The following is a 57671-nucleotide window of genomic DNA, read 5'->3' as shown; positions in this document are numbered from 1 at the left end:
AATTGTTCGGCGGGCCACTCTTCCATCTGGTTGCCTACGCGCAAACGGCGAAGGACGCCTGGAATAATCCGCCGCCTACTCTGGATACTGCCCGGACTTTTCGCCGCCGGTTGGATCCTTCACGTTAAGTGCCGATCGTTGCAGGACGAAAACCATATCACCGAACCTGGTTGAGGCAGCAACGCCGCAGCGATGCGCGCCCGGCTGATCGCGATTGCCATTGATCTGACGAGCCAAGAGTCCCACGGGCGCTGCAGTTTTGCCGCTGCCGGCCGGGCGATCGCCTCCTGTTGTTGAGATGGTTCGGATCCACCAACCGGCAAATAGCCCATCTCCTTGGACTATCGGAAGGCACCGTGAAGGTTACGGCATCTCAAACTGGACCCAGTTGACCGCGCAGTGTTTGGTCGGCCGGATAGCCACACCCCAGTTTCAAACATAGCGGGAAGCCCAAGATCTAATTGACCTTCTTGGAGATGTTTGCTCTGTTAACGACAGTTATCACTGGGGGCAACTATGCGCGCCGGATTTTACAAGTTTTTTGCAACCGCACTTTGCGCGAGCTTTGTGTTTATCAGTAATCCACTTTCGGCCGCTGCTGCAGACCTGGGCATCATGACGTCGGGTCCGGGCGCCGTGGGCCGTTGTTCGGAAATCGTCTTTACCTGCGAGAACGGGCGGTCTTATCCGCTCTGCCCGATTGCCGTCAGCGTCGTTGGCGAGGTGGTTACCGCATCGCTGTACACAGGCCATCGCGGCGCAACGCATGTCAGGATGATTCCAATGGGCGTCGGCTATCGCTATGCGGGCCGAGGCGTCTGGCTCGATGGCTTCCGCGAGAACGCACTGCTGAATTTCGGAAAGCACAGCCAGATCGCTTGCACGATCCAGCATTCTTGATTGCAGATTTTATAGCCGAATCATTCAAGCGTTAACGGAGCCGCCGAAGCGGCTCCGCAGAGGTTCTAGCCTTTGGTGCGAAGGACCACGCGTGAAGAACGCGGGTACATGTAAGCCTTCGGGTGCACGTAGACCGGGCAGTGATCGTTATATTGATTTAGCTGCCAATTCCACTTCCAGCAGCCGTTTTCGATCTGAGGGTAATATCCCCAATTGAGCGTGTACGGTTCGTCACCGAACGGATATGGGCCGCTAATAGCACCTTCGCTGGTAGCAATTAAAAAGGAAAAAGCGGCAACGATCGCAAGCAATGATTTTTGCATGGTAACCTCGATTGGCGGAGGTAGTTCGCCGCAAAAGTGCCAGAGGGCGGGTTACTTATCAAGGGCTTTGCCGCCACACCTGCGTTTCCTCGACCGAGTACGGTCTGCGGCCAGTATAAATTACGCCGCGATCGCGTTATCCAAATGGCCGGACGCCCGAATCAGACAGTCTTGCTCCATCGCGGGGGGAGAGCGTGCAATTCAAGCTGGCGATCCTCACAGTCCTGGCCAGGCGCTCTGGCGGCCGCGCTTCTCTTGATGACCTGAAGGAGGAAGTCGAGGCATTGACCGCCGGCGACGATCAATCGGAAGGCGCCGCCTCGGCGCTCGATGAAATTGATATTTTTCAGTCGGGGCTGGTTGTACCGGAAGGCGACGGATTACTGATTACCGACGCCGGCCGATCTGCGTTAAGGGCTTTGGAAGCCTCGAATGAGCCTTCACTTGATCTTCCCGCACCATCTCCCTCCCCTTCACTAAAAATGATCGATCATCTCATCGGCACCGAGGAGCGTCTGACAATTTTCGATCTTGAGCTGCGAGGTGCTGATGTTGTTAGCCCGGAGAGATCCGAAGATGTAAGAGATGCGCAAGCGGCGTACAGCGAGAATATATCGTCGGTAGGCCCAGTTGCCTTAGACGATCAAGAGCCTTACGACGACTTGCCTCGCGAAAGTATCGCTCACCCTGCCCCGGCGATTGGTGATGCCGACGTGCGGAGCGGCGAGCCAATCGAGCTCGCTCGCAGGGAATCCGATCGGTCTGACGCACCCGCGTTTTTAGCGCACGGCTTCGAATCTGCGGCCAGGCCCGTTACGCGGGCGCAGCCTCGACAATACAGCTTCGGCAGCGCGATCGCTGCCGTATTTCGACAAGTCCGTACCATCTGGCAACGTCATCTGGAGCGAGATGCCTCGAACCCAAGGGTGGCACGCAAGACCGGGAAATTCGGCGGCGGGGCCATCGCCATCCTCACCCTGCTCGTGCTCGTGATCTGCGCGGGAGCTGTGATTGCTTTCACCCAGATCAAATCCCTAAAATCGGAAATCGCAACCCTCCAACGCGAACTCTCGCCCCTCAGGGAACGGGCAGCCAGGGCGGATCTTTTAGAAAAAGCAAAGCAGGATGCTGACCAGCAAAGGGAACTCCGCAGCAAATCCGGTGCTGAAGCGAACAGCGGCGGACCGCCCCCCCGAACCGAGCAAGCCGCGCTCAATCTGACACCCGAAGAAATTCGGTTGATCCGGGATTTTATCAAGCCCGCTCCGGCCGCAGCCAAGCCTGGTCCCGCGATCAACGTCGGCGACACGGTCGGTATTGCAACGATCCCACTGCCGTCCCCGCTCATGGAGAAGATACCAAAATTGCTCGGGGCCAGGTTCACGACCCGGAACGGCTCGATTATCATTTTAAGACGGGATAGCCGGCACGCCGACCTTGTCTTGCCGCCTAACTAGGCGGCAGTGCTGTCGATCATTACTGACGGCGCCAAGTGGGTCGGCAAAGATTACATTGCCGCGCGGCGCATCAGATGCAGCACTTACGCCTTACCACGTTGATCGATCCAAGATGTTTGCGATGGAACGACTTGGCAGCTCCCCTCTGGTGGATGCATCGCGCGTCGCACAGGCAATAGAGCTGACCCGGTTTTCTGCAAAGATTGACCAAACCGCTGAAACAGTCCGCCTGGAGCCAAAACTGGTGCAGGCTACCGACCTGATCGGCCAGCTCGGCGATCCAAGGTCCCCCGCAAGGCCAACGCGCTCTACGTCGAATTCGAGGAAATCGGGATGAACCGGCAACTTGGCTATTCCTCGCGGCGGATCTGATTGACAAGGACCGATCTTTTTTGGAATTGCGTCTCGATGCATATTGAAGACGGCATCAAGTATCTGAGCTTGACCGTTTCTGGTCGCCAGTGGATTGCCAGTTTGCATCACCGCATTCTCTGCGTCGAACATGCCCGTCGTTTCATGGGCCCTCAGCGTTAAGATTGCCCTTGGGGCCAGCGTTATCCAGCAGCTTCAGGGACCGGTCGCCTTCTCGGAAAGCTCGCTCAAATGTCTGTTGGTTCCGCCGGGGAACCCTTCGTCATCGAAGCCGTTGTCGGGATCAGAGCATCTTCGAGACGCCCCCGGTGCTCTGACGAGGCTCAGACATGTCCGCCCAGATTGTTCTATTGCCAGTGTTTATTTTGGCTATTTTTGGCCTGGTCGTTTTGCTGTGGTCGTCGCGCAGTGGCGCCAGGGGCGCAACGGGATCCGACATCCCTGGCTCATTCGATCTGCAGTTTCTGTTCTATGCCTTGATCGCACTCGCCTTGCCGCTTCGCCATGCCGACCTTGCTATTGTGCTGCTATCGTGGGTCTTTTTGGTGACGTGCTTTGCCAGTGCAGGACTGGTGAGCGCAATCGATAGCAAACAACGCTCGCTCGCCTGGAGGGCCAGCGCGATTGTCCTGCTTGCGATGTGGATCTATTTTGCGCTGCGAATTTTGCTGTTGATCTAGTACCCACTTTCCCTAGGAAGTGAGTCATGATTCAACATCGGGATGATACCCGAAGCAAGAGAAGTCCACCTTTCGAGGAAAGATCGCAAGGTGCTTGAGGAACGTTGCCGCTCACCGGTGACGTTGCAGCGCGATTTGAAGCGGGCACGGATCGTCCTGCTGGCAGCGGCCGGGCGCAGCACCCGATCGATCGCCAAGGAGGTTGGGGTCCAGCCACGGATCGTCAGCCTTTGGCGGCATCGCTATGCGGATCACGGTCTTGAAGGTCTGCAAAGCAAGCCTCTGCCGGGCAAGCAGCCGATCTATACGAAGGTCACCGACAAACGGATTTTAAAGTTGCTCGATAAGCCGCCTCCCGCCGGGTACGCGCGCTGGACTGGGCCCCTGCTGGCTGGGGAACTTGGCGATGTCGACGTACAATATGCCTGGCGGTTCTTGCGCAGCAACAAGATCGATCTCGCCGCTCGCAAGTCCTGGTGCGAGAGTAACGATCCGCAGTTTACAGCCAAAGCCGCCGACGTGGTTGGCCTCTATGTCGCCCCGCCCAAGAAGGCCATCGTCCTCTGCGTGGACGAAAAGCCTTCGATCCAGGCCTTGGAACGAGCGCAGGGCTATCTGAAACTGCCCAACGGCAGATCCCTGACCGGGCAAAGCCACGACTACAAGCGGCACGGCACGACCACGCTGTTTGCAGCGCTGGAAGTCGCCACCGGGAAGATCCTTGCGACGCATTCGAAACGACGTCGCCGGGTCGAGTTCCTCGACTTCATGGATCGCTTGACCGCAGCATTTCCGAACCGCCAGCTTCACGTCATTCTCGACAATCTCAGCACCCATAAGAAGAACGAGGAATGGCTCAAGGCGCATCCCAATGTGAAATTTCACTTCACGCCCACGAGCGCGTCCTGGCTCAATCAGGTCGAGGTGTGGTTTTCCATCTTGCAGGGGCAGTCGTTGAGCGGCGCCTCCTTCACGAGTCTCAAACAGCTCGAGCAGCACATCGATGCCTACATCAAGGCCTATAATGACAGAGCCGAGCCCTTCGTCTGGACCAAGAAAAAGGTCCGCCAGCAACCCTTCAAAGGCCGACGTATCACCCAGCTATGATTCCGGGTACTAGCCGGACGCCTCAACGCCGCCCTCAAGCGCATTTAGGCACGTGGGAGCATGTCGCAGATCGCGATTGCCTATTCCGCTCCAACATTGCCTGACACCATCGAACGTCCCGCATCGTAACCATTTGGTGGATGAGATTGGTTCATGTTCGCCTGCTCCGGAATGCCGCTTAACGCTATTGTTGAGGATGCCGACATGCTTTGACGGTGTGGTCATTAAAGGTCTGACTTTATGGCGATAAAGACGAAATCGCGGAGATCAAGGCGGCGCAGGCACAAATATCGGCGCAGGCTTCTCTACACTATGGCTGCCGCGGGCCTGTTGGTCGCCGCTATCGCTGCCAGCATCCTGATCTCAACGTTGCGACCCGTGACACTTCGCATCGCCGTTGGCTCGGCCAGCGAAAATGCAAGAATCGTCGAAGCGATAGCCCGTGTTCTCACGCGTGAACGCAGTCCGGTGCGACTTTCGGTCGTGCAAGTCGATGACGGACGGACCGAACAGCCACTTAACAGCGGTAGCGCAGACTTGGCGGCGGTTCGGAGCGACGTAATGTCTGCTGGTGTGCTCGCGATTGCAACCTTGCGCAGTCTATTTCAGAAAACCCGGCAGGCGGCGCTCGACCATGAGCGATCAAAGGTCGAATTGAAGGCGCTGGTGCCGGAGGATGCCAAAGAAGCCAGTGGCCACGGCATCCGGGCCAAGCGTTCGAAGTCCGGGGCCATCAGCTTCGATATCGTGAGAGAGGAGCCCGGCCATGCAGCGGTCCAGCAATAAGGTCGGCACGCTGGCGGCGGCACTCGCCAAGGCCCAATCCGAGATCGCCAACCCGGAAAAGTCGTTAACCGCCACCCTTCAGTCTCCGTTTCCAAGGGAGGCCCAGCGGACCTTTCGCTACGCATCCTTGTCGGCCGGCCTCGACATTGTCCGCAAATGCCTTGGCCAGCATGAGATTGCGACGGTGCAAAGTACCGTGATCGACCGAGACAGCGGCCTCATCAGACTGACCACCACGCTCTTGCACGCCTCCGGCGAATGGGTTTCGTCGGTTGGCCGGTTTGTCTGGCCTCAGAGACGGCTGCCCCACACCGGATGGGGGCCGCCCTCACTTACGCCCGGCGCTACGCCCTTTTCACCCTGGTCGGGATTGCCGGCGAGGATGATTTGGATGCGCCGGACCTTACCTTGGGGCAGCTTCCGCCAGCCCCCTCAGAAGACCCACCGATACGCTCAAAGACCTCGGACGCGTCTCAGGTCCTCGAATCTCAAAAATTGGCCGGCAGGCCTGCGGGAAGACCGGCGGCCAACGAAAAAAATCAGGCAAAGACCACCCTCTTGGCGGCAGATGCCTCGGCAGCCCTCAAGTCTCAACTCATTTGCGAGCTTGGCGAACTGGTGGATGTCACCGCATTGACCGCCTGGGCTTATGCCGCGCTGCCCCGAAAGAGCGGCCTTAGCCATGCAGACGCTGTGGCGGTTGAGATCGCGTTCGCGGCAAGGCTGGCCGAGCTAGACTCCTTGGCCTCCGATCGTTCGAACACCAAGCAGAGATTGCCGTCCGACCACAAGGCGGGCGGTGCTTTAAGCTCAGGGGCCGCTGACGCCGCGGTCCCCTCCCCCTCCGTTGCCATCACTGCCGGGCAAGTCACGATGCTGGCCAAACCAACCAGAGAGCGCGACCGCGGGCATTTGAAATTCGTGGCAGGCCAAGCCTGCCTCGTCTGTGGCCCGCACGCCATCGGACCCCCATCACATCAAGTTTGCCGAAAACTGGACCGTAGGGCGAAAGGTCAGTGATCGCTTCACCGTGCCGGTCTGCCGACTGCACCACCATGACTTCATCGGCGGGGCAACGAGCGCCTCTGGTGGCAGCTCAAGTGCATTGAGCCGCTGCAGGTCGCAAAGGCGCTTTGGGACAAGACCCACCCGCGTGTGCCTGAAGAGATGGTTGGTGATTCCGGCGATGGCGACAGCATTGCGGGCCAACCTGACTTGAGCGGAGCGTCTCGAGATCACGAAACGAAGCTAATTGTCCAACCGGGGGTACGATGACGTCGTCTCGGCAAATTGACGCCAATCGGCGCAATGCAAAACTCAGCACGGGACCGGTGACCGAAGAAGGCAAGCAGCACTCGCGCCGCAACGCTATCCGCCATGGGCTTACCGCGGAGACCGTTATCGGTGCGCTTGAGGATGCCGAGGACTATGCCGCCTTCGAGATGGCGGTCACCGCCGACTTTGACGCAACGTCAGCAGTCGAACGCGAACTCGTGCTGCGACTGGCAAGCCTCCTGTGGCGTCTACGTCGGGCCACCGCAATTGAGAGCGGCCTGTTCAGGATTCAAGCCCTTCACCTCCTGCAATTCCGGCAAGCACGGCGGGCCCATCATGAGCGGCAAAAAATCATCGACGGCCTCTATGATGGGGCGGTCGCTATGTCCGCGCCAACGACTTTCGACGAGGCTGACGGCGAGGAGGTTCCGAACGCTGCCTTGCCAAAATCGCAAGACGACTCCCACGAGTTTGCTGGTGTGATACAGTCGTATCTTCGGCTGGCCAATTTACCAACTTTTCCGCTCGATCGTCTCAGCCGCTACGAGGCCACGCTCTGGCGTCAGGCCTGCCAGATCCTGTTCACTTTGCAATTCTCAAACCGCGCCAGGGCACGCGCCAGAATGCCATGGCGCGGCCTCTGATGCGGTTGTCGAGAACCGTCGCAGTCTTTTTTGGTGGCGGACGCCACGACACCTCTGCGTTTTGTCAGCGGCGGAAATTGTAACTGGCTGGCTTGCGCGCGCACCGCAACAATATCTGTTGGTGGCTGCCCGACTAGAAGTGTGCGCACCATATTGTGGTCCATGCAGACCGCTGGCCCCATTAGGTCCGACTACCTGACCCTAGCCGCTATTCGTCTGTCAGACTTGCGGCAAGCGAGGCGCTGATGTCCGGCCGTTCTTCGAACGGGCGCCGATGGTACTGACGCCATAAGCAGGCCCAAACGCCCCAACGCGGGGGCAAAGGACCGTGAGGGGTTTAAATGCCGCAGTTCGGGTGCCCACAATTCCAGAACGCCATCCATTTTTCCCGGGCGCATCCGTACCCAAGTGTCCCAAGCAGACTTTCGGGGAGACCAAATTCGGATCAATGAATTTTTATTGAGTTGTAGCTTGTGATTCACTCCAATGGAATAAAAGGTCTTTTTCGGGAGACTAATGTCGTGCCGTCCGCTGAATACTATGTGAAGCAGGCCGAACTTGCGGCGAGACAGCCCTCACTGAACCGATCCACAAAAAGCTTGAGCCCCTTCATGTGCTAGCCCCTGAGCATTACGACAAGGCCGAAAAGGCTAGGACTTACGGATGCCAGCCAGCGCGGCATGACGGCGTCGATTAAGCCCGCGCGCCGGTCCAGCACGTCAGAATGCAGGGCTGCTTCGTAAGTTAGTCGACAGAGCCATAAAGATTCATTCGCGCACACTCACCGGTATGCTCTTGGACAAGAGAGCTCTCGAAATCAATCGCAAGTTTCTTAACCCGTTAAACACCCTTGACGCCGGCTGATGGGAACTCAGACTGCCGGCTCGCCTGGCTACAGACGCCACCGGATCAGGACCTCAAGGAAGCCGACGCGTCCGATTGCGAGCGAAGCACCCCGCTGCCGCATCGATAAAGGCATGCTGGCCCCGAGGTCGAACGACTAAGGGACAAGCAGCACCTGCGGTTGTGGCCAAACATCTTGCGGCTGCGAGCCCTGCAGCACCTGCCGTTTGCGCCGCACAGGAGTTCACGGTCCCGCTGTGCCGGGCGCATCACCGCGAACTGCACCGCGTCTGCAAGGAAGCGGATTGGCGGTTGGAAGATCGGAATCGAGCCGTTAGATATTGCATGCGTCCTTTGGCTTGGCTCGCGTCCTCTTCGGAGGCGTTCCAAATCGCTACACGTCTTATCGGCGCCAACGTTGGTCCGCTGATATGCTTAAATGAAACGGGCCCTATCGCTCAGGCAGCTCAGATCAGATCGTCCTTAAAGGACAGCAGCGTGCCGGTGGTTTGATCTGCCATAACGGTGAAATCGTCGGCGGAATACTGACCTACCAGCGCAATGTTTACCGTATGCGCGCCGTCGGTCACCGACAGCGTGCCGCCGGTCCCTGCCTGGTTTTCGACATAGCTTGCGGCTGTACCCGCCCCAAATGCTATGTCGAGAAGATCGATATGATCATCCTGGTTAAAGCCCGAAACGATTCCGCTGAAGTCGAAAGAGTCGACAAGCTTCAGCGTGCCAGTTGCGCCGGCATCAAACGTGACGTTCGTAGATGCCGCGGCCCCGAATTCGATGGTCGCCGTTCCATCCATCAACGCGGTACCGCCGGTGACGCTGCCATGGACCGCGATGTTGCCACCGTTCGCCCACAACAGCCCGGAATTATCGACATTGCTCTCGATAACCAGCCCGCCGCTGCCGGTTGCTTCAAGGGTTCCGGAATTGACGATGGTATTTTCACCGGTGTCGATCTCGAGGGAATTGGTGCCAGTGGCGATGATCGTGCCCTGGTTGACCAGGATCATCACACTGTCACCAAGGTGACCGGCGCCAGAGATTGTGTTGTCCACGTTCGTTAGCGTGACGTCCGAGACCGTTCCGGTGATCACGTTATGGTCACTGTCGGACAGGATGACTTGCCCGTGGCCCTGGAGCGTGATGCCGTGTTCGATGAGCTCGAGCTCCGTTTCATTACCCGTTGAGCTCAACTCGATCGTTCCGGTGTTTTCGATAGTGCCGCTCAACGGCATGAACGCTCCGTCACTGATCATCATGCTGCCATTGTTCAGCACAACTGGCGTCTGGTCGAACACGAAATCATCGGCAGAGAGCGAGTTCGCATCGACGCCGCGCAGCGTGATCGACTGGCCATCACCCAACGTGATCACGGCATCGCCGAGATCATTATTGATCGTGTGCGATTGAACATCAACAAAGGCCGTGAATCCGGCGTACCCGATCAGGTCGATCTGGTCATGCGCGATGTCGAAATTGTAGATCGTGTCGCTACCAATCGGTTGGGCAAACACCAGCAAATCGTCGCCGCTCGAAGCCGTTAGATTATCGTCGCCCGAGATGGCGAAGATCGGCGAGCCAGGCGCATAGGCTTCGATGTTGTCTGCAATGATGAGGGTCTTTGTTTGCCCATCCAGATTGCTCCACGTCTGCGTAATATTAAGCAACCGTGCACCTACAAAATCATCTGGTGTTGTTACCGTGAGAGACGCGAGATTAGCGCCCGTCACCGTCCACGAGCCGTCGACATTTTGTGTGCCGCCATTCAATGTCCAGCCCAATGGAAGTGCTGCAATTGATACAACGATGTCGCCATAAGCGTCGCTTGGGTTCGACAATCCTAGATTTATCGGCTGGCCAGCGACGCCCGCCGGCGCCTTGTGGGTCTGTGCAGATGAATTTCCTGCCGTATCAGTTATCGTTACGGTGATAGAGTCGTTTTGAATAGTTGCTCCGTTGTTGATGCTGTTGAAAGTCCATGTGGTGCCAACTTTCGTTATTGAGGCCCAAGTCAGATTGGTACCCGTCGTATTGTCGAAAATACTGAAGGTCGCATTTGGATCGTCGATCCCGGTTACTACGATGCGCTTATTTGAGCCGCCTGACGTATCGTATGTCCAACTTGTAAATGTCGGATTGAGCCGGTCGATCGTGACCGTGTCGGAACCTAGACCGCCGAGGTTGCCGGCCGCATCGGTATAGCTGCCGGCGGCCACTGACACCGATCCGGCCGCAGAAACGCCGTCGGTGGCCGTGAAGGTGGCGTGCCAGGTAGTGGCGGTGTCCTGCACCAGGTTGGTGATGGTACCGTTGGCCGGCGTGATGTCGCCAATCGCAAAGCCAATCGGCGACTCGCTAAACGTGAAGGTGACGTTCGAGCTGGGGGTGCCATCGCTCAGCGATGTGGCAACCAGGTCGACGGTGACCGTCGGATTGACGGTGTCGACGGTCGCGGTGTCCTCGTTGGAGGCCGTGTTCTGGTTGCCGACCGGGTCGGTGGCGACGTTCGCCGCAACCGAGATCGAGACCGGGGTGGTTGAATTGTCGGCGGCCGTGAAGGTGGCGGTGTAGACCTTCGCGTCGGACGGGCTGACGGCGAAGTTGCTGAGCGAGCCGCCCGTCACCGTGACGTCGGCCTGCTCGAAGCCGGTCGGCACCTCCGAGAAGGTGAAGGTGACCAGCGAGGTGTTATCGGTATCGGAGAACGAGCTGCGGACCAGGTCGACGGTGACCGTCGGATTGACGGTGTCGACGGTGACGGAATCGGAGCCGCCGGAGCCCAGATTGCCAGAGGAATCCATATAGCTGCCCGCCGCCACAGTGACGACACCCTGCCCATCAAAGCCATCGTCAGCCGTGAACACTGCGGTGTAGTGCGAGGCATCGATCATCGTGAAATTCGTGATCGTGCCGTGGGACGCAGCAATATCGCTCACAGAGAATCCGGTTACCGGCCCGGCGAAATTAAAGGTGACGACAGATGAGTTGTCGCCATCATTCAAGGACGAATCGACAATGTTGACGGTAACTGGAACGTGTCCTGTACTATCGAGAACCAAAACGTTCTCAATCGCGCTGACTTTCAGATTGAGCGTCTTAAATGTGTAGAAAGTCTGGTCTCCCTGGCCAGTTTGCGCATTAAGATGCGCAGGCACCCAAATTTCTCTGTAATAGGTGATTTCGTCCAAAATTGCCTGAGTATTAAGCTGATTGGCACTGAGCCAGATTTGAAGAGTATCAACGTCGTTCGTACCAGCTACTTTGGACCCCCCCGTAGCGGCCCCGTTGCCGCCGTCGTACGAGTCATAGCCAGTGAAGCCGGTTCCGATCGTAGTGGAATATGTTGCGTTCGTAAGCGTCGGACTGTTGGTGCCGCTGTAGCTGAAGCTTCCACTAAGAGCGTATTGATTCTCATATGCCTTATAGATAAGGGTGTCCGATCCCGACCCACCGAGGACAGTGTCAAAACCACTGCCTCCATCGAGCGTATCGATCCCGGAGCCACCGTTAAGCCGATCATCGCCAGCACCGCCCGAGAGCGTGTCGTTGCCTGATCCGCCAACGTAGTTGTCGCTGCCGCTGGTGCCGATGAGAGTGATGGTGCCGCTGGCGCTCGCCATTATAAATACTCCGAAATTCTTCTTGTAAAATTCGCGTTGGACGAAAGTGTCCCTGGTTATTCGATCGATCGGAAGCCGCGGTCTGCAGCTTGGAATTCTGTGATAGTGTCTTGATGAGGTGACAGCGAAACGACGGCCTCGCTTAGCGAAAACAGCAAGTCGAGCGGATCGTCGGGAATGCCCACCGGCTGATGCTTCGTGGCGGATGGTTCGTCGAACAATGCAGGATCGTGCGCCAGCGTTGCCGACACCTCGACCGGGAGGGACGCTTCGGCCGGGGAATCGCCGGCCCGCGCAGGTGCTGAGATTTCCTGGAGACGAGATTCGATCTCGGACCAGTTGATCGCGGGCTCCGCCTTAGCCGGCTCAGCCTTCGCGGTAAAAAAAACGCGACCCAATATGCACTCCTCGACTCTGCTGCCGCAGAGCAGGTGCGATCGCACTCGAAAATCAATTCACAACACGCACATCGATCCCGTCAAAGATGTTCGTCGGGCGCGCGATTAAACACACCGCGCATGTGCTCTATAAAAACCTACCGTGAAAAGACGCCGACTGCCATTACCCTGCCCGTTTCATGCTGTGGTCTCGCAAACCACGCACTGTCGCAATTCCCTGTTCAAAAAAAGTCAGTCTTGTTCTTGAGAGATTTTAGCTGCCCTGCCCCGTTGTGATGTCCGAGAGCTTGATTGGCAACGATCCCTTAACCTAATTTACGCGCAATTTGCCGCAAATGCGCGCAAGGGTCCATACCCCATAGATATACCCTCGCTTAATCATGAACGCGCTGGGGAAAAGAGATTCCTTAAGGCTAGCGAGGGTTGATCATAGCTTGGGTTCCCGAAATTGAACTCAACCACGTATAGATCCGAGGCTCGCAAGAGGTAGATTATTTTGCGCAAACCGGCAAAAGCACGGATAAAGCGAACTTGGCGGGGCTTTTCGCGACCGACGCGTGAGGCTCCCCCAAATGAGTGAGACCCCCAACTGGAGGCTGCGGTATCGTGGGCACAACTACAGTAGACATCACTACCGTAGTTTTCCGGAGAGAACAGAGTCGCACCTGGAGAAAAATAGCGATCCCAAATGTGAGCGGCAGGTGGTGGAGCGGCGCCAAATTTAGCGCTCACGTCGTTGATGGGCTCTCGCTTCGCACGTTGCGATCGGGTCTCATTATCGAAATCCCCGCGATTGGACTGGCGATATCGGCATCGTCAGTAGCAGGTGATGAACTCGCCCGGAAAGCTATCCCTCCCATGGGGCGACTTTTCCATGCCGAAACCAATGTGGAATGAAACCCATCATTGAATCGTGCAGTTTCAGCAATGCCTCCACGATCCCTGTTGCGCTCTTTGAACCCCTGCTGTTTGATATTCCCATATTTTGAGCTGTCACTTATTCAGTGGAGTCTTGTCAGCTGTTGTACTTACCATCGATAGATGGAAGGCGCGGGCGCCAAAGATCCAGGTCAAGCCGATCCGAAGCTGGGGACGAGAATGTCTCTGTCCTCTGATCAGATCAAACAGCCGTGGCTGCTTAAGCTGATCAAACAACGCCGGCGGATTGCACTTGGACTACCCAAAGTCAGGAACTGCGCAGCAGTTCCTGATGGCCCAACGTTGCGGTGAGATGATTGGTAAAAAGCAGGGCCATTCGCTGCTTTTTGTAGTGGAGCGACCTGAGCGTGAACGCGCTGACCTGGTCTAGCGCGCGGGCGGCGGCCGCGACGTCGAAGGCGGTTTTGGCTTTTCGAGCTTTGGCTGGGCTGTGGGCTGCGCCGTCGAAAGTACCGGCCCTGACTGGCGCGCCGCGGGAGCCACCTGCTGCGGCGAAGGGGGCGTTGGCCGTGGCCTTGCCGCGGCGGTCTTGGGCGGCGCATTCGGCTCGGAGACCCGGGACATGACGCTGGTCAACTGCTGCTGGATTCCCCTCAGCTGCTCGGCCACATTTGCATTGTCGCGCGCCGCTTGTTCTTGACTTGCCTTGAGTTGTTCGAAAATCCGCGCAACGCCCCGGGCAAATTGCTCCTGGCTCGCCTTGAGCTGCTCGCTGAGGTTCGCATTGTCGCGGGCCATCTGATCGCGACCGGCCTTGAGCTGCTCGATCTCCTTGCCCATGCTTGCAAGATCGCGCGCCAACGATTGGAGCAACGGCGTCAACTCGGGTGGCGGGGCGGCAGCAGTCGGCGCGGCCTGGGCCGGAGGCGCGGGTTGTGGAAAATCTGTCAGAGCTGTCTTCGCGGCATCGCCGGGCGACCCTAACCACGAAATAAGAGCTGCACCGATGCTCGCTGCCAGCAGGATGCCCGCGATGCCACGTAACGCCCACCCGCCAAGCCAAATCCGGCCTTCCGAGGTCGCCGAGCGAAACGTGTTGGCGCTCGAGGTCTGCGGATCCGACCGCGGGCCTGGGGCTTCGTGCAACAGCCTGGAAGCCAGTTGATTTCCTACAGCCACCGGACGGACAACTGGGATTTGTTCCGCGAGTGCTTGACGAGCTAAGCTGGGGATTTCGTTCTTGGCATCGCGGACGGCGTGCGCTCCATGTCGCTCACTTGGTGAAATCCCAAATTCGCGAGACGGTGCCTTTCCGAAATGCTCTACTGGAATTTCGATGCCTCGCCGAACATTGTCAGAAGCATTCGCAACCTGTTCACTAGCCAGCGCTGCGTCGCACGGCTCCTCGTCAAAGAAAGTAGGAGGCGATGGAGGCTCGCTTAAAATTTCCGCTACAGTATTGTGTAGAGCCTGAAGTTTATCGGTACTCATTTTTTAACCTGCAGCCACGGCCAAGCGGCGGATGTCTCGGGGCGACCTGGCAGATCGTCCCGTTTGCTGTACCAGTCATCAATATTATGCAGTGCATCAATTAGCTCGGCAAGTGGCCCGGCCGAACCCTCCAACCGGCACCCGTTTGATGAGACTACAAGTTCGAGGATGCTTCGGAAGCGCTCAAGAATGCTCTAGGAGCTGCAGGGCTTGCTGCCGTAGATTTTTCTCGGTTACCAAGGTCAACGGGGCAAGTAAGTACCGTTGACGTCGATGGCGTGGCTACGAATTTAGTCATGGCTGGGCGGCTTCTTGCCCGACGCAAATCCGGCGGGATGCCGGGCTGAACGCAAATATCACACAGCAAAAAGTAATGGATTTATCTATCCGTGGCGAGGCGAGTGGTATGGCGTTTATGCTCCTGCCAAAACGCCCATCGGGGTTGTTGCGCAGCTAAACCAGGCTGTGGTCGAAGCCGTACGCAGCACCGAGTTTGGCAGGCGCCTCTCCGCGTTCGGCGTTCAAGCAACGGGAACATCGGCTGATGGATTCGCAAAAATTGAGAAATTCGACTCCGAACTGCGGGGAGCGGTGGTCAAAGCATCGAGACTTAAGCCGGAGTAGAGAAAGCCACACATGCTTGCTAACGCTGAAACCCGCCGAGGTATGTATTGGCCCGGCGCGCTCCGCCAGTCTTCGCAGACACCGGAGTTTTGTTGTCAACTCAATCCGAAGCACTACTGATGAGCATCGGACAATTTCCCCAAATCGTCCGAGGCCACACCGACAAAGCAGTCAGGCGAATATATCGGGTTCGCAAGAAGGAATTCTGCGCCGCTGCCACTGGGGGCGTTGCCACACCCGCCGAAGGAGCCCCGTCGATTGCGGGCTCCCGAAGGCGTTGAGTTATCTGCTAGGCGTGCTGCTTTGACCCGGTAACGAACCGGGCCCCTGAATTTGTTGGGACGGCGGGCTCTAGTTCGCCGCCGGCGAATTCCCGCTCTGTGTCTGGCAGCCTCCATGTTGTTTTCGGCCGATTTGGAGCCGTGCTCTGGCCCGTCCTGCGGCTATCCGACATTGAAAGAGCTCATCATTTGTCGAATGTGCGGCCCCGCGGGGACCGATGTCAGGCTGGACTTTACCGACGCTCCGACGCGAGCGCGGACGCCGAGTGGCGGAGCACCTGTAAGTTCGTCAGATGTTATCTCCGTATTCCTACGGAGTGCCGCTCGCGGGCATGTTACCGAACATTTGGCACGAATGATGCGGACATATCGTTGGCGGAATTTTCAGTGTCCGGGGCTAGGAGTGCAATGCCGCCAAGCGGTCATATTCCGCTTGTGCGGCGCTGTGCGTTGCGGCAGCTGATGTGTCCGCCAGTAGTATTACGTACGCGATCAAAGCTGACGTATGCCAGTATGCTGTTAGGATGCGTTCGGCGCCTCAGGGTAGGCGTCCTATTGGTTTGATGATTTCATAGCCAACGCCCCGTCCGAGCTAGCACCACGGACGGGGTTTATTTTGTGGAGAATGAGACACCCAGCGAGGCCATTAAGCTAACTGGTTAGCTTTGATTGCGGCTTCCGGTTGCAACACGTCGCGAGGCGATGACGAATGACCTGAAACGGGAGGCTATCGCGCATGACCCGAGAAATTTTACTATCCTTGTTTTGCTTGCTCAGGCGGTGGCGTGGGTCTGGTTTATAGCCACATACGGTTGAAGCAGCCCACGTATGTTGAATGGACGTAAGAACGCAGTCATCGGACTAAGTGCCCTGCTCGGGTTCTCCTGCTGGAAGCCAGCTTGGCATAATGATTGTCCTTGTGCTGAAGCTTTTGTCGGCGTTGAGTTGCGGTTCTCGGCCTCAGAAACGCTGAGCCAGCCGGAGGTCCGCGAACCAGAAACAGCCCCGCGGTTAGGGCGGGCTAAGTCGAGTTAACATTGATCTGACCCGCGTGAGGGCCGCTGCCAGCGTATCAGACCGCCAAAGTCAGTCTTTGGGCTAATCCACCTGAGATTTTCCGCGGATCTCTTTGCCGCGGTTGTGACCGCGCCGTTCGCGCAAGTCTCGTTGCGCGCAAACCGCGGTGCGATACGTTGAAGTCACCGGCCCCCCAAGGCCCGACCCACTCAAGCGAAGCCGTCAGGCCCCCGCTTGGCGGCTTCGTTTCGCATTGCCGATGCGCTATCGAGCAGCGCCTCAGTAGGCGCCCTATTGGTTGTTGATGACGGATGAGGCAATGAAGCCATTTTGCCGGGCCGACGAAGCCATCCGGAAACAATCCGGTGCTCTCATCTCCCAAAATCAAATAATGGAATGCGATCATGTTACCCGTCATTCTTAACGTAATTTACCGTCACTTCCTTGAAGCGGCCCTTCCCGGCATTTCGAACCAGGGAGCAAGGATATGATCGAAGTGGTCACGACTTTGGCTGTATTTTTCAGCATGAGCATTTTCTTGGCTCACTGTTAGACCGGTATCGGACAGGCTGATGGTACGCTCTGCTCAACTAAACACCGATCGCAGCATCACCTGGCTGACGGACTTGATCGAAGCGACGGAAGTCGTGGCCTCATCCGATGAACCATGTGCCCCTACCATTGTGAAGGCGTTCATCGAACACTTAGAAATGGGCCTCGATAGGCATCTCGTTGATGAGCGACCAAGGGCATGAACTGCGACGTATCGGCAGTTGCAAGCCGGTATCATCAAGCCAATTTATTACATCGCTGGAATTTGCAATGGAAGATTGCCTGCTGATTGCTGTCTCCCGCAAAGAAATGAGCACCCCCGATCGACAAAAGTGGGGAATTGTTTGCGGGCTTGTGACTGCGGGACTCGCACTGAGCGTATCAATCGCAGCCGCTGCCGAGATAAAGTCCGTCAATCTCAAAGACGATAGCGTCGAAATTTCCGTATCCGGCACGATCGCATCAGGTGACGCCGATTTAGTGGCCGCTCGCATCAAGTCGGCGACGGACGCGGGTAAACTGGTTACCTCGGTGCGGTTGAACTCGGACGGCGGCAACCTGCTGGAAGGTGTCCGATTGGCAGCCCTTGTCAGGTCTGCCAAGCTGTCCACGAATGTCGGACAAAACGCTACCTGCGCATCTGCCTGCTTTCTCGTCTTCGCTGCCGGCGACACAAATCCGCGTATGTTCACGCCCGCATTGGAGTGCATGGTGCCTCCGAGGAAGGCAACGAATCTCGCAAAGCAACCGTGGCGATGGCGCGTATCGCAGAAGAATTGACTGTCCCGTCGTCAATCATCCGCCGCATGGTAAATACGCCACCCACCGACATGACTTGGCTCAGCCTCAATGATCTTCGATTGATGGGAGCGGATATCAAATACTACAAAAACCAGTGAACCGCGGTACGAGGGATCGCACGATGCGGAACATTCGAATTTTGATGACAATGAGTTTACTCATGACGCATACTGCTGGATTGGCCGACCCAGTGGAAGGGCCCGGCGCGACTACGTGCGCCCAATTTAGTAATATGTACCGGGCTAATTCGGGAATTGAGGATACGTTTTTCACCTGGGCTCAAGGGTATATGTCGGCCCTCAACATGAACGTTTTGACGAGCAAGCTCCCACCGCGCGAATTAGCCGGCGGAGTGGCCACCCAGAAAGGAACCATTCGCAGTTATTGCGCAGACAACCCGCTAAAGAACTACATGGATGGTGTCATCGAGTTGTATAAGAAGCTGCCTCATCAAAAGCTCTGAGTTCAGCCGCTTGATCCTGAGACATCAATTGATGCAAGGTCTGTACGCGCGCCGCTAGCATATTTGCCAATCACCGCGGTCGGATGATCTCGATCGTCGCCATCCCGGCATCGTCCATTTTTCGCGGCGTCCGAGCCAGCTAGGGTCCGGTCTGGAAATTTGCGCGGTCCCGGGCCTCCTCATCTATCAGTCGACAGGCACGCTGTTTCTATCGCGCCGCGATAGATATCACCGTAACCGACCATCACATAGAACCTTCGAGGTGCGTATTATTTTGCCTTTTTGGCGACTACCCACCTCACGATGGGCCAGCCCACCACGAAAGATGATGCGACGGTTGCCATCATTCTTATGAAGGCGTCAATCCAATCCTGAGCGAAGAAGTAGGGTCGCCTGTCAAGGATGACGTTGAGCGCGCAGCAAAGGGCAACTAGCAGCCGATGGACCTGGCCCTCCAGATAGGTGAGGCGCTCATTGAGTTTGTCGTTGTCCACGGCGGCCCCTGTTAATGTCAGTTGTTAATTCGGTTTCAATTTCGCGGTCAGTAAGCCGCAGCATCGAGTAGCAGAAAAGAGAAGCGCCAAAAAGAAAACAAGCGCCTCAGGAGATAGAAGCCGAGACTGCCCGCGAACAAACAGAAAATATGCAGCTGCAACCGGAAGCAGCGCCAAGGGTGCGACTAACAGGGTGAATTGGGGAGGATATGTCCAGTGCCCAAGGAAGTTGATATTGTGGCCAATTGCATCGATCTGCAGTCTTGCGAGTTGATCAAAATGGTAGACCTGCTCGACGTCGCAAAGCCAGACTCTTTGCGCAACGATGGTCAAAATCGAGAATGGATCTGAATTGTCCCACGTGCCAACTGGAGAGCGAGCCAGTCGTCAAGACAAGAACAATCGTCAGCTCGGAACGGATGAAGCGCGCGCACATCCCCCGTTTCGCTGCTGAAGGTTGGATCGAGTCTAACAGTTTGACTGACGTGGACTCCGGCCCTCGAATCACAATGAGAGAAAGAAAACAATCTAAACGCCAAAAACCGACGCCTGAATCAGACTTTTTCAAGCGATCGCCCCACAACAGGACGAAGGCGGAAGCGCTCGAGGTTAGCCGCCACAGGGCACCAATCATAGTCATCGCAGTTCACTATAAATGCAACTTTTGAACCGTCGAACGTAAAAAAGTGCCAAGAGTGAATATTTGCGGTGGAGTTATTTGTTCAGGAGCGATGCCCTTCGCAGTGGCTTTTTCGTATCCCGTTCTAATAACCCGATGCTTGTCTGCAGGCTGTGATCTACGCCCTCGCCATCGTGGCGCGGGTCCGCGGCTACCATTTCTGTCGTGCCCAGGGGCCGTGATCGAGGATGTCGGCGAGCTCTACAAACGTGTACGGGCATTCCAATCTGCATCATATGACCGGGAGACAGATGAAAGCGAAGCGGGTGGCGGAATGGACCAGGGTCTTCGACCTGCGCACGGCCTACTTTGTTCTGCTCATGGTAATGACGCTACCGGTGCTGTTCCTCTTCCCGCGCACGGTGGATCTCGTAAACCACTGGGCTCGGCTGACAATTCTCAGCATGCCGGCGTCCGATCCGCTCAACGCCTTTTACTTTGTCCATTGGGGCGCCTTTCCCAACCTCGGAATCGATCTCATCTATGTTGCGTTGGCGCCCCTGTTGAGTGCCGAGACCGTCGCACGGCTCGCCTTCATCCTGGCGTTCTGGCTTCCGGCGCTCGGTGTCTGGGCTTTACATCGCGTATGGGCACAGGAACCATCGCCAACAATCCTCATCGCGCCAGTCCTCAGCTACAACCTCGTAACGACAATGGGGCTCATCAATTTTGGACTGGGCATCGGCGTCGCTCTGATTGCACTCGCCTGGCGGGCCGCCCAGGCGCGCCGACGGATGTCGCGCGACCTTTTGGTGATGAACACGGTGGCGGTCGCGCTATTCTTCTGCCACATCCGCGCACTCGCTGCTTTCTGCGTCATTTTCGGGCTCCTGGAAGTCACGCCACGTCGAGAGGAGCCGCTCAAACAGGCGTTCCTGCGCGTCCTGCGGTCTCCGCTTTACGTCGCTGCTGCTCTGGTCCTCGTCTGGTCGATCCCGCAGTTGCCGCATGGCTATGTAGTAACGAGCGACAAATCCTGGATCGTCATTGCACCCTTCTTTGGTGGCCTCCCGTTGGACCATCAATGGGGCCTCGGGTTGCTTGTCCTGGTGATTTTGTCGTGCGCTTCATCGGCATCGCAGAGCCGGCGAGGTTCGCCGTGTTCGGACTTTTCGTCGTCGCCGTTTGCGCGCCCTCCTCGCTGAGCACGGCGAACCTGGTAGATGCGCGCCTCGTGGTACTTTGGATATATCTGGCGCTGGCCGCGACTGTCGCGCGTGTTCCGAAACCCAGGCATCTCCGACGTGCACAGGTGAATATGTTGTTCACCGGACAGGGCCTGCAGCCAGTGCGAGCGAAGGACCCGGCGATCGCGGCCGCACCGCAGGTGATTGTGAACTCCGAGTGGCTTTCCGAAGCTTCGGGACAGTCGAAACTGAAAGCAGACGCGCCCACGGCCTGGGTCAATATTTTGTCGCGTTGGCGCGACCATTTCGACGTCGTCGTCGAGATCCACGGTACTTGCGAGAGTGCGATCGTAGCGCCAGGCCTCGAACGCGTCGCGCGTTCAAGGATTGCTGATATCTATATTGCTGAACGGCTGCGCTAAAGCGTAAGCGTAGCTTTGCGGCCGTTCTGATTGGCGCTTGACGTCTATTTTGGCCGCGTGGCGCGTCGCCGCGCGGCATTCCATTGGTCGGACAATGCGTTGACGGCGGCCTCGAGCGCCTTCCGGTCGACGACGTTGGGATCGAACCGCTCCGGGCCCCAGAGGCACATATGTTCGTGCTCCGGATGTGCGGGGTCCCTGATGCCATCAAGGTATTCGGCATAGCCTGGCGCACCGCCGACGTCTTCCGGAGGACAACGACCGGCGGCCTCGAGCAAGAGGGGAAGTCCCTCTGTCGTCGTGTTGTCGAACCATTTTTCGAGCTTGATCACATGGTCCCAGCTGTCGCCGAAGTCATAGAGATAATGGATCGTCTTGGCGCCGGTCTCTTGAACGATGTCGGAGAGCCGCGCCTTGCGGGCATCGATAGGCTGGGGGCCAAAATCACCGTCGGGATCCGGGATTCCCCAACGTTCTTCGCCAGCGTGGAACTCGAAGAGGTGGCTGTTTGTCCAGCCAAACGCCGCCTGAAGCGTCAGATGCAGCCGATCAGCGCGCAGGGTGACAGGCACGACAAGGCGACGCATCACCTCCGGTTTCACGTCCTTGAGGGTCACCTTGATCCGGACCGCGGTCGTGTTGAGGCTCATGCCGCCAGCCTCGGATCGTGTGCATGCACCTTATAGGTCGATGCCCAGGGAAGCAGTTCGTCCAGTCGCGCCGCAGGCCAGCCATTGACGAGCTTCGCGAGAACGTCAGCAAGCCAGTGCTCGGCGCTGACGCTATTGAGCTTACAGGTCTCGATTAACGAAGCTAGTATTGCCCAACTCTCGGCGCCCTCGTCGCAACCGGCAAAAAGGGAGTTCTTGGCGTTGAGCTTGATCGGCCGCATCGCACGCTCGACCGCATTCGTGTCCATCTCGATGCGCCCGTCATCAAGGTAGAGCGTCAGGCCGTCCCAATGACGCAGCGCATAACGCAAAGCCTTCGCCGTGTCGCTCTTCTGCGCAAGGTGATCAAGCTTTGCCTCAAACCATTGCTTCAGGGCTGCAGCCAGAGGCCGGGCATGCGCTTGTCGGCCAGCGCGTGAGCGACTAGCCTGAAGCTGATGGCGAAGCCGACGCTTGTGTGAATGTCCGAAGGAATCTGGACGTTGCTCTTATCAGAGCTCCAATTTCCTTTCCGACAGCGAGGAAGTAAAGCAAATGCGTGATTGCAAAGGACAGGACGCAGGATCCCAGGATGGTCGCCGTCACGTACAGACCAATCCCCGAAGGCACTGCAATCGTTCCCAACGATGCCTGCTTGAGCTCAGGCACGCCGGTCTTCCAGCACAGCACCATGAAGACCGCATAGGCCACGCTCAAGTGAGTTGCGACCGTGAAAGGCAGCCTCGATTTGGCGAAGAGGCCGAAGCAGGCCAGTGCGAAAATTGGAAGTGCAATGCCGAAAAACTGAAAGCCGTCAATCGGGACAAAATAACTCAGCGCTGCGTAGCTTCGCTGAAAGATGCCGAACACCTTGAGATTGAGGAACCAAAAAAGCTCGGAGCTTGGGGCATATTCAAGGGCCCGCGCAGCCAATTCCGCGGAAAGCGCGGCGGCAAACAGGGCTAACGGTCCCAGGAACTGCAGCTTGAAAAGACGGTTCATGCGACAAGCCATACGTTAAAAACGTTTAGCTTGTCCTAACGGTTCCCCAGCGTGGGCCGCACTCTCGCCGGCGCTAAAATATTAATGAAAACAGAGCATTAACAAAAATTTGTTCCGGTTACGGCTGCACTTCCGGCGGTCTCTCGATGAACGCCCGGCTGCCATTGAGCAGCTCGAGGTTGTTCGCTGTGACCGGGTTCGGATCGAGCGCATAGGCCTGTTGAAACTTCCGCCGCGCCGCGTTCAGATTGCCGCGCAGCATGTAGGAATAGCCCTGATTGTTCAGGAGCTGCACGGTTTCGCCGCCGAGCCGGATCGCCTGCCGATAGGCTTGGTCGGCAAGATCGAAGCGGCGCAACCGGTCATAGCTCGCTGCCAGCCCGACCCAGGCCGTCAGGTCCTTGGGCGCCTTCTCGACCGCGTCCTTGAAATAACGCTGGGAGATTCCGAAATTGCCGCGGTTGAAGTGTTCGAGTCCCATCCGCACGGGCTCGTCGGAAGCATAGTACTTCGCGTCGGTCGGCTCCTGCACCGGATCGGGACCGGCAGGCGCAACGGGCGCAAGCATGGCGGCATCGCGCACGGTCGCTTCTTGCACCGTTTCGCAACCTGCCAGGGCCGTCGCCATCAAGGCGCAAGCCAGCCATCCAAAAGGGCGCCACATAACCGTTATCCAGCCTCACTTATCAACGTGAAAAACAAACCGCCGCGTCTAACCTTGCGGCATCAAATCAAACGATCAAACTCATCAAGGTCGGACGCCCGCGCCCAAGGCAGCCGCACCAGTGCCCTGGAAGACGGCACCGCCTGCGTCCACTGCGGCTGCCGTTGCGCCGGCAGTTCCCATTGGCAGGTGCCCTTGGCCGACCGAGCTTATTCCGAACGCCGGCAACGGATCGCGCGGTTGATTGCCGGCACGATAACGCGTGATAGCGCCGTTGGTCTTCGCCGCCTGGACCACGATCCTGCGATCGTTGACGCCCTTGGGCCAGGGATGAATGGTTTGCGCGGCGATGTTGACCTCCTTGGCATTGCCGGCACTCATCGTGATCGTATCGGAGCGCTGGAAATAGCGGTCCATTTCGTCATGGCCGGCCAGGCCGTTGCAAGACCCCAGCGTAAAGATCGCGAGTAACGTCGTGCATGTCATATCGGTCGTCCCTAGTTGAGGGTCTTGACCACCGGCTGGTCGGTTAAGACCGCCGGAGGTGCTGAGAGGCGAGCATCGGGCGCGATGATGTGTCCGTAGGGACCTTTGACGTTGCCGCCACCGTTGACGTAGTCGTTGTAGCGCTTCTTCACTTCCATCTGGCCATTGAGGAAGAAGTCGACATCATTGGCCGGCAGGCGCGAATCCAGGGGCGACGCCAGTTGCTGTCCCGGCGCCACCGGCGCCACCAGGCGCGGCGTCACGATGATGACGAGGTCGGTTTCCTGTTGCTGGTAGGACGAGGAGCGGAATAGCGTGCCAAGCACCGGCACCGAACCGATCCAAGGCACTTGCGAGACATCCTGCCGATTACGCGTCTGCAGCAGGCCAGCAATGGCAAAGCTCTGGCCGTCGCGTAGTTCAACGGTGGTGCGAGCGTTGCGGGCAGTCAATGCGGGAATGACCGTGCCGGCGATCTGCACCGCGTTGGTGAAATCGAGTTCGCTCACCGAAGGCTCGACCCGCAGGTTGATGACCCCGCGCGACAGAACGGTCGGCACGAAGCCCAATTCGACGCCGAATTTCTTGAATTCGATGGTCACGGTCGGCACCAGGCCGGCGGTGCCTGCAGTCGAAGCCACCGGCACGGGGAATTCGCCACCGGCGAGGAAGCGGGCGGCCTCGCCGGACAGTGTCACCAGGTTTGGCTCCGCGAGGCGGCGCAGCACACCCTTGGTTTCCAGCGCTGTCACCAGGCTGTCGATCGTCATGCCGTTGTTCAGCCTGAGAATGCTCGTGAGCAACGTACCGAACGGTGCTGCTCCACTGGCGAGCGTGGCGGCGGCGCCGACCAAGGGAAGTGTACCTGTCGGGGCGGGGTTCCCGATGGGTACCCGCCCGGCGACAGGGGGGCCTCCGAGTCCTGTATTACCGACGTTCGTGCCGTTGGCATTGGCCGCATAGAGGTTGACACCGAGATCGCGGCCGGCCGTGCGATTGACCTCCAGGAAACGCACCTCCAGCATCACCTGCTGCGCACCCGCCACGCTCATGGCGTTGACGACGGAAGTGCCCTTCGGCGCGGTGCTGGTTGCAATCGCCATCGCGCGCTCGGCGGCGACCGCATCGGGGGCGGTTCCGGTGAGCACAAGCTGGCCTTCGCTGGCCGAAACACGGATGCCGCGGGTGCCCGTTCCGGCGCTAATATTCTGCTGCAGATTGCCGGTATCGACCGTGACCTCGACATCGAGGATGCCGATCTGCTTCATCGAACTGTCGAACAGGATGACGTTGGTGGTGCCGGGCATTTTGCCCTGGATGTAGATGAGCTGATCGCTCAGCGATTTGACGTCGACGATATCCGGGGAGCCCGCCACGATTGTCGTGAAAGGGGCCTCGACCCGAAAGGTGCGTGACTTGTTCACGACCACCTTGACACGCTGGACGTCGCCCATTTCGCTGACGAAGACGCCCCCGCCAGAGACGCGCCGCTCCGCGGCCGAGGCTCGGTCAGCAAATGAAGGGACCAAGGCAGCGCCGAAGGCCAGCGCGCCCACGGCGACAAGCCTCGCCCTCCCCACAGTCGAAATGCGGCCGCCAAACATGTCAGTCCCCTTCACCGCGTCCGCGGCTACCCGCAATAGGCACCTTCGGCGGTGCACAACTCTCCGGCACGCACGACTTCGCGGAGAGTCACAATCAGCCAAACAAGAAAAATCGCTAGTAAGTTTATATTCCTCGGCCCCAGCCGACTCCCCTCAAGATCATCGTTCGTCAGGCGATCCGGTTGCAAGGACAGACCCCAATATCTCCCGCAGATTCGAGAGAAATTCGCCCGATGTTGCCAAGAAGCACCACTTCCTGAGCCACCCATTTTGGCGGCCCGACGGTTGCCGGCATCCCCCTCCGGCAACCCATTTGGGCAGTAATTTCATGTTTTTTTCGTTAAATTGGTTCCAATCGTCAAATAGGGACAACCTGCCCTGCGAGGGCTCGGCGTCAACCCAAGCTTCCCGGCGAAGCTTCAACTCTAACGCCTTGGCAGTTGCTCGCGCTCCCGCCTGCGCTCTGCGGCGCGGCAGGTCTGGCTGGCCCGGAAGCCCCCCGAACGGCTAGTCTGCGCAATTGCCGCCTGGCAACTTTCAAGAGGAGAAGTGAGTGAGAAGAGCCGCCCGCGCCTTGCTTGCTGTTTCGATGTTCGGACTCGGAGTCGGGCATGCATCCGCTACCCCTTATGACAGCAACGTCTTCGCCAACCAATCCCCCGTTGCCACAGGCCGCGACGTAACCGCGACCGCGGTCGACCTGGTCAATTCGCGCTTTCGGCACCGACGGGTCACCGAACCAGGCGTTATCTGGCGGCGCAGCCATCCTGGTTGGTGATATTAGCTTTACCGCGCTCGCTGCTGATCGATCGCTCAAAATAGCGCGCGCCACTGACCAGCTACAGGGGCCTTCATCGGCGGATTTCTTCATTCATTCAGCCGGCTTGATTCGATAGCCACGGGCCGGCATCGCAGCCCGCAGTGTCTTTCGTTGTTTGCGGCCCACGCGGAATCGCCTGTCATTTGGCGATCGCCTGTGGTTCTCCGGAGCTGAGAACCACGAAGAGAAGTTTGCGGATGCAACAGAACCTTAGTGAAACATCAGGAAAATTAGACTAGGCAACCATTGTTAGTTTTCCGGAACGTCTCAGGCCCCCACGGGGTCAGTTTCGAGAATTCGATGCGATCGTGCCCGCATTGGGAACTACGTTCACGGCGGAAAACTACGGCAGCCTTGGCTCTCTCGATACGCACAAATTATTCAGTGAAAGTAGTCGCGGCTGGTATGGCAAAACAGGCCGCCGCCGGTTCAGAACCACCGCATTAAAAACCCCGTCCGCAGCGGGCAGGCCTCGGCCGAGGCCAGAGGGGTCGGTCAATCAACCCCCAGCGCCGGTGGCAGGCCGTCAGTCAAGGGCTAACAGCGAATTCCATCGCCCGGAAGCGAAATCGGGAAAAATTGGTGGTTTTACAGCCGGCGGCTGATTGGTGGTTTTACAGCCGGCGGCTGATCAGAGCGCGCTAAAAGGGGATCGACGTGCTCGCGGTCGGCGTCGAATTCAATCCGCTCCACAACGGCGTCATCATGGCGAAACCGGGCAGCGTCGCCGTGATGGTCAGTACCGATCCGCTGACGCTCCCGCTCAGCGTCGGCGTGATCCCCGCGATGTCCGACACTGACGTCAGATAGGTGCTGGTATAGTAGGAGCTGACATCGGTGCAGCTGGAAGGCGACGCATTCTGCGTCACCTGGGGCGTGTAGCATTGAATTATCGTCGCCCTGGCGCCTTCGCTCGCAAGCGAACGCAACAACTGCATGGTGATTGCATAGCGTCCGAGATCGAAGATCGCGAACACGAATGTGAAAAAGAATACGGCGACGAGGCAGAACTCGAACGCCACACTGCCGCGTTGGTCGAGCCTTCTCATCAACGCACCATCGCAATGACTTTGGTCTTACCCAAGGTGTTGGCGGTACAACCGGACGAACTCAGGTAGGTATTGCCGCTTATTGTCAGCGAGGCGGCGATCACTTCTGTACAGCTTGTGTTCGAACTTTGAGCTGTTCCGCCATATGTCACATTGGCATAGGGGAAATACATCGCGCCGCCCAAGGTCGACGTATTGCTGCCGCTTATGGTGACTGCAATCTTGTTTGGGTTCGCGTCGTTGCGGGCGTGATCGTCAATCAGGACGCCGTTTAGATCAGAATCGAATGTATTGGTCGTGGGAGCCGAAAGGTTGACGGTACCGCCACTGATCGTGAGGCTCGTATCGCTCCCGAGCAATACGAGCGTTACGCCCGTGCCGGTGACGGTGCCGCCAAAATTTATCGTTGCGTTATAGAAAAAGTATGTTCCTGGCGCGAGATTCAACGTGCCACCGGAATTCACCGTTAGGTTACCGTACACCTCTCCGGTGCCGCTGTTTGGAGTCAGCGAACAGGTCTGATTATTGTTAACTCTGCCGCCGCATGGGCTTGTTAAGGGGCTACTCCTTGAATTGAACGATTTTGTATCCAGCACAGATAGCGGATTCTTTGCGGGAAGCATGTTATAGTTGTACCCCGCATCATCAAGGGCACAATGCCCCGACGGCGCCTTGCAGCCATCTACCGCATTCACAGCCCAGCCCGAACCGCTAAAATCCGGAGTGCCGTTGTACTTGACGTTGGTGTTCGACATCATCGCGCATCCGCTGCCGGTGATGACGCTGCTGCCGCCGATCGTAAGTGCATCAGCTCCCGGCCCCAATCCAAACGCACATACCGGCTTTGGATCCTGAATCTGGACAATCGCTGACGCGCGGATGTTGACGGTGGACATGCCAAGGATCTGCGCAAGGTATCCCGGCTGCTGCTGGGCCACGGTCGCAATAACGAAATTACCGCTTCCCGAGCTGGTCCAGGCGCCAGCAGAGTAGATTCCTCGATCGATCGACACGGTTTGTGTCGTGTTTAGCTGCGGCGTGCCGCAAGTCGAGCCCGGATATACGGGGTCACCGGTGGAATTGCAGAATTTATTCTGGGCGGCCAGTTGTTTGCCGCGGTAGATATAGTCCTGCGAAACATCGCAGTCAGTGCCGGCTGTCGACAGCGAGCACGCCAGTGACAGGCCGCCCGAATAGGCAGCCGCATCAGCGGCGTTCTGCGCATTTTGCTTCGTCACGTACCATGACCCTGCCTCGGCCCCAAGAGCGACGAATCCAATCAACGGCACAAGCGCAATCACCGTCGCGAAGGCGACGGAACCGCGACTGCAGCGAGCCAGTTTGCGCACGGTGTCCTCCTATTGAAATCGCTGGGTGTAGGTAATGGTACAGCTACTGCACAACATCGAGCCGAGTACCATGGGTGATAAAGTAAAGGTCGTCGTGAAGGTGTAGTATTTCACGATCGATGCGGCCCCCGAACCGCAGGGAGCCACCGTTCCGGGTGAACCACAATATACCTCTGGGGTCATCGTATATCCGCTGATCGCCGTGGGCAGCGCGCTTTTCCAGGCGGCGATCACGGAGGAATTGGTCACATCGGCCGGCGGGGAATATTGGGTCCGCTGCCCCATGTCACGAAGCGCCTGATGCGCCGAAATGAACCTGAAGCCGGCAATCGCCAGATCGACCAGCGGCAGCAGCAGAGCGAACGTCAGGACGAGCCAGACAATAGCCATTTCGAACGCGGCAGCGCCGCGCTGATCACCGATGAAAGAGCGCTTGCCGCCCTTCTGCCTGCCTGTCCGAACCGTGCTCATGACTCTCGATCGTGACTAGATTCCCTTGAAGGAACGAATGAGATGCAAAAATGAACTGCCGCCGAGAATGACAAACATCGCCGGCAGCAGGAACAATACCATCGGTACAATAAGCTTGGCACCGAGCTTGTGGGCCCGCTCCTCGAGATCGGTGATCCGCTCGCGCCGGAGGTCGGACGCGATCGAGCGCAGCGCTTGGCCCAATGGCGTTCCGTATTGCAGGCTCTGGCTGACCATGATGCCAAAGCGGCGAAACCCTTCCGACGTGGCTGCCAGCTTTTCGAACGCCTCGGCGCGAGTCGGCAAAATCCTGAGGTCGTCGAGCAGGCCGTACAATACGCGCGAGATCGACGGATTGGTCTGGTTCATCTCCTCGGCGACACGCTGCAAGGCGCTTTCCAGGCCCATTCCCGCTTCAGCGCAAACGACGAGCAAATCGATCGTATCCGGCGTGCCTGACCGGATAGCTTTGTCAAAACGCCGTTTCATGACCAGCAAGACCAGTCGCGGCCCCATGATCCCGATCACCACGCCGAGAAGAGTGAAGGTCAGCACACTGACCAGTGTCCACCCCGAAAGCTGCGCAAACAGGAAGGCAGCGATCGGAAACACGAACGTGCTGACGGTCTTCACGCCGAGCCAGATCGGCAAGACCTGATGGTGATTAAATCCAGCCGATTGAAGAACTACCCGCAACTCGTCGAGATTTTCCTCGGCGTAGAAACGCCGGTATCGCATGCCGATCGACGCAAAAAAACCGGTCACATCCTTCCGCGTAGAGCGGTCGGAAATGCCGAGCACTGCATTCGACACCCGCGCGTTCAGCGCGCGAATGTGCATCTCGCGGATGACCATCAGGAATGTCGCGGTCGCGGCAATGACGACGAGGGCTGCCACAGCCAGGCTGCCATTCATAGCGACGTCTCCCTTTGAATCATCCAGCGGATCACAAAGTGCCCGAGAATGACCGAGCCAATGGCATAGGCCAGGAGCATGTTTCCGGTCGGATCATAAAACAGCAGATCGATCGACTTCGGATTCATCAGGTACAGCATTCCACCAATGATAAGGGGCGAGACCGAAAGCGCACGCGAGGAAAAGATCACCTCTCCTGCGAGCGCCTTCGCACGGGCGGCCAGCGCGACGCGCTGGCTCACGGTGTCTCCCAGAATTTGCAGTGTTTCAGCCAGGCTGCCACCGGACTTCAACTGGACGGCAAGCGTCACCGAGAACATCGCGTACTCCGCGACTTGGGTACGCCGATAGACAGCTTCTACGGCGTCCTCCGGAGCCTTGCCCAGGTTAATTTCGCTGCAGACGATGGCAAATTGCCCCGACGTCGGCTGCGGCATCTCGCGAGCGATCGTGCGAAGCGCTTCGCTGACAGGCAGACCCGCGCGAACGGTACTTGTCACCAGCTGAATCGTATCCGGCAGTTGCCGAAACAGTTGATTGGAGAAACGGCTTCTCTGCCACCCGAACATGCCCCGCACCACCAATAGCGCCACAATCCCGGCCGCGATGGATACCTGGAGGTTGGAAAATCCGAACAGGCTGTTGGCATAGAATATCACCGACGCCACCATCGCAGCGACCAGCAGCACAAGGATCGGGTGCACGGAGTAAACGATGTGTGGGTTGTAGTTCGCCAAGCGATGCAGGAACATCAAGCGCGCTCCGGTCTCGGTCCGGCGGATCGACGTAAAGCCGGCCGTGGGCGCTTTTTGCAAAGCGACCTCAAGCTGACGATTCATGCGCCTTTCCCGCGCATCGAGCCACAGCGTTACCGCTGCTGCACACAGGAGCAGACCCAAAACGGCGAGAATTACGTAGTTCGGAATCATATCTGGCTCATCGCTTCAGCCCAGGCTTGCTGAAGGCCGTAGTAGGCAAGTCGGCTCTTGAACTTCGGGAGCGCCTGGGTTGACTTGTAAGTGCCTACTATCCGCCCGTGAGCGTCCTCCTCCTGGTACTCGAACGCCGCTATATCGTTGGTGGTGATCACCTCGCCTTCCATGCCGATGACTTCGCTGAGCTGAATGATCCGACGTTGCCCGTCCCGCATGCGTTCGACCTGAACGATGATATCCAGGGCAGCAACGATCTGCGATCGAATCGCCCGCGTGGGCAGATTGACCTGCCCCATCTGCACCATGTTCTCGACCCGGGTCAGGGCGTCCCGCGTGCTGTTGGCGTGCACCGTCGAGATCGACCCGTCATGGCCGGTGTTCATCGCCTGCAGCATATCGAATGCTTCGGCGCCGCGGACTTCGCCGACGACGATCCGGTCGGGACGCATACGAAGTGCGTTCCACAGCAGGTCTCGCTGGGTCACCTGCCCCGTGCCTTCCAGGCTGGGGGGCCGGGTTTCCAGGCTGATGACGTGCGGCTGTTGAAGCTGCAATTCCGCCGCGTCCTCGATGGTGACAACGCGCTCGGTGTGGTCGATGAACTGGCTCATGGCGTTCAGAAGCGTCGTCTTGCCGGATCCGGTACCACCGGAAACGAGAACGTTGAGCCGCGCGCGGGAGGCAATCTCCAGCAATTGACCGATCGCAGGTGTCATCGAGCCGTTCTTGATCAGCCCGTCCATACTTAGACGGCGAGCTGGAAACTTTCGGATGGAAATGCAGGGACTGTGGATCGCGAGCGGTGGCAGAATGATGTTGACGCGACTGCCATCCGGCAAGCGGCAGTCGACCATCGGACTGGATTCGTCCACACGCCGACCGACCTGCGCAGCGATCTTCTGCGCTACCGAGGCGATATGGTCATTATCGCGGAATCGTACCGCGACCCGCTCCAGCTTGCCGCTTCGTTCGACATAGACGTTGCCAGGGCCGTTGATCATGATGTCGTTGATCGTTTCATCGTCCAGCAGCGGACGCAGCGGCCCATAGCCGGTCATATCGTCCGCAATATCATCGGCCAGCTGGATCTGCTCGCGACCGGACAGCTCCAGCCGGTCCTGGTTGGCGATCCCGTGGATGATTTCCTCGATCTGCCGTCGCAGCACATCACGCGAAACGGTTGCCGCTGCCGACGGATCGATCTGCTCCATCACCCGTTCGCGCAGCGACGCGAGCATCACGGGATGATGAATCGGAGGGTCCTCGCGCCGAGGCACCAGGCTTGGGGGCGGCGCAGGCGGGCTGGCGCTCGCCGCAGGCAAGACTGCCACGGACGAATGCGCAAGCGGCGGCGGGAGGCCTCCGCGCGGCGCGGGGGCGGCTTCCATCGATGCGAGTGGACTTGACACCGAGGGACTTGGCACCAAGGTGGGCAAACGAAGCACCGGCTCGTCGTCCGGGCGTCTTCCGAACTTTTTCATAGCCCGAGCAGCCTCCTCAGCCGTCCCTTTCGCTTGACGCCGACACCGGTGATCTCCCGGACAATCGGCGCCAGATGACGTCGCAGTTTGGATACGTGCTTGAGCGCTGGAATTCCGAGATTGACCGCCTGGGTCATCCCCTTCCCAAGGTCAGGAATCACCATGTCCGGCTCTGCTCCGAGCGCTTTGACAATCGTCGCCTTGGGAAGGCCTCCGGCGCGATCGGCCCGGTTGAGCAAGGTAAAGACGCGATCCTTACCGGCGATGTTGGTGACTGCGTTGCGCAGCGCATAAGCATTGCGAAGTCCCGTGACCTCCGCTTCCAGCAGGACCAATACCTGACGAGAAAGGCTGATCACCGGGTAGATCGAGGGAGGGAAAGGCACCGGTACGTCGACAACAACATAGTTGAATCGTTGACGGAGCAAACCGAGCACGTGTCGCACACCCGCTTCGGTGATATTGAGCTGCGCATCCAGCTCCTCGTCCGCGGCGATCAGGCTAACCCGATCGTTGATCTCGATTGCGGCGCGTTCCAGAAACAACGTATCCGCCCGCATCGGGTTTTCCAGGGCGATGCGCAGACCCGGCCCTGGCCGTACGCCCAGCATCACCGCCGTCTCGCCGTTCTGCAGATGAAGATCGAGCAGCGCGACCTTGGCCTTGGTGGTCTCAGCTAGTTGCAGCGCGAGATTGATGGCGATACTCGTCGCGCCGGCGCCACCCTGGGCGCCGCAAATCGAGACGACATGTCCGCCACGATCCGGTTGAGCAGGCACTACGCCGCCTATCAGCTTCGGTCGCAGCAGGTCCAATACCATGTCCCGCGTAAGCGGCCGCGGAAGGTATTCGGTGATGCCGGTTTCCATCAGCTCGCGGTAAAAAGTGATCTCCCTGCTGTCGCCGATTAGCGCCACCCGAACATCGGGTGGGCAGACGCTGGCCAACCTTTCCAGTTCGGCAAACGGGTCATCGATTCCACTAATGTCCGTCACCAATGCGAACAGCTCGGTGTCGGTTTCCAGCATCCGGATGGCATTGCGGATCGTGCCACGCCGGATAATCAGGTTGCTGCCGTCGAGGCCCTTGCGAAGAGCCGCAGCGCTTTCCTCGTCATTGACGAAGCAGATGACGCGGTCGCGGGTGGCTACGGATGGAGCTTCAGATTGATTCATGACGGCCATGTTCATCAACGCTTCTCCGGCAAATTGCCGGCGCCAGCTGCCGCTGCAGTCAGGCGCGCAACATCCGATGCATCGCAGTTAGCTGAGTTGTCTGCGACCTGCTTCTTGACCGAGAATTGCTTGGCCTCCCCCCCTGAATAAACAATGATTGCAGTCGTCTGACCGGCAGCCGCGTTCTGCCGGGCGAGTTCCGGCGACACATCACAGCTCGACATGGCGCGAGCGTCGAGATTGTCCCGCTTGTCCATGAGAGCGGCCCGCACCGAAAGGGAAAGCTTTCCGAGTTGCTTGGCGACCGTGATCCTCTGAACCTGATCCGGCAAGAGTTCCAGCGAGACGGTCGCGGCCTGCTTGGCCGACGCAACGATAGCCCGGCCGCCCTGGACGATCTCCTGGTCAATGGCGATGATCCGAACGTTGCGCAGAACGGTTTCGCTGAGCGCGCGACGCCCGGGATCCGCCTTCTCGAACATCTGCGTCAGCAGCACGTCGACACGATCGCCCGGCCGAATAAGGCCCGACACGCCGGACTCCTCGTCGACCTTGATGCTGATGGCACGGGTGTCCGGCGCCAGCACGCTGGCGAGGAAGCCTCGATCCTGAGGACGCACGATATCATTCAGAGTGATTGGGCTGCCGGCCTCGACGAACTTGCGCACAAGCGAACCGGACAATGAGGCCTTGGAGTCGAGCGTTTCAAGAATTGCTTCCGCCGGAACGCGATCAGCCTGCGCCGAGCGCACCACGAAGTCTTCGTCACGGGCCAGGGTCCCTCTCGGTAGCGGCCGCGCCGCGACATAATACCCGACGGCTTTTGGCGCCGGCGCTTGCTGAACAACCTCCTCGGTCGGAGCCTTGGAGGGGGTGTTCAAGTTCAGGGCAATGAGGCCCAGCGCAGTTGTTGCAAGAAGTAGAACTGCAATTATCGAAAGTCGCAAAGCCGACGACATATCAAATTCCTTTACTGAAAATCGCCCAAATACCACCGCATGCTATGGCGACGCCATAGGGCAACGGCGCGTGCCGCAAATGACGCCAACGCTCGACCACGTAGACGCGGCGCAACAACGATGACCCGGCGGGGGCAAGTCTCGGAGAAGGCAAGTTCCGCATCATCAAATGTATCAGGGCAAGAACGCCGCCCGCGAATGCCGTCATCGTCAACAGCTGAATGACGCCCATCAACGGTAGACCGATCGCCAGGACAACGAGCAATTTGACGTCGCCGCCGCCTATCAACCCGCGATGGAATATGACAAATAGCACCAGAAACAAGATTGTCGCGGCAATCAGAGACTCGATCATCCCGATCGGATTAGCCAGATGACTTGCGATGCCGAGGATCGCAAGCGCCAGGCAGATCTCGTTGCGGATCAGTCGCGTCGCGACATCCATCGTTGCAACATAAAGCAACAACAGAATTTCCAGAACTGCAGCTATAGGAACGATCCAGCTCATAAAGCGCGAACCTCAAACTCGTCCAATGGACCGCCTTTAAGGGTAGTCCAACCAGAATGCGGTCCCCTGACAGCCATATCAATAAACAATGACAGTGGCGCCTATCAGGGTCACCGCATCCGTCAGCAACATCTTGATGGATCGAGCACCGAGATTGAGCAGGAGGCCGTCGGCGCCCGATCCTGTTATTCGACTGGGCTTAGAAAATATATCCAGCCAGTCGTCGCATTATCCGACGGCGGCAATGACCTTGTCGGAGATGCTCGAGATCGCGCTGCTCAGCGCGCTGGAGATCGGACCAGTACCCCCGACACCGAACGCAAGACCGACTGCCCCCACGATGCAAGCGGCAACGATCACGTATTCGAACGACACAACCCCGTCCTCTTTCGCGCGCAGGCGCTTCAGAGCTTCGGTTACCTTAATGCAATGCCAAAACATACGATACCTCTTCAATGGGTCACTGCTCTTGCTGGCACACGCGCCTCGCAAAGAATGCACGCGAAATTCAGTATGCTCTTGCTTTAGAGTCGCTCGTCAGAACCTAATCCGACAACCGTCGCTAGATCGATCATCGTGCCGGTAAAACGGATCGTCGAACGGTGAGGTCACCAACCAATCGCCGTTCAATTCATAGGCTGGAGTTTTACAAAGGACAGGGCCACAAGTTCAGCGGGCCCCGTCCTTTTGCTCCCGAGCGGCCGTATTAGGCGACGGCTAAATTAGGCGACGGCTAAGGCAACCTTGGCGGCGATGGTCGAGATCGCGCTGCTCAGTGCGCTTGAGATCGGACCGGTACCGCCGACACCAAACGCAAGACCGACTGCCCCCACGATGCAAGCCGCAACGATCACGTACTCAAACGACACCACGCCGTCCTGCTCCTTGGCGAGGGTCTTCACTTCATTCAGAAATTTACGCATAAACGCCTCCAAATTGGTGTTAAGTTTCAAAAAACGATTGCAGCGGTACGGAGCTGCCCCGCTACCACTGCAGTAAATTTTCTATTAAGATAGCCTCTAAGTCAATGTTTAGACTAAGTTTAGACACTTTAACCTTAACCGTGAAAATGCGGTGTTACCCGCGGGCAACAACGCCAAATCGCGGAGCAATTTCTGCTTGTTCTGGCGTCAGGCTGCATACTCGGCAGCGATGTTGGTCGAGTCTCTGAAGCGGAGTACCCCGAAAGAATACTCGCGAGATGTATCGGAATGGTACGCGGCGAGGAGAGCATCCCAGGGCTTTGCCGCCGGCGCGAAAACGCAAAACGGCAAACAGCTCTCGCCAAAATGCCGTTCGCCATGGACCGACTGCAGAGACCGTGATCGGGCCGCTCGACGATCCCGACGATTGCCGAGCCTTCGAACAAGTTGCGATAGCCAAGTAGACGCGGGGGAACGTAGAGCAGACCGCACTATTTCAAGGAATTCGCGTTTCCTGGATGCGTGCGCCGAATGTGGACGACAGCCACGTTATCGGCATAAATCCGCTCCCATTCTGGCAATTGATCAAGCAGACCTACAGCCTGGGTTGACGGGAATAGCAGCGTCGAGTCGATCTTGTATTCATCGAGTAGTTTGATGAGATCCGGCACATCCTCAAGGTAGATTGTCCGCATGTAGCGGCTGAGAAATGCCGGCCCATATAGTTCGGCGCGCGAATCGATGAACGTCGGCACACCCTGGAAGATCAGGTATCCGCCGAAGTGATAATCATTCAGGACGCGATTTGCCTTCAATTCCCTGAGCTTTTCCACCGCACCACGCGGAACAAGCGGAGGCGTATGGTCCTTCGCCGCGGCGACTACACCGGTGACGATAATGAGGGCCGCTATCGCTGCGACAATTCCCTTCGTTTTTGCCGCAATCACTGTCCGACCGTCTGGCAACCCAGATCTCGAGAGGTGCTCCGCCAATGGACCAGCAATGAAGAAAGGGGCAACCAGTGCGAAAACGTCGACATAGCGCTGGTGGACGAGAGTTTCGTAAACGAGAGCCAGGAGCGCAGCAACGCGGAGCAGAGGCAGCTTGAATCCGCTGTAGAGAGCGTAGGCAGCACCAGCAAGAAGGCAAACTGTAAAGGGATGCAGCGAGCTGAAATCTATCGGCCTCCACTCGCCAATGACCGAAAGAACCGACCCAAGGTTCAAAATTCGCAGTGTGACCAGGATCGACTCGACGCCATACGGCGTGACACAGCCGGCCACAAGCGCCAACACTCCAAATCGAAGCCAGTGCAATGCGACCGTCAGGCGAGACGATTTATCCGCGTTCCAAAGCGCCTCGAGGGCGAATGGCGCAATCAACGCCGCGCCCAATGTAAAACTCCCATGAAGATTCGACCACAGCGTAATGACGGGAAGGTAGACCATTGAAGGCGCTCGTCGCTCTTCAATCGCCCGAAGCAGACCGTCGGCCCACAGCACCATCAAGGGAAAGATTAAGACGTGCGGCCGGGCCAGGACGTGGTGCACCGTCATGGCGATTCCGGCACTTACCAGGATCATGACCGGCACGTTCGGCAGTCTCTTGAGCAGAAACTGCGCAAGAAGGAAGAATGCAGAAGAAGCCGCGAGCGCGGCCAGAAGCGCAGGGCCCGGCCACCCCGCCAATTTGAATGCAAGAAAGTAGAGCACTTCCGACAACCACGCGCTGCTTATCCAGGGCGCGCCGTGCTTCGTGAAAGAGAACAAATCGATATACGGGACGGTGCGATGATCAATGATCCACTGGCCGACAACGATATGCCAGTAGGTATCCGCATCCCTCAAAAGCTCGCTGATTTTTGCGAGGAATATCAAATAGGCCGTCGTCGCCAAGATCAACGGCAGCCAAGCCCGAAGGTAGTCACTGCGCGGATGGGCCATGCCCGACCCACTTTCCGCTTTCACCTGAAGCGAATCATTGCTTAATGGCATGTTCTACGTCCTTGAAATGCCAATCATTGTCATTTTAGGCCTAAGGAGGCAACGTGAAGCGCTTGAGCTGATTAATGTCTCCGGCATCAACGAAAGCAGCAGTGAGATGCGAGACTAGGCATCTTACACAGAGGGTGATCAGATTTGGAAACTCACCAGATCGGGGCGGGAAGCCCTAAGGGTCCGCGGCCAGAGCTGAAGGCGCTAATGGGACTTCGCGGAGTAGCGGCGCCATCGTAGCCTTGGCTCACTTCCGGCCGCTGTTGCCCTACGATGTCCAGGCCTTGTTCATGTGGCAGAATGCTGCCGTTGATCTATTCTTTTGCCTCAGTGGCTTCACGCTGTCCTACGTTTATAGTCGAGAGACGTTTTAAATTATCTGATGTTGCCCGAATTTATCCTTTGTACTTGGTAACACTCATCACTGTCGGCGTCTGCGTGTGGCCGCTGATAATTGATCCAACAACCTAACCTACCAGAACAGCCTTTCCTGCTGCAGGCGCTCATGCTGAATTCGTGGCCGGTCATAGGCTCCGGCGTGCATTGGAATTTTCCGGCGTGGTCCATCTCTGTCGAATGGTTTTGTTACATCCTGCTGTTTCCTTTGCTATTGCTTCAAACAGCGCCGGCGCGCAAAGCCATACGAAGCCTTCAGCGAACGCGCCCCGTCCGGATAATCCCGTAAACTTTGCTCGTCACTTGAAGCATCCGGTGCTGAGATGTGTTTGATTACATCGGCCATTTGCTCAGGAGTACTATCTGGAGCTGGAGCCGAAGCCGTCGCATAATTCTAGACACTTCTTTCTGCCCGCCTTACTTTAGCGCACGCGCTTTCGGATAGGAAACGCCCTGAGCAAGGATCTCGCATGGCCGCCTCCCGCTCCACTCTCGAAATCGCTTCGGCCGAGATCAAAATTCCCGCGGCGCTCCGGAATGTATGTGTGGCGTTGTACGCGGTGAACCTGACGCTGTGCCTGACGGTGTATCTTGGGCATGGCTGGATCTACGATCGGAACGGCCTCGGCATCCCGACGGACTTCATCAGCTTCTATGCGGCCGGGCATCTCGTGCTCGACGGCTTGCCGGCACAGGCCTTTGACTGGGAGATCCTGAAGCGGATCGAGGTCGCGAAGCTCGGTCGGGATTTTGCCGGTGATCTTCCCTGGCATTACCCGCCGCCGTTCTTCTTCGTCGCATCGGTGCTGGCGCTGTTGCCCTATTCGGCGGCGTATCTCGGCTGGGTTGTTGCCAGCCTCCTCCCTTATGTTGCGGTCGTGCGCGCGATCGTCGACCACAACTTCGGCGTTCGGCTTGCGCTCGCCGTTCCGCTCGTCCTCATCAATGCGTGGGTCGGACAGACCGGCTTTCTTACCGCGGCGTTGATCGGCGGCACGCTCTATCTGATCCCGATCCGCCCGGTGCTTGCCGGTATCTGCCTCGGGCTATTGACCTACAAGCCGCAATTCGGCCTGCTGTTTCCGATTGCGCTGATCGCGGCCGGGCATTGGCGCGTGTTCGTCAGCGCCAGCCTCACGGCGGTCGCGATGGTCGTCGTCTCATGGCTCGCCTTCGGCACCGAGAGCTGGCTGGCGTTCTTCCACTGGTTGCCGAGGTCCTCGGAAGCGGTCCTGACCGACGGCAGGGCGACATGGTGGAAGTTGCAGAGCTTCTACGCGATGGTGCGTTATTTCGGCGTCCCCGAACAGCTCGCCTGGGTATTGCAGTTTGTCCTCACCGCGTCCGTTGCGGCGGCGGTGGCGCTGATGTGGCGAAGCCGCCTGCCCTATGCCTTGAAGGCCGCCGCGCTTGCCGCGGGGACGCTGCTGGCCACGCCCTATATTGCCATCTACGACATGGTGGTGCTCGCGATTCCCGTCGCCTTCGTCGTCCGCATCGGATTAAGGACCGGCTTTCGCCGTTACGAACTTCCGGCACTGGGCGCCACGGTCGTCGTGATCGCCTGTTACTTCACGGGCACGCCGACGGGGCTCGGCGCAACGCTGATTGTTTCAGGCCTTATCCTTGCTCGTGCCGGTTCGTGGTGGCGGCGTGAGCCGGCGCCAGCTGTGATTGCGGCGGGCGTATAGGCTCCTCAGCAGGGGCCGACTGCCGTTCTCATCATGGGCGGCATATCGGCTCAGAGTTCGCCCGCCAGTTTTAAGCGATCCGACCGGAGGCACTCGACCGCGACAGATCAAGGCCGTTTTGCATACCTTGGTGCCAGAGAAGCCTCGAGTCATGGCCTCGGCGTCAAACCGTCGAAGTCCTGCGCGTTCGACATTGTGATTGAGGGAGCCGCGCCATGCAGCGATCCAAATCAGCGCCATGGGCATATGCACTCAAACGAAGATCGCATTTCACCGAATGACACGTTCCGGGACCAATTTCTCTGGGATTTGGTGGTTTGCGAAACGAAGCCATTGCGGTTGAAACGCTAGGCCGCGCATTTGGATGATTCGGAATTGCCAGTGATCCAAAACAACTCGAAAGGAGCCCGCTTGGAGCTTGCGGGAGTTTGGATTGCAGAGCGCGGCTGGCAGTCAGCTTTGTTTGGCCGACTGGAAACCAGCAGGATCTGCGCGATCTGCCGCCAAAGCGCGGTCTCATAGCGCCCGAGGCTCTCGAATAGGCCGTTGTCAAGATTGACGAGCCGCTGGAAGCTGTGGGTTAGATATCGCGGATCGGGAATTGACGGGGTGTCGCAGGATTGGTCGTCGTGCCAGCCGTTGGCGGTGACATCACCCCGCTCAAGGACGCGAAGGTGCAAGGGGGATGCCCCTGCCCTGATCTTGCAACCGGCGTTTTCGCGCCGATCGCGCAAAATCTCGGCCTGGATCCGAAGCAGATCGGTCTATCGAGGTGGCGCGGCGGAGCCGCCACAGCAGCGATGCCAGCCGAAGCACCAATTCGCGCTCGACTGCGGTCCGGGCGTCGTTATCAGCAATGATGGCGGCTTCGAAGGCGCGAAGTCATCGGTATCCTCGGCCAACTCGACCACGGTTTCTGCACACAGCCCGTGCCGGACAGCGTCTTGGCGCGATCTCTTTGCCCTCCGCGGTGCTGGGACCGGTGCTTCGGAGGGCGTTGCGCCGGTTCGCCTCGATTTGTCGAAGACGGGACTAGCCGCCGACTAGCCTTGGGAAGAATAGAGTTTCCTCGGCCGCTGGGTCGAACTTTCTGGTTACCACCGGTTTTCCAGCGGAATTCTCGTTGCCGCTGTAAAGCCAACGCCTGTTACCTGCCTACAGCGCTCTTCTGCTTCCTGCAGCGCCTGCGGGTTATTCGGATCAAAGTCGTAGCGCGTATCGCCATTGTGGTCCATCACGACTTGGGTTGCCATTGCAAACACTCCTCGGGTTCGCATCAGTGAACAAAACTGCAATCGCAGAATTTCTGAAAGTTCCTATCGGTACAAGAATGATCGTCGACAATTTTGGGAAGCTAGTGGAGCTGCGCACCCCGTCCCGATCCCCAAGGGATTGAAAAATTTGCCATAGCCGCGGGGCCGCGCCTCAATAGCGCATGCCCGAACTGATCCGCCGCCCTCATCCCAAACGCTCCGACACTTGGCACGTCTACTAAAGTGACGTTCCGGTTGGCACGTTCGCGGTCCAGCCGGCTTGCCGATGCACGCCAAGCAATGGCACTGCGGCTTCTAGCCCGTGTCGCACCGCGGGCAGCGTCCTTCCGGCTACGGATCAAGCTTCGAGCAGGCGCGGGCCGCCTTTGAGGCCGCGTGGAAAGACTACCTTCCGCGATGCACACAAAACGGACTTCAGCGAGTATCGCCGTCAATGTGCCACCGCCTGGAAATACGCGCGACGCCGACCTGCCGCTATCGGTAAGCGATCGCCACGTTCAAGATGCGCACATGCCGGCGCTCAGGCTGCCGCGGTACCGTATTTCTACTTAGTGGCCGGAAGCCAGCTTCGTCGGTCTTGTCAGAGCGTTGCCTTCGGAGCATGCTGATGCGTCGTTTGATTATTGCGCCCAATTTTGCAGGGGGATTTCATGAAATACATGATTGAATACACCGTCCGCACAACTGGCCTTTCCTTTGACCAAAACTTCGCTGGGTCGGAGGCGCTCCTCACCGCTTTCAGCAAATGGAAACCGGAAGACGAGAAGGGTCTGACTATCCACGCGTTCGTGGCTAATCTGGCAGGACGCGGCGGCTATATCCTAGTTGAAACGAACGATCCCAAGGCTATCACCACCTTCGCCGCGAAGTATAACTTCTGGAATGATGTGAATATCACGCCGGTACTCGATATCGGAGAATCCGTTCCAATAAACGCGGTTTCGCTCGCGTGGGCCAAGCAAGCGTCGAAGGCATAATACGAAGACGCGGGAGCGCCCCGATCCGAACGATCGGGGTGCTTTTTCTGACAACCACCAATTTGTCCGTAGCGTTTGAGGACCAAACATGCTTTCCGAGCAATTTAAGAAGCAGCGCGCTCAAGCCGTGCGAGAGTTGGCAGACAAAGCCGCCGATCCGTTTATCAAGAATCGCCTCCAGGACTTGGCGGCGAGATATGAGGACGGTGGCCGTAAAACGCCTACATCGCTAACACCAGTCGACCTGAAATTCGAAAGTCGTGGCACCAGCTCTGAGCGATAAGCGATTGAACGAATGTCTGGCTTGCTCAAATACATCGAATGGATGAGCCGAGGCCGGCGGACCGATCGGATTGCCTACGTCATGAAGGAATGGGATTTGCCCCAGCCGCTGCCTGGCGCAGAATGGCAACCCGACGCAAGGTTCAGCGCCGCTGACGAACTTCTAAGCAATCCGGATCTGAAGACTGTCTTCAAAGAGGCGTTGGAAAAAGGCGCGGCATTATATTCGGGACCAACATCTGACGATGAAATACGCTGACACGCTCCGGCTTGCTTCACCCATTTGGGTTACGTTGTGATTATTGAACCTCAGCGCTCGTAGTATAAACATATCCCTGCCGGAAAATTTTCAGTCCGGGGCTAGGCCGACGCCGCTCAGCGATCATACTCCGCTTGGGCGGCGTTGTGCGTTGGGGCGGTCGGAGCCTCGCTGTCGCCGCCGGAACCAATCGCCCACCACTGCGTGGTGTTAGAGGCAGGCAAGGAAAAGCAAACGTGAGCGACTTAGTTGTGGTCATGGTCGTTGAAGACGACCCGCTGCTTCGGGTGTGATCGAAGAGGCGCTCACAGATGGCGGTTTTGGAACGGCCATTGCCACCTCGGGCGAAGAGGCTTTGACACTGCTTAAAGGTGGAAGTAGCAAATACCGAGCGCTTGTCACCGACGTCAATTTGCTTGGCAAGATCGATGGATGGGAGGTTGCCAAAGCGGCCCGAGAAATCGACCCTGCCTTCCCAATCATCTACATGACCGGAGCGAGTGCCGATCAGTGGCCCTCCAAGGGCGTCCCCAACAGCATCCTAGTCGCCAAGCCGTTTGCCCCGGCGCAGCTTGTGACGTCGGTTGCAAACCTGCTCAATGCACCGCCAACTACGGGATAAGACAAGGCCGCTTCGAGGTGCGATCGATGTGGAGATGAGATGAGATGAGATGAGATGAGATGAGATGAGATGAGGCCCAGCACCCAAGGGCACTAAGACCGCCCTTGCCTCCCGGCGGCCTTGGGGGCGGGATCGCCAAGGAGAGCGCCTTTCAAAATCTGCCAGGGCCTAGATCGTTCTATTACCCGCGAGTCGGGAAAAAACGACCCCGCCGCCTTAAGGGGGACGTGCGCTGAGGTCGCGCATTCCTGGTATCCCCAGATGTCCTTTCAAACGCGGGTCCATTGCCACTTGCTCCCGGTAGAAATATCGATTTTCCCGAATTCGCTGTTCCGCGATGGCACCGACTGGTAGCATTTTTACCGGCGCTCCTGCTAAGCGCTGGGTTTGAGTTTTTCTCAGGCCCGAAAACCTCGTCCGAGGTCCGACTGCCACGGACGTGGTTTCTGATGCTGAGATTTTTTAATTATTGTCCGGGCTTTATATGTTGGCTTTTCACAAAGCAGCCCTGTTCATCGATGGCCTGAACCTGGATTTCACCGCCAAGGCTCTCGGCTTTGAAATCGATTTTAAACGCCTCCTGGCAGAGTTCGCGAGGCGTGGAACGTTGGTCCGCGCATACTACTACACCTCAATCATCGAAGATAACGCGAGTTACAGTACAACCCGGCCGCTCACAGACTGGCTGACTTTCAACGGATTCACGGTCGTTACTAAGGCAGCGAGGGAATCTATCCGAGGCAAGCGAACGAAAATGTCGCCTGTCAGCGAGAATGACCTAGCGGCGCTCATGGATCTGGGCTTCGTCGAGATGCGAGAAGGAATACCGAGGCTCACCGGCTTGGGGGGCATCGTGCTCGAATGAGCCCTTCGATCTGGACCGGCGATCGGGGTGTGGGAAAGCTCGTCGTCAGAACGGGAGAGCCCGCTAACTGAGGCGGGGCTATCGGCGCTTACCGGAGGACGTGAAGGCACTCCCCGCGCTCGTCAGGTGGCCGCTGCAATCCCTGTAACCAGTTGCGTGGTGGCGGCAGACGTGGCGCTGTCGTATTTAGCGGCTGCTTCGACCTTCAGATCACTAATACTGACCCCTCCGCTCACCTGATCAAGATCCCCAAGGCTCATTTCCTGATTAACTTTTTTGGTAATGGTCGGGTCCGGCTCTTTCAGAGAGAAGAAGAGGCGCTTGGCAAAGATCTCGTTGCTGGTCCGGACGACGCAGGTAGCCTGCTGCATTGAGCTTTGGCCGGGCAACCTCAGGGTCGACCTCATTCAACTGCCAGCGTTGCTGTTAGAGGTGATGACCTCCCCAATGCGAGTGTCGGGCGACGGCCTGCGTGCTCGACAAAAATCGACGCTAGTTGCCCTTTTTAGCCTAACCCTGAGCAACGGCCGAGACTGATATCCTCAAGGCCCGCATTGCTCGCTCGGCGTTAACGGTGTGATCGGCTCGGCGCGCCCAGACGTAAGGCGTGATCTCACCACCTCAAATGCACAACGCCACCCAGCGGAGTATGATCGCTAGGTGGCAAGTAACATGCCGTGATCGTGTGACACGCGCTGGACACGTTGGCCACCCTGTTTGGCCCGTCGTTGTATCAAAACAGGCACATCAATCCGGTGCTGTCCGTTTCGCAAACTTCGAGCCCTTTACGTCTCCTCGTCCGGATGCACATGTAGGCGCTCCGAAAGCTATGCTGCCGCAGGCCGTCTTCGGCGCGCGGCCCGACGACGCTTCCTGTTCAGGCTAACAAACCTCATCTGCGGCAATGCTGGTGGCGGCACCGGCCTTACAAGTTCTTCCGTCGGCGTTTCCTCTCCGGCGATCACTTGAATCGGTGTTTCGAGGGAAGCTAGAAACGTTCGGCCGGCATCAGTGATATGCCACCCGGCTCCGTCCCGGAGGACAAATGATTGACTGAAGATATCGAGGCCCGGCGCGCGCATGGCCAAGCGCTTCGTCCGGTCTGTCCAATCTGGGCCGCTAGAGACGAGAACCACAACTGCGCGCTTAAGATCGGCGAGCGAAGCGCGACCGCCCGGATGACCGGCCAATACCTTCAATATTGTAATCTGAAAACTCACCACACGCCTCGAGACGCAACGGAGTTTCTTTAAAAGGCAAAAACTATCTCGCTCTCTCGCCGAGAGTCAGTTAAATGTGGAACATACATTCGATAGTGCACAGGTTTTTTTGGAGTGCATCCTTCGTGGAGCCCGGGGCGGAAGTTCGTAGCTTCCCCTCGGCTGCTATATCTTGCTGGGACCTTGGACTCGCGCCGGTCATCGCTCGTTGAAGCAGGGGCAATTGGAATGGTCGGCAGGGGGCCGTCCGGCTTTTCAAGTTTCGGGCGGCCCCATCTGCTCCATGAAGAATTGCAGCGGTCTCACCCGTTTGGTCCGGGTGCGCAAGCCGATGGGCCCTTTTTGCCGGACGTAGGAACTAATTGCCGAGCATCTCGATCAATGCTGCGAAATAGTTCAACAATTTCAACCGCCAGCAAATTGGCATTTTGCTTGCTACGATTCTCTGTGTCCTGAACGGAGGTTTAGATGTCCCTTCCTATCACAGCCGGTGCCCAAGCGGTCACACATGCGAACTCGAACGCAACATCAAACGCTAATTCGCCCGCTAAAGCCGCTCGCGAACTTCTGGCGGCGAGCCCAGACTCTCAAGCTGCGGAAAGTCCCTTTGGAAAGCTCGTAATGCAGATCGCTAAGGGCGGCACGCCGACCCCGTAGGTCGCGAGATTTAAATCGAACGGGTCAGCCATCTTCTATCGGTCTCGCTTCATTTCGCAAATTTGACGGAGCAGGAATCTTGCCTGGGTTCGGCGCGCCCCTGTTGGTCATCGGGGCGTTCGTGGCTTGCTGTTCGTTAGAGATGGCACCTGAAGCGAGCCGTTCCTCAGCTTCGTAGTATTCGGGCGAAAACTTAATTGACCATCGCGCAATGAAAGAACGCATCTTGAGAGTGGGCCTTGCGACGCCGAAACGGTTCGCACCAAGCAACGTGCCGAACCACCTCGACATGGATTCGAGGCTGGCGGCGCCGTCCGAGCATCTCAAGCGCCGCGACGCCAGCAATTTCTGCCTGACGATAGCGAGAGCCCGCCTTTTCGATCACATACAGGCGCTTGATGGCTTGATAGATCCTGAATGCAAACTGAACCAAAGTGTGTTTTCTGGCCTGAGGCCATGCGGCCGGGTACACCGGAAGCACCAACAGCTTGCTCTTGGCCACGACAGTAGCCAGCGGATGGAAGACCTGCATCCAGGCTGGCCAGGACGCAAGCTTGGCAAACAATATCGCGTGCATCGCCGTTGCGGTCCCGAAAGAGAGCGGGAGCCAAATCACCGCGCCCAGGATCACGAGCAATGCTGTGTTCGGTGTGAGATGCCGGCATTTCCGGAACATCCATGCCATGCCGCCTTCAAAGGCAATATGGACAGCTTGTTCGAACGCCCGATAGCTCAACTTCCGCCGAAGCCAAGACCAGTTACGGCTTATCAGTCTGCTCCACTGTCGACGCTTCGACTCGGACAGCGGAAGCAAGCGCAACGAGCCTCTTATGAGCACAACGGTAACATCGCCGATACCCTTGGCCACAAAGAACGGAAGCCAGATAATCTGCATTGCAATCGGGAAGGCGAAATCGAGTAGCCGCATCAAGATTGAAAAAAAGAGCTGCAGCAATTTGTTCACGGAGAGCACGGCGAGAACAATTGGAATGATGATCACGTCATCACGGGCACCGTTGAAGCGGCTTTCCTCGTTATGCACCGGGTCATAATGATGATTCACGACACAATGTTCCGGCTCAAGACAGGCGATCGCGGCGGGCCCACATTACCACACCGTATCGGCTTGGGTGATCCAGCCTACCCGAGCCAACACACGATCGCGCGGCCCGAAAAGCTCCTTCATCCCAGACAACCGCATCCTCCGCCCCAAAGTGAACGCTGGCCGTTTCTTGCCATGGCCGGGGCGCTCTGGTTGAATCAAGTTGGTCTGTTGGTTTGCGGCATGCCCCGCGATCACCCCACAGATCTCTTCGGAAGTCCGACAGTCGGGTGCCAATCAGAACGGGGGCGCCATCGCGCGACAGACGGGCGGCGGATCAGCAACTTGATCTATTTCTCGTGCCGGCTTCTGAAGATGCGGCTACCCTGCCCGAGCTGCTGCGACGGACGGTTTGGCGGGATTCAATGACGTCGAGGCCATAGACGGACTGGACTTACCTCGTGCCCCTCCCAGTCATTCCTGCAATTCCTGCATGTTGCTCCAGCGCGCCATCATCGACGCGGCCGGCTTATTTCTGCCGAAACGCGTGATTGAACGACATGACGAGCGGCCCGACGACGTAATCGAAAGCGGTACGCTGGATGGTCGGGATCATCACGGTCGCGGGCATGCCGGGATAAAGCTTGATGTTGGGCAGCGCCGCCAGTTCGCCCTCGTCGATCCGGACAAAGGCTATGTAATACGGGTTATTGGTTTTCGGGTCGGTGAGGCGGTCCGCCGATACCTGGACAACATCGCCATGAACAATCGGGACAATACGCTGCTTGTAGGCCGTCAAATGGACCTCTGCCCGCATGTTCGGCTTGATGTCGCTGATGTCCTCGACGGCAATCTGCGCTTCGATCGTGAGAGCATCTTCATCGGGCACGATGTCGAGTATCTTCTCACCGCGCTGAACAACACCGCCGACCGAGAAGACCGTCAATGCCACGACCCGCCCGGAATAGGGTGCGCGGATCTCCATACGGCCGAGCACCGCCTTGGCATTCATCGCCTTCGGGATCACCTCGAGCATTTTGGCTTGGGTGTCACGCAGATCCTTGGTGATATCGGCCATCCGGTCGTTATCGAGCTGGGCGATCTGCTGTTGCTGTTCCGCAATCGCCTGGCGGGCCTTGGCGATACTCGCGCTGGCATCGGCGATCTGTCCCTCGAGGCCAAAGGCGCTGCGCTCTAGCTGCAGGATACGCGGCCGGGCGATCAGTCCCCGTTCCACCAGCGGCGCGATGTCCTTGGCTTCGGCACGGACTGAGGAAATTTGATCGGTGTAAGCTTTCACCTGTGCCTCGCCGCCAACGATCTGCGAACCCAGCTGATTAATCTTTTCTCGGATAACACTGCGCTGTCCTTCAAGCGCTGCGCGGCGGCTTTCGAACTGGCTGACCTGGCCGTTCCATACGCTCTTGAAATAGCTGTCCTGGGTCTTGAGGTCGTCCGGCATCACCAGTTCGGAGCGGCGATCGAGTTCGCTGAGCAAACGGGCCTCGGTGGCACGAAGCACCACGTATTGTTGCGACAGGACGTCATACTCTGCCCGCGCCTGCGTCTCATCGAGTACGATCAGGACATCGCCGGAAATGACCCTTTCACCTTCCCTGACGCGCATCTCCTTGACGATGCCGCCGTCGAGATGCTGGACGCTTTTGCGGTTTCCATCAATTTTCACAACCGCATTGCCGACAACGGCGCCGTTGAGCGGCGCGGTGTAGGCCCAGGCGCCGATGCCTCCGAAAAAGACTGCAATGATCAGCCAGCCCGCAAAGGCCACTTGCCTGATGGAATCGCTTGGGGCCCCATCCGCCGGCCTGACATTCGTGGGATTGAAATCCGGGCGTATCCCCCGGCCTGCGGCATCCAAAAGTGCCATTGATCGTTCCTAGCTCGCGGTCCCCTGGACTGCGTGCACAGGCACGGCCCTCGTGAGACGATTCATGATTTCGTTGCGGGATCCGAACATTTCGGCGATGCCGTCCCGCAGCACCAGGATCTTGTCAACCACGCCAAGGGTGGCTGGTCGATGCGAAATGATGACCACCGTCGTTCCACGCTTCTTGAGCTGCAAAACGCAATCGGCGAGTGCGGCATCACCATCCGAATCAAGATTCGAACTCGGTTCATCGAGCACGACCAGGCTGGGACTGCCATAGACCGCGCGCGCCAGACCGATGCGCTGGCGATAGCCGCCGGACAGGATGGCGCCGCCTTCGCCGACCTGGGTATCGTAACCATCAGCCAGCCGAAGGATCATTTCGTGCACGCCAGCCATCTGGGCCGCGAGTATGGCTTCCTTGTCTTCGCCATCCTGGAACCGGCTGACGTTGGCCGCCACCGTATCGGCAAACAGCTCAATGTCCTGCGGCAGATAACCAAGGTACTGGCCTAGCCCGGCTTTCGTCCAGATCGAGACATCCGCTCCGTCAAGACGTACAGCCCCTGCGTTCGGTCTAACCACGCCGACGATGTGGCGCGCCAGCGTCGACTTTCCCGCACCCGACGGGCCGATGATTCCCAGCACCTCACCAGGTTCGATTTCGAAACTCACTCCGCGCAGAATAGGCTTCGGGGTAAGTGGAGCAACGTAGGTCAGGCCCTCGACAACAAGGCGCCCTTTTGGCCGCGGCAATGTGACACCGGTCTCATAAAGCGGATTGCCGGCCAACAATTCACGAACACGCAAGAACGCGCCTCTGGCAGAAACCAAATTGCGCCATGATCCGACGATCTGCTCGACCGGCTGGAGCGCACGGCCAAGCAGGATGCTTGCGGCGAACATCGCCCCGACCGTGCAAAGCCGCTCGATCACAAGATACGCGCCAAGACCGAGAATCAACGACTGCATGGTCAGGCGCAGGAAGCGGATGATGCTCTGCATGGTGGCCGCGCGGTCACTGGCCGCGACCTGCCGGTCCAGCATGCGGTTGCGATCGCGGCCCCAGCGTCTGAGCAGGCCTGGGGTCATACCCATGGCGCGCACCACCTCGGTATTACGCAGGCTCATCTCGGTGAAACTATAATTGCGCGAGGCTGCCTCGCCCGATTCAATTAGCGGCGGTTTGACGATCCGTTCGTTGAGCAGCGCCATGAGGATGAGCACAACGGCACAACCAAACGCGAACGCGCCAAGCGCTGGGTGCAGCGCAAAGATCACCAAAATGTAGATCGGCGCCCAGGGCAGATCGAAGACCGCATGGATTCCAGCGCCGGTAATAAACTGGCGAAACGTATCGAAATCTCGCAACAGCTGGCTCCTGGCACCGCCAAAACTCGCCGATCGATCAATAATCGCGGTCATGATCCGGCCCGCAATCCGCTGATCCAGGCGAATGCTGGCGCGCGTCAGAACGCGGGCACGCACGGCATCAAGTCCCGCCAGTGCGATGTAGGCCAGCAGCAGCGCGATCGTCAGCATCACCAGCGTGACCTCGCTGGCGCTCGAGATTACCCGGTCATAGACCTGCAGCATGTAAAGCGGCCCGGCCAGGTAGAGCAGATTGATCGCCCCGCTGAAAATAGCTGCCGTAACGAAATAACCTTTGCAGCTCTGCAGCAGGTGCCGGAGTTCGTCAGGCCCTTTGGGTGAAGTACTCAAAAAATTCGGCGGAAATCCGCGCCCCTCTTGCAAAAAAGACGTCTGCCGTGGTCCGGCAGCCAACCCGCGTGGTATAGCGCGGCTTGCTCATGATCTTTAACTTATTTGAAATGATGTTTAACACGACGCGCCGTCCGCGAGTAAGCGCTACCTCACGAGCGCTTGAGCCCGTGAGTTTACGGGGACGCATCGTAAGTCCTGATTGGACGTTCCTTGCAGCTGAAGTTCAGGCTCATTGCAGCAGCAATCGGAATTTTCTCCGAGCACTCCTGGGGTCATCGCTTTTAGGGAACCGACGTCCTAACGGAGGCAATACCCCGTTAGGACGCCGCCTGCTCTCTCCGCCTAGACCGTGCCAAAGTTATTATAATGATCAAGCTGGCTGTGCAGGGTGCTCGCCGCAAGATCAGTGTGAATAGGCTGTCCAAGCACCACCACGTCGATCGGACTGGTCCAAAGCGGCGCGTTCGTCTTTATCGCGGTGCCGCTCGTGAGGTCATCCTTCACAGATAAGGTAGTAAAATCGATCGAATCGAAGTCCGTCGTACCTGGTTTTGCCTGGGTAGCGTCGAACCAATTGATCGCCTGATTGATATCGTACTTCGCAGTGCCGGCACTGCCGTCACCGATCGCGTTTCCTTCGAGGTAATTCAACCAGGTCGCTACTAGATCGCGGCCCAGCATAAAGCGTCCATCCTGGGTCTGCTTGGCCGAAGCGTTCAAGAGTGTGAGCGCATCGGCTGTCGAGATGAACAGAACATTTTCTCCGCCATCCTCGATGCCATTTTTGTTGTAGTCGCCTATCAGCAGGCCCTTCTGATCAGCTCCGTTGGCAACGCCGTCAAGGTTGGAATCCACATTGTACGTGATTTCACCATTGGCAAAGCCATTCGTTCCGGCTTGCTTGGGCTCGTTACCTACAATGCCGTCCCAGAACTTGGTCCATTGACTTTGACCGGTGCTCTGTGCCCAGAAGCCCGGCGTACGAACGCCCGGTCCCAATTCCACAAGGATGTGCGCATCGTCAGAGTCGGGACCAGTCTGGGTCGTTGTTACGCTCGCAATGTTATCAAGGCTGCCGTCGCCGTTGACACCCTGGGTATCGAGTTCGCTCTGAGTGATGATATGGTCGTATTTGTATATCCACGTTTCATTCACTTCGAGGATACCGTCCCCGTCATCACCGGTGAGTACGGCATCATCGGCTGTTGTAAGGGTTAAGTGGTTGGTGTCGAGCACCACGGCCGCGCCGCCTTCGAATGTGTCCTTTACCACCACATTTGTCAGATCAACGTTCCCAGTGTTCTCTACCGCGACCGTATAGTGAATCACGTCCCCGGCGTGGTCGGCATGACCGTCCGCAACTACGGCATCCTTGACGATCGTCAGGTCCGGGTTCTGAGCAACCGTGGTGGTCGCATCGTCCTGCTCCGGGGCTGTCTGGTCGGTATCGACCGAAGCCACGTTGACCAGGTTGGCGCCCGCGTTCATCTCGGCCTGCGTCACCGTATGGGTCGCCGTGTAGTGCCAGGTCTCATTGGTCTCCAGCACCCCGTCGCCATCGTCGCCGCTTACAAAGGTCAGACTGCCGGCATCGGCGAAGGCATCGGTCACGACCGGGTTGGTCAGGTCGACGTTGCCGCTGTTATCGACCGTGATCGTATAGTTGATCACCTGGCCGGCCGCATTCACCGAACTCTTGTCGGCATCCTTGACGATCGTCAGGTCCGGCTGCGGAAGGTGATTGCCGATCGGATCGACCGTGACGACCTGGCCCACGGTAGTAATCGTGGCAGTCTCGAAGGCCCCGGTGGTCTGCGTCTGACCTGCCGGCGTTACTTCGTCAAGCTGCCATGTGCCGAGTGGCACACCATTGAAAGTATAATTGCCGTTGGCATCGGTGACTGTGGATCGCTCGCCTGCGTCGAGCACGCCATTCTTGTTGGCATCGATGAAGATGGTGACGCCTGCGACACCACCCTCGCCCGCATCCTTGATGCCGTCGGAGTCGATGTCATTGAATTTGGTGCCCCTCAGGGTCCCTGCCGACTGCAGGTTCCACTCCTCGAAGCCGCTTGCGGCGACATAATCCCCACCCAGCGAGCCCATATCAACGTAGAGATACATGTAGGTTGTTGCTGGTTCGAGGCCGGCAAATTTAGAGACGGGAACCAGGACTGCGTAATCGTCGGTGCCGCTTCCGGTCGACACTTCGCTCAATTGCAGCGAGATATCGCCGGCGGGACCGCCATCCATGCTGTAGACAAGATTCTGCGTGAAAAGCGTCGTCGTGCTTTCGATAGTGCCGCTTGTCGAGGAGTAGATCTTGAACTGGTCGAGGGAGATCTGGCCATCAGGGTTGCTGTTTGCCTCGTTGAGATCGACGCGGAATTCGTAATATTGTACGCCGTTAACGATGGTGATAGGCACCGTGGATAGAAGGACTGTGTGGGTCTTCGACGCGCCGATGTCTTGATTGCTGGGATCGATCGGGGTTGTGTCATCGGAATTGAAGCCCTGCTCATTTCCGGATTGCGAAGGTGTCGGGCTTATGGCGAGGAACGTATTGTAGTTACCGGTGCCCGAGCCGACATTGGCAGAATCCTGAAAAATCGCACCGTCGATGGTGGTGGATGAACCGGCGGCTTTCAGATCGATGATGGTGGCCATGATCAATTTTTCCCTAAATTAAACAAAAATCTGCGGAGCGTTGGCCTTAAAAACTGGCCGCCAAAAATCGACAGTCCGCTCAGCGAGTGCTACCTACTTGCGAAGAGCAAAAAACCCGGAAAACGCCTTGCGGCGTCTCCGACTTAGCAAAATATTGGTGCTGTACACATTACTTGGACGTCCTCAACCCCTTGCCTCTTAATACAAAATTAACTAGCTGGGGCGGGCTTGGCGTTGATAAATATCACAAACCCCCGTTTTTTCTGCTTGGATCGCTGGTCGGGCCCCGCTGGTGGCAGACGGAAACAATTAATTAGCTTTCGAGTATTGATTGAATAGCGCTAAATTCTTACTCCGACATTCGATCGTCAACCGATGGCCAAACCGAAAGCCCCCACTGCATCCAACGTCCTGTCGGAGTTACCCGAGGCAATGACCTCGGAGCTCTTTGAAGGTGCTATTACGCAAAAACTGTCGGACGGCAAAGCGCTGTTTCGTGCCGGCGATGTCGGGGACGGCTGCTACCGCATCAAGTCCGGCCTGGTAAAAGTTGTTGTAGCTTCGCAATTCGGGGAGGAGCGCATCATCTCGCTCTTGGGTCCCCATGCCATCGTCGGCGAACTTTCGATGATTGACGGCGGGCCGCGCTCAGCCTCGGTGGTCGCAATTTCGGACTGCTCGCTATTGTTCGTCAGCCGGGACAAGTTTGAGAAGTACGCCGAGACTCATCCTGAGATAACCAGCTATCTGGTGAGGACCCTGGCCAAGCGACTGCGACAGGCTGACGACGCATTGGCCGCGTCAACATTTCTGAGTGTTAGAGCGCGATTGGCTCGCGCACTGCTCAACCTCGTGGAATACGTGGGCCAGGAGAACGACGGCAGTATCGAATTGCGGCAAAAGATAAGTCAGGGCGATCTTGCGGCGATGGCGGGCGTGGCACGAGAGAATGTCAGTCGAACCATGAGCGATTGGCGCACGCGGAATATTGTTACCCGATCATCAGACTACTACTGCATCATCGATCGGGCTGCGCTGGCCAGGGAAATGGAGGCGAGCAGCTAACGCATGGTGAAGTCGGTTTGGACCGTGACGACGGACCATTTTTCTTCTCGTGCCCTGGACCAAAGCAGCAAGCGAGCTGCGAATCGAGCCCGTTCTACTTTGCTGGGGTTGTTTTCGCGATTTTGTGTCTGACCCTGCAGTGTACCGCGGAAGGGCTGGCCTGCACCGCTGACGCGGCAGGTTGGCGCGTGCCGGCGCTATTTCGTTGGTGTTGCCGACGGCTTAAGCGCCAATGCCGCATCGGCGCTCTTAATCAACCCGCCTGCTACTTGTTTGGCGGCATCCGGTGAGAAAGCGTACCCGTTCTGGTTCTCCAGGCGATGGTTTATGATCATCAGCACCAATCCACGGCCGCTTGTATCGGCGGTCACCGTAAAGTTCTTTGGGATTTCAAATCTGACTTCATCCGGATTGGTCTTCGGAGCAGGTACCGGATCGGCTTTGGGCTGGGCGGCGGGCGGTGTGGTTACGCTTGCCGCGGACGCCGATGCGGCCGGAACAGGGACTGACTTTGTCGGCTCGAACGCTTTCTTGGCTTGTCCCAGCAATTGGATAAGTTGATCCACGCATTCCCGCGCAAACCGAAGCTCCAGGTCGCCGGTATACTTCCCCGTGCTGGCTACGATGACCTCTTTATTATCGTCGGAAACCATCGACGATCTAACTTCGCTGACCCTGATAGCCATTTGTAATTCCTCCCCACCCGGTTACGCATCCTGCACAACACCCGCCATCGAGCAACCATCAAAGCCGACCAGCCATGATCATCTCCACACCCGACCGGCATTGGTTTTGCCAATTTGCCAACTACTTAACGGAACCCGCAGTATCCCTGCGGATCCCAGACCAACCCAATTGTTGCCCTTGGGGCCCACACTTCACGATTTACGACATCCGACACTTCGGACGAACGGTCGAACAATCCCACTCCGCGCATTCACGCATGCCGTCCGTTGCGGGCGTGAGATATTTTGGACGACAGAGCACGTTTTAGGTCCTAATGCCACGTCGAGCATCAAGATACAGCAATGCGTCGGCATTGACGCTGGACAATTGCGCGCGGTCCGCGGCGGGGTGCGAAACAACAATGATTTGATATGGATTGGCCGAGCGCCCATAAGTCGCGAAACGGTTGGAACCGGTCAGCGGCCAGCGTGTTGTTGGCGTGCCCGGCTCACCTCCGCCACTTATTCACGACCAAAGTGAACTCGGGCTCGCTACCTGAACGGTTGTTGATCTTCTCTTTCTGGAGGTCGCAATGACTAAGGTGGGTCGCAGGGAGGCTCGTAGCGGACGGGTGTTGGCAATCGCAGCCCTCGTGGCGCTGTTCGCCGCACCGCAAACATGTCTCGCGTATGACGGTCCGACTTTTCGCAGTGGGCTGTGGAAGTTTGAGCGGACACTCGAGACCGATGGCAAGCAGACCAATCGATTGCAAACCAGTGGCCTGCCAATCGCCCGAGAAATGACCCGCTGTGTTAACCCAACCTCCGCGATGAAAGCGCAATACACACCATTTGGAGTCTGCAAACCCAAAAACTTTCGGAAGACAGATAGCGGTTATGTTTTCCAGAAATTCTGTGGAAGCGGTGCACCAATTGAGACCCAGATCGATGTGAGGGATGACGGTGCATACACGTTGATCAACCAGGGTAATATTGGAAAGATGTCGACGAAAGAGACTGTCGTGGCGCAAAGGGTTGGCGATTGCCGACACACGAGAAGTTAGCGCCAGACACTTCCCCGATATAGCCCCGAGAAAAACCCGGCGATATGAACCGCCCCTCAGCTATCCTCGTCCGGGTGCAACCACTTTACTTACAGGGTGTGATCGCACGCACCGCGGTCAGCTTGATTATGCGCACCGCTTGATAATGCGCACTAAAGGCTAGCGTTCGCTTCGCATGTAAGGGCTTTGTTCGGAGATGAGCTTTAACTCTGTGTCGGCACTTATGTGTTGGTGAGGATCTACGCGGGATGAGTTGTCCCGGCCGCCCCAGAGAATCGACACAACCACATACATGGCGAGCATAGCGGCGCTTATAACCAAGAAGTCACGCTTCATTGCGTCCTCGACTGGAGGCAGGAATCCGGCCAGCTCTTCTGGCGTAATCCAGACCAGATCGTTCCGTTCCCTTGTCCCCGGCCGATTTTACGTGCGCGCCATTTAGATCGACGATCGCGTAAACCGGGAATTCTAGAGTGCAACCCTGCCTTTCCTCGCCCGGATGCCCCCTTCTCGCCAGCTCAAATGCACAACGCCACCCAGCGGAGTATGATCGCTAGGTGGGCGTTGGTATTTCCGTGGTCGGGTGCTGAAATCCCGGCAACCAACCGTAGCAAATGACATGCCACAATCATGTGACCCGCGCTGACCCCCGTGGACGCCGCTTTCAGCCCTCGTTGTCTCAAAGGAGGGCACATCAATGGGTACTGTGCCGGTTTCGGAAAGTCGAGCGCTTGTGGCTGGATGTCGCCTGGCGTGAGAACGCCTGATTAAGTTTTTAGCGGTAGCATCGATCGCCCAACGACGGCGACGCGGCCCGATGAAGTCGATGCTGAAATTCGATCAAACGACTCTCGCCAACATGACGGCGGCCCTTGAGTATGTTTGCCGGAATGAGCTGCTGCCGGTTTGATGGACACCTCGTTAAGCTAATCCCACCTTACGTTCGAACTCAACTGGGCTGATGTATCCGATCGTCGAATGACGCCGGATGGCGTTGTACAACAACGTTTGAGAACGCCCACAGGACCGTTCTTCGTGAGGTTCTTTATCAGCATCATCCTTGGTTTGGTCGCC

Annotated in this window: 48 protein-coding genes and 4 pseudogenes; 21 read left to right on the top strand and 31 right to left on the bottom strand. The window is 57.8% G+C overall.

Annotated elements, in window-relative coordinates; translation table 11 throughout:
- The first annotated feature begins 290 nt into the window (after positions 1–290).
- Together JQ624_RS39810 and JQ624_RS32010 are read left to right on the top strand one after the other, a co-directional pair.
- Complete coding sequence (locus tag JQ624_RS39810; RefSeq protein WP_409334398.1) at positions 291–392, top strand: sigma factor-like helix-turn-helix DNA-binding protein; 102 nt, start codon at positions 291–293, stop codon at positions 390–392.
- 124 nt (positions 393–516) lie between these two features.
- Positions 517–900, top strand: a complete 384-nt coding sequence (locus tag JQ624_RS32010; protein ID WP_249130227.1) for a hypothetical protein — start codon at positions 517–519, stop codon at positions 898–900.
- Positions 901–965: 65 nt separating this feature from the next.
- On the opposite strand, the gene JQ624_RS32005 is transcribed toward JQ624_RS32010, so the two are convergent.
- Positions 966–1223 carry a hypothetical protein gene (locus JQ624_RS32005; RefSeq protein ID WP_212422890.1) on the bottom strand — a complete coding sequence of 86 codons (258 nt, stop codon included), beginning with the start codon at positions 1221–1223 and terminating at the stop codon, positions 966–968.
- A gap of 194 nt (positions 1224–1417) precedes the next feature.
- On the opposite strand from JQ624_RS32005, the gene JQ624_RS32000 reads away from it, so the two are divergent.
- Positions 1418–2680: a hypothetical protein gene (locus JQ624_RS32000; protein ID WP_212422889.1), complete on the top strand. Its 1263-nt coding sequence runs from the start codon at positions 1418–1420 to the stop codon at positions 2678–2680.
- 90 nt (positions 2681–2770) lie between these two features.
- Here JQ624_RS32000 and JQ624_RS31995 read toward each other — a convergent pair whose 3' ends face one another.
- Positions 2771–3184 carry a hypothetical protein gene (locus JQ624_RS31995; protein WP_212422888.1) on the bottom strand — a complete coding sequence of 138 codons (414 nt, stop codon included), beginning with the start codon at positions 3182–3184 and terminating at the stop codon, positions 2771–2773.
- Positions 3185–3381: 197 nt separating this feature from the next.
- On the opposite strand from JQ624_RS31995, the gene JQ624_RS31990 reads away from it, so the two are divergent.
- From JQ624_RS31990 to JQ624_RS31970, 6 genes and pseudogenes are all read left to right on the top strand, one after another.
- A complete protein-coding gene (locus JQ624_RS31990) occupies positions 3382–3732 on the top strand; it encodes a hypothetical protein (protein ID WP_212422887.1) in 351 nt (116 codons plus the stop codon).
- A 42-nt stretch (positions 3733–3774) separates the two neighbouring features.
- Entirely contained in the window at positions 3775–4839 is a 1065-nt protein-coding gene (locus JQ624_RS31985; RefSeq protein ID WP_212422886.1) for an IS630 family transposase, read from the top strand.
- A 312-nt stretch (positions 4840–5151) separates the two neighbouring features.
- A complete protein-coding gene (locus JQ624_RS39570; protein ID WP_212422885.1) occupies positions 5152–5625 on the top strand; it encodes a hypothetical protein in 474 nt (157 codons plus the stop codon).
- A gap of 258 nt (positions 5626–5883) precedes the next feature.
- Positions 5884–5976: pseudogene (locus JQ624_RS39805) on the top strand (hypothetical protein); the annotation flags it as partial.
- Positions 5977–6012: 36 nt separating this feature from the next.
- Entirely contained in the window at positions 6013–6645 is a 633-nt protein-coding gene (locus JQ624_RS31975; RefSeq protein WP_249130226.1) for a hypothetical protein, read from the top strand.
- Positions 6646–6896: 251 nt separating this feature from the next.
- Positions 6897–7544, top strand: coding sequence for a hypothetical protein (locus JQ624_RS31970; RefSeq protein ID WP_212422883.1), 648 nt, complete (start codon positions 6897–6899; stop codon positions 7542–7544).
- 1310 nt (positions 7545–8854) lie between these two features.
- Here JQ624_RS31970 and JQ624_RS31965 read toward each other — a convergent pair.
- The 3 genes from JQ624_RS31965 to JQ624_RS31955 all read right to left on the bottom strand — a co-directional run bounded on the left by JQ624_RS31965 (position 8855) and on the right by JQ624_RS31955 (position 14793).
- Positions 8855–12025 (bottom strand): Ig-like domain-containing protein, encoded by a 3171-nt coding sequence (locus tag JQ624_RS31965; RefSeq protein ID WP_212422882.1) that lies wholly within the window; start codon positions 12023–12025, stop codon positions 8855–8857.
- A gap of 56 nt (positions 12026–12081) precedes the next feature.
- Positions 12082–12468, bottom strand: a complete 387-nt coding sequence (locus JQ624_RS31960) for a hypothetical protein (RefSeq protein ID WP_212422881.1) — start codon at positions 12466–12468, stop codon at positions 12082–12084.
- 1260 nt (positions 12469–13728) lie between these two features.
- Positions 13729–14793 (bottom strand): hypothetical protein, encoded by a 1065-nt coding sequence (locus JQ624_RS31955; protein ID WP_212422880.1) that lies wholly within the window; start codon positions 14791–14793, stop codon positions 13729–13731.
- A gap of 312 nt (positions 14794–15105) precedes the next feature.
- Here JQ624_RS31955 and JQ624_RS31950 point away from each other — a divergent pair, with 312 nt between their 5' ends.
- The 3 genes from JQ624_RS31950 to JQ624_RS31940 all read left to right on the top strand — a co-directional run bounded on the left by JQ624_RS31950 (position 15106) and on the right by JQ624_RS31940 (position 18531).
- Positions 15106–15417: a tripartite tricarboxylate transporter substrate-binding protein gene (locus JQ624_RS31950; RefSeq protein WP_212422879.1), complete on the top strand. Its 312-nt coding sequence runs from the start codon at positions 15106–15108 to the stop codon at positions 15415–15417.
- 2033 nt (positions 15418–17450) lie between these two features.
- Positions 17451–18047 (top strand): hypothetical protein, encoded by a 597-nt coding sequence (locus JQ624_RS31945; protein WP_212422878.1) that lies wholly within the window; start codon positions 17451–17453, stop codon positions 18045–18047.
- A 181-nt stretch (positions 18048–18228) separates the two neighbouring features.
- Positions 18229–18531 (top strand): hypothetical protein, encoded by a 303-nt coding sequence (locus JQ624_RS31940; protein WP_212422877.1) that lies wholly within the window; start codon positions 18229–18231, stop codon positions 18529–18531.
- Positions 18532–18800: 269 nt separating this feature from the next.
- On the opposite strand, the gene JQ624_RS31935 is transcribed toward JQ624_RS31940, so the two are convergent.
- Positions 18801–19025: a hypothetical protein gene (locus JQ624_RS31935; protein ID WP_212422876.1), complete on the bottom strand. Its 225-nt coding sequence runs from the start codon at positions 19023–19025 to the stop codon at positions 18801–18803.
- A 930-nt stretch (positions 19026–19955) separates the two neighbouring features.
- On the opposite strand from JQ624_RS31935, the gene JQ624_RS31930 reads away from it, so the two are divergent.
- Together JQ624_RS31930 and JQ624_RS31925 are read left to right on the top strand one after the other, a co-directional pair.
- Positions 19956–20849 (top strand): hypothetical protein, encoded by an 894-nt coding sequence (locus JQ624_RS31930; protein WP_212422875.1) that lies wholly within the window; start codon positions 19956–19958, stop codon positions 20847–20849.
- Positions 20804–21253, top strand: coding sequence for a hypothetical protein (locus tag JQ624_RS31925; protein ID WP_212422874.1), 450 nt, complete (start codon positions 20804–20806; stop codon positions 21251–21253). Before JQ624_RS31930 ends, JQ624_RS31925 begins: the two co-directional genes overlap by 46 nt.
- Before the next feature lie 44 nt (positions 21254–21297).
- On the opposite strand, the gene JQ624_RS31920 is transcribed toward JQ624_RS31925, so the two are convergent.
- The 18 genes and pseudogenes from JQ624_RS31920 to JQ624_RS31835 form a co-directional block, all read right to left on the bottom strand.
- Positions 21298–21903 carry a plasmid pRiA4b ORF-3 family protein gene (locus tag JQ624_RS31920; RefSeq protein ID WP_212422873.1) on the bottom strand — a complete coding sequence of 202 codons (606 nt, stop codon included), beginning with the start codon at positions 21901–21903 and terminating at the stop codon, positions 21298–21300.
- A pseudogene (locus tag JQ624_RS31915) lies at positions 21900–22352 on the bottom strand (transposase); the annotation flags it as partial. The gene JQ624_RS31920 and the pseudogene JQ624_RS31915, both read right to left, overlap by 4 nt.
- The gene (locus JQ624_RS31910) at positions 22348–22905 is read right to left on the bottom strand and encodes a hypothetical protein (RefSeq protein ID WP_249130225.1); all 558 of its coding nucleotides are present in this window, start codon (positions 22903–22905) and stop codon (positions 22348–22350) included. The pseudogene JQ624_RS31915 and the gene JQ624_RS31910, both read right to left, overlap by 5 nt.
- 118 nt (positions 22906–23023) lie before the next feature.
- Positions 23024–23503, bottom strand: coding sequence for a tetratricopeptide repeat protein (locus tag JQ624_RS31905; RefSeq protein ID WP_312014527.1), 480 nt, complete (start codon positions 23501–23503; stop codon positions 23024–23026).
- 150 nt (positions 23504–23653) lie between these two features.
- Positions 23654–24055 carry a hypothetical protein gene (locus JQ624_RS31900; protein ID WP_212422870.1) on the bottom strand — a complete coding sequence of 134 codons (402 nt, stop codon included), beginning with the start codon at positions 24053–24055 and terminating at the stop codon, positions 23654–23656.
- 11 nt (positions 24056–24066) lie between these two features.
- Positions 24067–25659 (bottom strand): type II and III secretion system protein family protein, encoded by a 1593-nt coding sequence (locus JQ624_RS31895; protein ID WP_212422869.1) that lies wholly within the window; start codon positions 25657–25659, stop codon positions 24067–24069.
- Positions 25660–27120: 1461 nt separating this feature from the next.
- Positions 27121–27528, bottom strand: coding sequence for a TadE/TadG family type IV pilus assembly protein (locus tag JQ624_RS31890; RefSeq protein ID WP_249130224.1), 408 nt, complete (start codon positions 27526–27528; stop codon positions 27121–27123).
- On the bottom strand, positions 27528–28877 hold the full coding sequence (locus JQ624_RS31885) for a pilus assembly protein TadG-related protein (RefSeq protein WP_212422867.1): 1350 nt from the start codon (positions 28875–28877) through the stop codon (positions 27528–27530). The genes JQ624_RS31890 and JQ624_RS31885 overlap by 1 nt, the downstream gene beginning before the upstream one ends.
- Positions 28878–28886: 9 nt before the next feature.
- Positions 28887–29348: a hypothetical protein gene (locus JQ624_RS31880; protein ID WP_212422866.1), complete on the bottom strand. Its 462-nt coding sequence runs from the start codon at positions 29346–29348 to the stop codon at positions 28887–28889.
- 15 nt (positions 29349–29363) lie between these two features.
- A complete protein-coding gene (locus JQ624_RS31875) occupies positions 29364–30263 on the bottom strand; it encodes a type II secretion system F family protein (RefSeq protein ID WP_212422865.1) in 900 nt (299 codons plus the stop codon).
- Entirely contained in the window at positions 30260–31192 is a 933-nt protein-coding gene (locus tag JQ624_RS31870) for a type II secretion system F family protein (RefSeq protein ID WP_212422864.1), read from the bottom strand. Before JQ624_RS31870 ends, JQ624_RS31875 begins: the two co-directional genes overlap by 4 nt.
- Positions 31189–32679 (bottom strand): CpaF family protein, encoded by a 1491-nt coding sequence (locus JQ624_RS31865; RefSeq protein ID WP_212422863.1) that lies wholly within the window; start codon positions 32677–32679, stop codon positions 31189–31191. The genes JQ624_RS31870 and JQ624_RS31865 overlap by 4 nt, the downstream gene beginning before the upstream one ends.
- Complete coding sequence (locus tag JQ624_RS31860) at positions 32676–33869, bottom strand: AAA family ATPase (RefSeq protein ID WP_212422862.1); 1194 nt, start codon at positions 33867–33869, stop codon at positions 32676–32678. The genes JQ624_RS31865 and JQ624_RS31860 overlap by 4 nt, the downstream gene beginning before the upstream one ends.
- On the bottom strand, positions 33869–34813 hold the full coding sequence (cpaB, locus tag JQ624_RS31855) for a Flp pilus assembly protein CpaB (protein WP_212422861.1): 945 nt from the start codon (positions 34811–34813) through the stop codon (positions 33869–33871). The genes JQ624_RS31860 and cpaB overlap by 1 nt, the downstream gene beginning before the upstream one ends.
- Position 34814: 1 nt before the next feature.
- Entirely contained in the window at positions 34815–35321 is a 507-nt protein-coding gene (locus tag JQ624_RS31850) for a prepilin peptidase (RefSeq protein WP_212422860.1), read from the bottom strand.
- Positions 35322–35549: 228 nt separating this feature from the next.
- Complete coding sequence (locus tag JQ624_RS31845; protein ID WP_312014526.1) at positions 35550–35696, bottom strand: hypothetical protein; 147 nt, start codon at positions 35694–35696, stop codon at positions 35550–35552.
- A gap of 347 nt (positions 35697–36043) precedes the next feature.
- A complete protein-coding gene (locus JQ624_RS31840) occupies positions 36044–36244 on the bottom strand; it encodes a hypothetical protein (protein ID WP_212422858.1) in 201 nt (66 codons plus the stop codon).
- Between the two features lie 491 nt (positions 36245–36735).
- Complete coding sequence (locus tag JQ624_RS31835; RefSeq protein ID WP_249130223.1) at positions 36736–38238, bottom strand: hypothetical protein; 1503 nt, start codon at positions 38236–38238, stop codon at positions 36736–36738.
- An 866-nt stretch (positions 38239–39104) separates the two neighbouring features.
- Here JQ624_RS31835 and JQ624_RS31830 point away from each other — a divergent pair.
- Positions 39105–40325: a glycosyltransferase family 87 protein gene (locus tag JQ624_RS31830; protein ID WP_212422857.1), complete on the top strand. Its 1221-nt coding sequence runs from the start codon at positions 39105–39107 to the stop codon at positions 40323–40325.
- 1032 nt (positions 40326–41357) lie between these two features.
- Here the strand turns inward: JQ624_RS31830 and JQ624_RS31825 are convergent.
- A pseudogene (locus tag JQ624_RS31825) lies at positions 41358–41578 on the bottom strand (hypothetical protein).
- 671 nt (positions 41579–42249) lie between these two features.
- Here JQ624_RS31825 and JQ624_RS31820 point away from each other — a divergent pair.
- The 4 genes and pseudogenes from JQ624_RS31820 to JQ624_RS31805 form a co-directional block, all read left to right on the top strand.
- Positions 42250–42576, top strand: coding sequence for a DUF3303 domain-containing protein (locus JQ624_RS31820; protein ID WP_212422856.1), 327 nt, complete (start codon positions 42250–42252; stop codon positions 42574–42576).
- Positions 42577–42871: 295 nt separating this feature from the next.
- Positions 42872–43117 (top strand): hypothetical protein, encoded by a 246-nt coding sequence (locus JQ624_RS31815; protein WP_212422855.1) that lies wholly within the window; start codon positions 42872–42874, stop codon positions 43115–43117.
- Positions 43118–43406: 289 nt separating this feature from the next.
- Positions 43407–43739 (top strand): response regulator, encoded by a 333-nt coding sequence (locus tag JQ624_RS31810; protein WP_312014525.1) that lies wholly within the window; start codon positions 43407–43409, stop codon positions 43737–43739.
- A gap of 484 nt (positions 43740–44223) precedes the next feature.
- Positions 44224–44470, top strand: a pseudogene (locus tag JQ624_RS31805) (NYN domain-containing protein); the annotation flags it as partial.
- A 256-nt stretch (positions 44471–44726) separates the two neighbouring features.
- Here the strand turns inward: JQ624_RS31805 and JQ624_RS31800 are convergent.
- The 5 genes from JQ624_RS31800 to JQ624_RS31780 all read right to left on the bottom strand — a co-directional run bounded on the left by JQ624_RS31800 (position 44727) and on the right by JQ624_RS31780 (position 53803).
- A complete protein-coding gene (locus JQ624_RS31800) occupies positions 44727–44975 on the bottom strand; it encodes a hypothetical protein (protein ID WP_212422853.1) in 249 nt (82 codons plus the stop codon).
- A 1699-nt stretch (positions 44976–46674) separates the two neighbouring features.
- Positions 46675–47544, bottom strand: coding sequence for a hypothetical protein (locus JQ624_RS31795; protein ID WP_249130222.1), 870 nt, complete (start codon positions 47542–47544; stop codon positions 46675–46677).
- A gap of 508 nt (positions 47545–48052) precedes the next feature.
- Entirely contained in the window at positions 48053–49312 is a 1260-nt protein-coding gene (locus JQ624_RS31790) for an HlyD family type I secretion periplasmic adaptor subunit (RefSeq protein ID WP_312014524.1), read from the bottom strand.
- Positions 49313–49420: 108 nt separating this feature from the next.
- A complete protein-coding gene (locus tag JQ624_RS31785) occupies positions 49421–51094 on the bottom strand; it encodes a type I secretion system permease/ATPase (RefSeq protein ID WP_249130228.1) in 1674 nt (557 codons plus the stop codon).
- A 384-nt stretch (positions 51095–51478) separates the two neighbouring features.
- A complete protein-coding gene (locus tag JQ624_RS31780; RefSeq protein WP_212422851.1) occupies positions 51479–53803 on the bottom strand; it encodes an SdrD B-like domain-containing protein in 2325 nt (774 codons plus the stop codon).
- A gap of 375 nt (positions 53804–54178) precedes the next feature.
- On the opposite strand from JQ624_RS31780, the gene JQ624_RS31775 reads away from it, so the two are divergent.
- Entirely contained in the window at positions 54179–54868 is a 690-nt protein-coding gene (locus JQ624_RS31775; protein ID WP_212422850.1) for a Crp/Fnr family transcriptional regulator, read from the top strand.
- A 197-nt stretch (positions 54869–55065) separates the two neighbouring features.
- On the opposite strand, the gene JQ624_RS31770 is transcribed toward JQ624_RS31775, so the two are convergent.
- Positions 55066–55554 (bottom strand): hypothetical protein, encoded by a 489-nt coding sequence (locus JQ624_RS31770; RefSeq protein WP_212422849.1) that lies wholly within the window; start codon positions 55552–55554, stop codon positions 55066–55068.
- Between the two features lie 572 nt (positions 55555–56126).
- Here JQ624_RS31770 and JQ624_RS31765 point away from each other — a divergent pair.
- Complete coding sequence (locus JQ624_RS31765; RefSeq protein ID WP_212422848.1) at positions 56127–56597, top strand: DUF3617 family protein; 471 nt, start codon at positions 56127–56129, stop codon at positions 56595–56597.
- Positions 56598–57671 lie beyond the last annotated feature (1074 nt).

The organism is Bradyrhizobium sp. AUGA SZCCT0283 (assembly GCF_018130385.1).
Lineage (GTDB): Bacteria > Pseudomonadota > Alphaproteobacteria > Rhizobiales > Xanthobacteraceae > Bradyrhizobium.
Note: the sequence above shows the minus strand (reverse complement) of the source record. Positions and strands in the feature narration are given on the sequence as shown.

Bases quoted from the DNA above. Each gene is read 5' to 3' on its own strand.
- JQ624_RS31870 (WP_212422864.1), bottom strand. From the start codon at position 31,192: ATGATTCCGAACTACGTAATTCTCGCCGTTTTGGGTCTGCTCCTGTGT.
- JQ624_RS31895 (WP_212422869.1), bottom strand. From the start codon at position 25,659: ATGTTTGGCGGCCGCATTTCGACTGTGGGGAGGGCGAGGCTTGTCGCC.
- JQ624_RS31800 (WP_212422853.1), bottom strand. From the start codon at position 44,975: ATGCAGCAGGCTACCTGCGTCGTCCGGACCAGCAACGAGATCTTTGCC.
- JQ624_RS31900 (WP_212422870.1), bottom strand. From the start codon at position 24,055: ATGACATGCACGACGTTACTCGCGATCTTTACGCTGGGGTCTTGCAAC.
- JQ624_RS32005 (WP_212422890.1), bottom strand. From the start codon at position 1,223: ATGCAAAAATCATTGCTTGCGATCGTTGCCGCTTTTTCCTTTTTAATT.
- JQ624_RS31910 (WP_249130225.1), bottom strand. From the start codon at position 22,905: ATGAACCGTCTTTTCAAGCTGCAGTTCCTGGGACCGTTAGCCCTGTTT.
- JQ624_RS31875 (WP_212422865.1), bottom strand. From the start codon at position 30,263: ATGAATGGCAGCCTGGCTGTGGCAGCCCTCGTCGTCATTGCCGCGACC.
- JQ624_RS31780 (WP_212422851.1), bottom strand. From the start codon at position 53,803: ATGGCCACCATCATCGATCTGAAAGCCGCCGGTTCATCCACCACCATC.
- JQ624_RS31940 (WP_212422877.1), top strand. From the start codon at position 18,229: ATGACGCATACTGCTGGATTGGCCGACCCAGTGGAAGGGCCCGGCGCG.
- cpaB (WP_212422861.1), bottom strand. From the start codon at position 34,813: ATGTCGTCGGCTTTGCGACTTTCGATAATTGCAGTTCTACTTCTTGCA.
- JQ624_RS31830 (WP_212422857.1), top strand. From the start codon at position 39,105: ATGGCCGCCTCCCGCTCCACTCTCGAAATCGCTTCGGCCGAGATCAAA.
- JQ624_RS31945 (WP_212422878.1), top strand. From the start codon at position 17,451: ATGAGCGACCAAGGGCATGAACTGCGACGTATCGGCAGTTGCAAGCCG.
- JQ624_RS31995 (WP_212422888.1), bottom strand. From the start codon at position 3,184: ATGTTCGACGCAGAGAATGCGGTGATGCAAACTGGCAATCCACTGGCG.
- JQ624_RS31815 (WP_212422855.1), top strand. From the start codon at position 42,872: ATGTCTGGCTTGCTCAAATACATCGAATGGATGAGCCGAGGCCGGCGG.
- JQ624_RS31970 (WP_212422883.1), top strand. From the start codon at position 6,897: ATGACGTCGTCTCGGCAAATTGACGCCAATCGGCGCAATGCAAAACTC.
- JQ624_RS31775 (WP_212422850.1), top strand. From the start codon at position 54,179: ATGGCCAAACCGAAAGCCCCCACTGCATCCAACGTCCTGTCGGAGTTA.
- JQ624_RS32010 (WP_249130227.1), top strand. From the start codon at position 517: ATGCGCGCCGGATTTTACAAGTTTTTTGCAACCGCACTTTGCGCGAGC.
- JQ624_RS31955 (WP_212422880.1), bottom strand. From the start codon at position 14,793: ATGAGTACCGATAAACTTCAGGCTCTACACAATACTGTAGCGGAAATT.
- JQ624_RS31860 (WP_212422862.1), bottom strand. From the start codon at position 33,869: ATGAACATGGCCGTCATGAATCAATCTGAAGCTCCATCCGTAGCCACC.
- JQ624_RS31770 (WP_212422849.1), bottom strand. From the start codon at position 55,554: ATGGCTATCAGGGTCAGCGAAGTTAGATCGTCGATGGTTTCCGACGAT.
- JQ624_RS39570 (WP_212422885.1), top strand. From the start codon at position 5,152: ATGGCTGCCGCGGGCCTGTTGGTCGCCGCTATCGCTGCCAGCATCCTG.
- JQ624_RS31865 (WP_212422863.1), bottom strand. From the start codon at position 32,679: ATGAAAAAGTTCGGAAGACGCCCGGACGACGAGCCGGTGCTTCGTTTG.
- JQ624_RS31765 (WP_212422848.1), top strand. From the start codon at position 56,127: ATGACTAAGGTGGGTCGCAGGGAGGCTCGTAGCGGACGGGTGTTGGCA.
- JQ624_RS31930 (WP_212422875.1), top strand. From the start codon at position 19,956: ATGAAAGCGAAGCGGGTGGCGGAATGGACCAGGGTCTTCGACCTGCGC.
- JQ624_RS31890 (WP_249130224.1), bottom strand. From the start codon at position 27,528: ATGAGAAGGCTCGACCAACGCGGCAGTGTGGCGTTCGAGTTCTGCCTC.
- JQ624_RS31990 (WP_212422887.1), top strand. From the start codon at position 3,382: ATGTCCGCCCAGATTGTTCTATTGCCAGTGTTTATTTTGGCTATTTTT.
- JQ624_RS31880 (WP_212422866.1), bottom strand. From the start codon at position 29,348: ATGAGCACGGTTCGGACAGGCAGGCAGAAGGGCGGCAAGCGCTCTTTC.
- JQ624_RS31985 (WP_212422886.1), top strand. From the start codon at position 3,775: ATGATACCCGAAGCAAGAGAAGTCCACCTTTCGAGGAAAGATCGCAAG.
- JQ624_RS31920 (WP_212422873.1), bottom strand. From the start codon at position 21,903: ATGAGCCTCAACACGACCGCGGTCCGGATCAAGGTGACCCTCAAGGAC.
- JQ624_RS31820 (WP_212422856.1), top strand. From the start codon at position 42,250: ATGAAATACATGATTGAATACACCGTCCGCACAACTGGCCTTTCCTTT.
- JQ624_RS31850 (WP_212422860.1), bottom strand. From the start codon at position 35,321: ATGAGCTGGATCGTTCCTATAGCTGCAGTTCTGGAAATTCTGTTGTTG.
- JQ624_RS31840 (WP_212422858.1), bottom strand. From the start codon at position 36,244: ATGCGTAAATTTCTGAATGAAGTGAAGACCCTCGCCAAGGAGCAGGAC.
- JQ624_RS31835 (WP_249130223.1), bottom strand. From the start codon at position 38,238: ATGCCATTAAGCAATGATTCGCTTCAGGTGAAAGCGGAAAGTGGGTCG.
- JQ624_RS31965 (WP_212422882.1), bottom strand. From the start codon at position 12,025: ATGGCGAGCGCCAGCGGCACCATCACTCTCATCGGCACCAGCGGCAGC.